Genomic DNA, 57491 nt, shown 5'->3' on the forward strand with positions numbered 1-57491 from the left:
CCGACGACCTTCGGGTTCTGCGCGAGGCGGACCACGGACTCGATCGAGTACTGCGCCGTGCCGCGGTGGTAGATCACGACGGGCAGGTCGGATGCCGCGGCGATCGCCTCGACATATGCCACGAGTCCCGCCTGCGTGCCGCCCACCAGGTAGGGCGGAAGGACGAGGAGTCCGTCGGCACCGGCGTCGGCCGCGGCCCGCGCGACCTCGACGGCGTGCCCGAGCGGACCGCCGGCGCCCGCGACCACGGGGACGCTCCCGCCGACGGTGTCGACGGCCACCCGGACGACGCTCGCCGCTTCGACAGCCGACAGCGCGTGGTATTCACCGGTGCCGCAGGCCGGGAAGACGCCGCCCGGCGCGTGGTCGAGGGTGCGCCCGATGTGGGTCCGCAGGAGATCCTCGTCGACGCGGCCGGCCGTGTCGAAGGGGGTTACCGGGAAGAAGAGGATGCCGTCGAAGTCCATGTCGGCTGGTCCTTTCGCGTGTCGGATTCGTTGAGCTCGGAGCGCCACGTGTGCTCCGGGCGCCAGCCCAGCAGGCGCCGGGCCTTGGCGTTCGAGAAGGCCGGGGTGGTCCCCGTCAATACTGCCGCGGCGGCCGCGGTGCCGGGGTGGAAGCGGGGGAGGAGCTCCGCGAGCGGCGCGCGGGCGAGGGCATCGTCTGCGCCGACGAAGAAGGTCTCGCCGCTGGGGATGTCGCCGAGGGCCGCGAGCAGCGTGTCGGCGAAGGCCGCGACATCGCGGGCGTCGACGTAGTTGAACAGCGCCGGCGCCGACAGCGCGGGGTCGTCGAGGCGCTCGCGCACGGTGTGCCCCTGCTGGGTCGGGGCGCCCTGCCATTCCTCCGGGGCGATGACGTAGCAGGGCCGGAACGCCGCGCAGCGCACGGTGTCGCCGGTCTGGCGCTGCAGCATCGCGAGCGACTGCTCGACGAGCAGCTTCGACAGGGCGTAGGCGTTCCACGGCAGAGCGGGGGACTCCTCGTCGAGGGGGAGGCGCTCCGGCGTCCACCCCGTCGGCGCGCCATAGCCGAGCACCGTCGGACTCGACGCGGCGACGATCTTCGGGATGCCGGCCGCCACCGCCCCGCCGAGCACCGACATCGCCAGCGCGGCGTTCGTCCGGAGGATGACGTCCTCCGGGGCGCTGAACGGCACCGCGATCGCGGCCAGGTGGATCACCGCGTCGGCCTTCGCTGCGGTCAGGGCGCGCGCGGTGGCCGCGGCATCCGTCAGATCCAGCGAGACCTGCGAAACGTTCGCCGCGGCGAGGTCGTCGGAGGGGGTGCGGTCGAACGAGACGATCTCGTGGCCCCGCTCGACGAGCCCCGTCACGAGGCTGCGACCGAGCCGGCCGGAGCCGCCCGTGACGACGATGCGGCTCATCGGACAGGCTGGGCGAGCAGACGGATGCCGAGATCGGCGACCTGCACCGGAAGCCCGGTGGCCAGCGACCGGTTGCCGGCGATGCCGACCGCGATCGACTGCACGCCGTCCCGCCAGTTCGCGGGGCGCGCCAGGGGGTCTTCGCCTGGGCCGATGAAGACGTCGGACAGGAGGATCGCATCCCCGCCGCCGTGCCCGCCTTCTCCGCTGACGATCGGGACCTCGATCGGCTCCTCCCAGTGGCGCTGGAGGAGGAGGCGCTCGCCCTCGGGGCGCAGCGAGGAGGACACACCCCCTTCCACTGCGCTGGGGTCGAGCACGGGGGTGAGGCCTTCGCTTTCGAGCACCGCGCCGCGCTCGACGACGTCGAGCTCTACGCGACCGAGCGTGCCGTTCACGGCGACGCGGTAGCCCTCCCACGGCGCGTGCGCGTTGAGCGAGTAGCTCAGCGTGGCGCCGTTCGCGTAGTCGACGACGAGGGCGAGGTTGTCTTCGATCGTGATGCCCTCGCCGAACACGTCGCGGTCGCGCACGTAGCCGTCGTGACCTTCGGCGTCGAGGTACAGGGCCTTGAGGTTCGCGTTGTCGCGCAGGTCGAGATCGAAGCCGTCGTGGGCTCCGTCGCGGGTGCCCCGCTCGGGACGCTCTCCGAGCCCGCGCGCAGCGGCGTTGTCAGCGCCGTAGAAGCGCAGTCCGCCCGATGCGTAGACGCGGCGCGGGGTGGAGTGGATCCACCAGTTGACGAGGTCGAAGTGGTGGCTGGCCTTGTGCACGAGCAACCCGCCGGAGTTCTTCTTCTCGCGATGCCAGCGGCGGAAGTAGTCCGCGCCGTGCTTGGTGTCCAGCATCCACTGGAACTCGATCGAGGTGACGTCGCCGATGAGGCCGTCCTGGATGACCTGCCGGAGGGTGCTGTTGCGGGGGGAGTAGCGGTAGTTGAACGTGAGGAGCACGTCGCCGCCGGTGCGCTCGACCGCGTCTTCGATGGCGGCCGCGCTCTCGGCGTCGATGGTCAGCGGCTTCTCGACGACGACGTCGGCGCCGGCCTCGAGCACCCGGACGATGAGCGGCGCGTGCTGGTCGTCGCGGGCCGTGATGACGACCCGGTCGATGTTCTCGGTGCGGATGAGCTCTTCGAGCTGGTCGGGGTGCCAGGTCGAGGGGGCGGCGATCCCGGCGTCGACCGCGCGCTGCACCGCGAGGGCTGCGCGCACCGGGTTCGGCTCGCAGATCGCCACGAGTTCCGCGTGATCGGCGTACGTGCCGGCGATCGCGTCGACGTACATCTGCGAACGGCTGCCGGCTCCGACGACGGCATAACGACGCCTGCTCACGAGGGCTCCTTCAGTTCGAGGAAATCTGGGAGGAATGAGAGAAAACGCTTCCCAGGAAACGTTTTCTCACGGTATCACAATCGACATGTCCAAGGCGATCGCGGGTCAGGACGCCGGTGCCCCGGTACTGCCGCGCAGCACGATCTCGGGGGTCAGCGTCTGCAGGGCCTCCGGGTCGCGTCCGCCGAGCAGCTCGCGCATCGCGGCCCACGCTCGCGCGCCCAGCTCTTCGGCCGGCACGGCGGCCGTCGTGAGCGGCGGAGACGTGAAACGGGCGAACGGGATGTCGTCGAAACCGGCGATGGACAGGTCTTCGGGCACGCGGAGGCCGCGGTCGCCGGCGGCGCTGAGCAGTCCCATCGCGACGAGGTCGTTGAATCCGAGGACGGCGGTCGCTTCGGTCTCCAGCACCGCGTCGAGGGCGCGGGCTCCTGCTTCGAAGTCGACGCCACCCGTCAGTTCGGTGATGGTCGTGTCGCCGTGGGCGGCGCGGGCGTCCTCGAGGGCCGCGAGCCGCGCCGCGTTCGAGGCGCTCCTGGTCGACCCGCTCAGGTAGGCGAAGCGCCGGTGGCCGAGGTCGTGCAGATGCTCGATGATCTCCCGGAGTGCCGAGCGATAGTCGGCGGTCACGGCCGGGGTCCCCTCGTGCGGCGCCCGATTGACGAGCACGACAGGAGAGACCGCTGCGAGCAGGTTCTCGAGCTGATCCTCCGGCATGCGCGGCGCGCACAGGATGAGTCCGTCCGTGCGTCGACGCGTCTCGACGGCGAGCACGGCCTCGTCGGCGACGTCCTCGACGGAGTCCGCGATCAGTACGTGATAGCCGTCCGCGGCCGCCGCCCGGTTGAGGCCTCGGAGGATTGCCTGGAAGGTCGGATTCCCGAGGTCGGGAACGACGACGGCGACCGTCTGGGTGCGACCGAGGACGAGGCTGCGGGCGAGCGGGTTCGCGGTGTAGCCCAGCTGCTGAGCGGAGGCGCGCACGCGCTCGGCCATGACGGGGTCCACTGTCGCGTTGCCGTTCATGACTCGCGACACCGTCGACAGCGATACGCCGGCGTGCTTCGCGACATCGGTGATCGTGGACTTCGTACGCAGACGTCCCATCGACGCACCTCCCGACTCTGCCACGCCCGATCTTAGCGAGAAAACGTTTTCGCCCTCGTTGCCGGGGTTCCTGGTCAATCGCGCCGTGTGGTGACTAGCATGGAAGCGCGGGATAGAAAGCGCTTTCCCAGCCAGGCGCTGACGCCCGCATCGACAGGAGCCACATATGACGGATGCCGCAGCCCGGCCGCGCCGCGCGGCGATCATCGGAACGGGGGCCATCGCACAGGCCCACGCGCAGGCGATCGCCGACCTGGCGCCCCGCATCGAGCTCGTCGCCGTCGCGGACGTCGACGCGGATCGGGCGCGCGCGTTCGCTGATCGCTTCGCGCCCACGGCGACTGTCCATGAGACGCTCAGCGCGCTGCTCGCCGCGGAACGCATCGATCTCGTGCACGTCTGCACCCCGCCGCAGACGCACGTGCCGCTCGCCATCGAATCCCTGCTGGCGGGGGTGCCGGTGCTCGTCGAGAAGCCCACGGCGCTGAGCCTGGCCGAGATGGACCGGCTCGTGGCGGTGGCGCGCGAGACCGGTGTGCCGGCGCTCACCGTCTTCCAGCACCGCTTCGGCCCGGGCGCGCAGCGGCTCGGCCGTCTGCTGCGCGAGGGCGTTCTCGGCCGGCCGCTTGTCGCGACCTGCGAGACGCTCTGGTACCGCCCGGCCGAATACTTCGATGTGCCCTGGCGTGGAAGGTGGGAGGTCGAGGGCGGCGGTCCGACGATGGGCCACGGCATCCATCAATTCGATCTGCTCCTTTCGATCCTCGGGCCCTGGCGCCGGCTGTCGGCCTTCGCCGCCCGGCAGGTGCTGCCCACCGACACCGAGGACGTGTCGATGGCCGTCGTCGAGTTCGAGAACGGCGCTCTCGCCACTGTCGTGAACTCGATAGTCTCGCCGCGCGAGAGCTCGCGGCTGCGCTTCGACTTCGAGTACGCGACCGTCGAGGTGGAGCACGTGTACGGCTACACCGACGCCGACTGGACGATCACGCCGGTCGTCGGCCATGAGCACCTCGCCGCCGAGTGGGCGGCGGACGCCTCCGACGAGGTGAGCAGCCATCGCCGGCAGCTCTCGGCGATCCTCGATGCGCTCGCCGCGGGTACCGAGCCGTCCGTCGGGGCCGAGGAGGCGCGCCGCACACTCGAGTTCGCGGCGGCCACCTACGCGTCGGCCTTCCGTGGCCTGCCGGTGAGCGCCGGGGATATCGTCGACCCAGACCCGTTCCTGGCGAGCATGGACGGCGGCGCCGTCCCCTGGCCGCCCCTCAAGGAGGCGCTGTGACCCTTTCGATCAGCCATGACGACGGCACCGCCTTCGCCGTGCGCGACGACGACGTCGAGCTGTTCCGGTACACCTACGTGCCGGACACCCCGCAGTTCGAGTCGCCGAAGCCGTACCTGCATCCGATCCGCACGCGCTCCGGTCACCTGGTGAGTCTCTTCCGCCCGCACGATCACGTGTGGCACAAGGGGATCGCCTGGTCGCTGCCGGTGGTGGGCGACGAGAACTTCTGGGGCGGGCCGACCTATCTGCGCGACAAGGGGTATGTACAGCTCCCCAACGACGGCGCGCAGGTGCACGTACGCATCGACTCGATCGGCCTCGACGCCGATGGGTCCGGGCGCTTCGCGCATGACCTCGAGTGGATCACCGAGGCGGGCGCCCGGATCTTCACCGAACGCCGCACGATCCGCGCGCGTGTGCTCGGGGCCGACAGCTGGGTGCTCACCTTCGAGACGGCGATGACGAATGTCTCGGCATCCGACATCCCGATCGGATCGCCCACCACGAAGGGGCGCGACAACGCCGGGTACGGCGGACTGTTCTGGCGGGGTCCTCGATCGTTCACCGATGGCTTGCTGGTGACGGCGGACGGGACGGGCTCGGGCAGCGACCTGCGCGGGCAGCGCCACGACTGGATGGGCTTCGCCGGACGGCACGACGAGGTCGACGCGACCTCGCTCATCGTGATGGTCGACGACGCAGACAACCCCCACCACCCGCCGCAGTGGTTCGCGCGGTCCGAGGAGTTCGCGGGCCTCAACCCCGCCCCCTTCTTCAGCGAAGAGCTCGTGGTGCCGGCCGGTGAGACKGTGATCTTCCGCTACGGCGTGGGGATTGCGGATGCCGATGCCGACGCGGCAGCGGCGCTCGCGGCATCCGTGCGCGATGTGCTGGGGTCGGGCCGATGACCACCCCGCTGTTCCCCGGCGGCGTCGCCGTCAGCGAGCTCGCCGTGTACGACTGGGACGCCATCGACGGCAGGTGCGGCGGATCGCCGCACCTGCACACGGCCTCGAGTGAGGGATACGTCGTCGTCGGCGGAGTCGGCGCCGTGCACACGCTGAGTTCGGACGGCATCGCCGAGCACCCGCTCTGGCCCGGGGAGGTCGTGTGGTTCTCGCCCGGCACGGTGCATCGGCTCGTCAACGACGGGGGCCTGCGGCTGCTGGTCGTGATGCAGAACTCCGGTCTGCCCGAGGCGGGCGATGCGGTGCTCACGTTCCCGGCGAGGGTGCTCGATGACCCCGTGGCGTATGCCGCAGCGGCAGCGCTGCCGGCCGGTCCAGCGCGCGAGGCCGCCGCCAGGGCGCGTCGCGATCTCGCAATGGAGGGCTACCTCGAGCTGCGGGATGCCCTCGCCGCCGACGGGCCGAGTGCGCTGGAGGCCCTGCACGCGCGCGCCGCCAGCCTCGTCCAGCCGCGCGTCGCGGGCTGGCGTACGACCTGGGAGGCGACCGTCGCGGCCGAAGTGGAGCGCACCCGCCGTCAGCTGGATGCGCTCGAGGGTGGTCTGCCCGGTGCGCTGGGCGCGGCATCCGTCGTCCGTGCGACGCCCACTGCCGGCGATCCGGGATTCGGCATGTGCGGACGCCTCTCGACCTGGCAGTGGGGGAACACCGAGTCCTCGGGATAGCGCTTTCCCGGTCGGTGACTTAGGGTTGAGCCAACGCTTGACCATCGATGTCGGAGGCCCGGATGACGACCACACTTCGCTGCGCGCTCGTCGGAACGGGGGCGGTCGCCAACCTCCACGCGCACGCGGTCGCCGCACACCCGCACGCCGAGCTCGTTGCCGTGACCAACCTGCAGCGGTCGATCGCAGACGACTTCGCCGAGCGCTGGAACGTGCCGGCTGTGTACGACAGCCTCGAGGAGCTGCTCGCCGCCGAGCACCCCGATGTCGTGCTCGTCTGCACGCCGCCGGGCGCGCACCACGGCCAGACGATCACGGCCTTCGCCGCGGGCGCCCACGTCATCGTCGAGAAGCCCCCTGCCTCGTCGCTCGACGAACTCGATGAGATGCGGGCCGCCGCGGAGGCGGCCGGAAAACAGCTCGCCGTCGTCTTCCAACAGCGCACCGGCACGGCCGCGGCGCATTTCCGCCGGCTGCTCCAGGAAGGCGTGCTCGGTCGCCCGCTGATCGCGGTGTGCCAGACCCTCTGGTACCGCGACGAGGCCTACTTCTCCGTCCCGTGGCGCGGCCAGTGGCAGACCGAGGGCGGCGGCACGACGCTGGGGCACGGCATCCATCAACTCGATCTGCTGGCATTCCTGCTGGGGGAGTGGGCCAGCGTGCAGGGGCGCCTGTGGCGCCTGGATCGTGAGACGCAGACCGAGGATGCCTCGACCGCGACGGTCACCTTCGCCAACGGCGTCGTGGCGCAGGTCGTCACCAGCGCGGTGTCGCCGCGCGAGGTCAGCTCGATCCGGATCGACACGCAGAAGGCCACGATCATCGTCGAGCACCTGTACGGGCACGGCCACGAGAACTGGTCGATCAGCCCGGCGCCCGGGTTCGAGGGGGAGGCGCCGGCCTGGGCACTGCCGGAGTTCGAGGAGCGCAGCGACCACGGCCCGCTGCTGCGCGATGTCTTCGACGCGCTGCTCGATGGCCGGCCGCTGCYGCCGACTGCGTCAGATCCGGCGCGCTCCTTCGAGCTGGTCGCGGCGATCTACGCCTCAGCCGCCGCCGATGGGGCGGTCGTCACCCCCGCGGACCTCGCCGCGCACCCGACCCATCGGAGCGGATTCGCGAGCCCGGTGATCGACCAGCGCGGCGTTTCGTAACGCCCCGCTCACGATGGATCACGAACGGAAAGCGATTTCCGTCCACATCTTGTAAATCGTTTCAACGCGTAGTACCGTAATCGGCAAGCGCTTTCCCGAAGCACCAGGGATCGCCTACCACACCGCAGTACACGGACAACGAACGTCCAGCGAAGCACGACGAACGCAGACGTTCGAAGAGAGGACGAAGATGTTCAGCAAGAAGCGGGCCGGCACGGCCCTCGCTCTCGCCACGGGGGCGGCGCTGATTCTGGCCGGCTGCGCCAGCGGCACCACCGAGACCCCTGACACCGCGCCGACGTTCGACCCGGACGAGAAGGTCACGCTCGACCTCGCGTTCTGGGGCAACGACGTGCGCGCCGACCTGTACAACAAGGTCATCGCAGAGTTCAACAAGGAATACCCGAACATCACGGTGAATGCCACGTTCCTGGGCTTCCCGGAGTTCTGGGAGAAGCGTCAGACCGAGGCGGCCGGCGGCAACCTTCCTGACGTGATGCAGTTCGACTACTCGTATCTCCGCCAGTACTCGCAGAACAACCTGCTGCTGGATCTCGACCCTTACCTCGGCAACATCATCGACACCGATCCGCTGTCCGAGAACATCCTCGGCATCGGCGTCGTGAACGACACGACCTACGGCATCCCCACTTCCACGAACGCGTGGGGGCTCTACACGAACCCGAAGCTCCTCGAGACCGCCGGCGTCGAGGAGTTCCCCGGCGGCAGCTGGGAGGACTACAGCGACTGGATGGGTGAGATCACCGACGCCTCCGGTGGCGCGTTCTACGGTGGCACGGATTACACCGGTCGGATCCAGAACTTCGAGCTCCAGCTGCGCTCGGAGGGCTCATACCTGTTCAGTGAAGACGGCGAGCCCGGCTTCGACGAGGCGCGCCTCACCAAGTTCTGGGAGTCGGGTGCCGACGCGCGCGACGGCATCGTCATCCCGCAGCAGCGGCTCGAGGAGGTCTACCCCAAGAGCGGGTTCGACACCGCGCTCACGGCGTCCGAGCTGACCTGGGACAACTTCGGCGCGGRCTACCTCGCGAATCTGGGTGCGGACTACACCGAGCTCGGCCTCGTCGCCCCTCCGGTGACGAAGGAAGGTGCGAAGGACCTGTACCTGAAGCCGTCGATGCTGCACACGATCTCGGCGAAGACCGAGCACCCCGAGGCGGCTGCGACGCTGGTGAACTTCCTGATCAACTCGCCCGCGTCCGGTGAGATCTTCGGCACCAACCGCGGCCTCCCGGCCTCCGAGACGGCGCTCGCAGCTGCGGACCTCGACCCGCTGAGCCAGCAGATCAAGGACTACGAGGCCTCGATCGCCGACCGCCTGGGTGACGCCCCGCCGGTGCCGATCGTCGGCGCCGGGTCGCTCGAGGAGAAGTTCCGCCAGCTCGGCACCGAGCTCGGCTTCGGAACCATCACCGTCGACGACGCGGTCGCCCAGTTCTTCTCCGAGATGGACGTCGTCCTCAACCAGTAAGACCTTCCGGGGCCCGGACCGCCGTGTCCGGGCCCCGGAACACCACCCATCGAACGACCAACCAGGAGAGCCGACGTGAGCACCACAACGACGAGGGTCATCGTGACCGGCCAGAAGCCGTCACGGCGAGCGTTGCTGCGCAAGCGGCGGCGAGAAGAGCTGGATCGTCCGGGTCAGCGTTCGCGGCTTGTGAAGGAGTCGCTGGCGGGATATGGGTTCCTGATTCCGTGGCTGATCGGGTTCTTCGGTCTCACGATCATCCCGATGGCGTACTCGCTGTACCTCTCCTTCACGAACTACAACATCTTCTCCCCGCCGAAATGGATCGGGCTGAACAACTACATTCGGATGTTCACCGATGACCCGTCGTTCATGCAGTCCGCGCAGATCACGCTGATCTACGTGCTGGTCGGCACCCCGATCACCCTGGCTGCCGCGTTGGGGGTGGCGATGCTGCTGAACTTCCGGGACAAGGGTGCCGGGTTCTTCCGGTCCTCGTTCTACGCCCCGTCGCTGATCGGCGGGTCGGTGAGTGTCGCGATCGTGTGGCGGGCGATGTTCGCCGAGGACGGTCCGGTGGACAACTCGCTGTCGTTCTTCGGGATCAACCTGGGCGGCTGGATGGGCAATCCCGACCTGGTGCTCCCCGCGATGATCCTCCTCGCGGTGTGGCAGTTCGGTGCGACCATGGTGATCTTCCTCGCCGGGCTGAAGCAGATCCCCCGGGAACTGTACGAGGCGGCCGAGATGGACGGCGCCGGTCCCTGGCACCGATTCCGGGCGGTCACGGTCCCGATGCTGTCCCCGGTGATCTTCTTCAACCTGCTGCTCGGCCTGATCGCCGCATTCCAGGTGTTCACCTCCGCGTACATCATCAGCAACGGCTCCGGCGGTCCCGCCGGGATGACGAACTTCATCACCCTCTACCTCTACAAGCGAGGCTTCTCCGACGGGCAGATGGGCTACGCGTCCGCGATCGCCTGGGTGCTGCTGATCGTCGTCGCGGTGATCGCGTTCATCCTCTTCCGCACCCAGAGATCATGGGTCCACTACTCAGGAGACAGCCGATGACCACTGCAAGCTTCGGCGAGCCGTCGTTCACGATGGTCGAAAACCAGCTCGACGGACTCCAGCCCACCGACACCGGCACCAACCCCACCGCCGAGATCCCCCGCCGCCGCAAGGTGAAGCGCTCCACCTGGCAGACCGTGATCTGGTTCGTCGTGCTGCTGGCGATCACCGCGGTCGTGCTCTACCCGCTGGTCTGGCTGCTGTTCGCCACGTTCAAGCCGAACGCGGAGTTCGGGCAGAACATGGGACTCCTGCCGAACAACCCGACCATCGACAACTACATCAAAGTCTCCGAAGGCATCGCCGGCGTGCCGATGTGGAAGTTCTTCCTGAACTCCTTCATCATCGCGGTCGGATCCGTGATCGGCACGGTGTTCTCGTCCGCGCTGGCTGCGTACGCGTTCGCCCGCATCCAGTTCAAGGGTCTCGGGATCTTCTTCGCCGCGATGATCGGCACGCTGCTGCTGCCGTTCCACGTGGTGATCATCCCGCAGTACATCCTGTTCAACACCCTCGGGTTGGTCGACACGTTCATCCCGCTGATCCTGCCGAAATTCCTCGCCACCGAGGCGTTCTTCGTGTTCCTGCTGGTCCAGTTCATCCGGCAGATGCCGCGCGACATGGACGAAGCGGCCCGCATCGACGGCGCCGGTCACATCCGGATCTTCTGGTCGATCATCCTGCCGCTGATCAAACCCGCCCTGATCACCTGCTCGATCTTCGCGTTCATCYGGGCCTGGAACGACTTCCTCGGGCCGCTGCTCTACCTGACCAGCCCGGAGAACTACCCGCTCCCCATCGCCCTGCGCCTCTACGTCGACCAGACCTCCAGCAGCGACTACGGCGCCACGGCCGCGGCCTCCTTCATCGCACTCCTCCCCATCCTCGGCTTCTTCCTCGTCTTCCAACGCTTCCTCGTCGACGGCGTCGCCACCCAAGGCCTCAAGGGCTGAGCGTCATGGCCACCAGACGCGAAGAGCGAGCTGCCCGTCGGGCGGATCTGTCCGGGGCCGGACCCGTTCTGGAGGAGCGCACCCCGATGCGCTTCCCCGGCGTGACCGGTGCGTTCGCACTCTTCGGAGAGGTGCTGCTGGTCGGCCTGCTCGTCACAGCGGGCGGGATCCTGCTGGTCACACTGCCCGCGGCCCTGGCCGCCGGCATCCGTCACCTGCGCCGCTACCTGAACGCCGAAGCATCCCACCAGCGCCAGTTCTGGCGCGATTACCTCAAGGCCCTCCCGGGTGGACTCGTCGTCGGCGTGATCGGGCTCCTGCTCGTGCTGCTCCTCATGTTCGACGTCGCTCTGGCCAATTCCGGCGCGCTGCCTGGCGGCATCGCGATGGCCGTCGTCGGCTGGGCCCTCCTCGCTGCCGTCGCGGTCGCCCTCCTCGCGGCCGCGGGGGCGTGGACTCCGGAAGCCGGCTGGCGCACCGCGGTGAGCGGCGTTCCTGCTGGACTGGCGGCCGACGTCACCGGGGCGCTCTTCCTGGTCGCCACGGCTGTGTTCGTGGGCGTCGCGACGTGGGCGCTCGTACCCCTCGTCATCCCCGCCCTCGGCTGCGCCGCCCTTGCGGTCGTCGCGATCCCCGAACGTCGAAGGCGCCGCTGACCCGGCTTGCCTGTGTTCTGAAGACCGTGCAACAATAGCGGGAAAGCGTTTACCCACATGTCAATGTCGACCGACTCCCTGAAGAAAGCAGAACCCCGTGACTGACACGACTCTCGCCCCGGCTCCTGCCCCGGCATCCGATAACCGTCCCCAGGTGCGTGAGATCGGCGTCATCATGAACGGCGTCTCGGGCCGCATGGGCTATCGCCAGCACCTCGTCCGCTCGATCCTCGCGATCCGCGATCAGGGCGGCATCGAACTGCCCGACGGATCGCGCGTGACGGTCAAGCCGATCCTCGTCGGTCGCAGCGCCGGCAAGCTCGCCGAGCTGGCTGCCAAGCACGGCATCGAGGACTACACGACCGACCTGGATGAAGCCCTCGCCGACCCGCGCTGGGAGATCTACGCCGACTTCCTCGTCACGAAGGCGCGGTCCACGGCCCTGCGCAAGGCCATCGCGGCCGGCAAGACGATCTACACCGAGAAGCCCACCGCCGAGTCCGTGGAAGAGGCGCTCGAGCTGGCGAACCTCGCCGCTGCCGCCGGAGTGAAGACCGGCGTCGTGCACGACAAGCTCTATCTCCCCGGCCTGCAGAAGCTCAAGCGGCTCATCGACTCCGGGTTCTTCGGTCGCATCCTGAGCGTCCGCGGCGAGTTCGGCTACTGGGTATTCGAGGGCGACTGGCAGCCCGCCCAGCGCCCGAGCTGGAACTACCGGGTCGAAGACGGCGGCGGCATCATCGTCGACATGTTCCCGCACTGGAACTACGTGCTCGAGAACCTCTTCGGCAAGGTGGAGACGGTGTACGCGCAGGCGTCCACCCACATCCCGACCCGCTGGGACGAGAACGGCGAGCCCTACGCGGCGACCGCCGAAGACGCCGCCTACGGCATCTTCGAGCTCGAGGGCGGCGTGATCGCCCAGATCAACTCGTCCTGGACGGTGCGCGTCAACCGCGATGAGCTCGTCGAGTTCCACGTCGACGGCACGCACGGCTCCGCGGTCGTCGGGCTGTTCGGTGCGAAGATCCAGCACCGCAATGCGACGCCCAAGCCGGTCTGGAATCCCGACCTCGCCGACGACCACGACTACGACGCCGACTGGGCCGAGATCCCGACGAACGACGTGTTCCAGAACGGATTCCGCCAGCAGTGGGAGGAGTTCCTGGTCTCCTACGTCGAGGGCACGCCTTACGAGTTCGACCTGCTCTCGGGTGCCCGCGGCGTGCTGCTGGCCGAGGCCGGCCTCGAGTCCAGCCGCGAAGGCCGCAAGGTCGAGATCCGCACGCTGACGCTGGAGTGAGACGGTGCTTCGACAGAGCTCAGCAACCGGGGGATTGACCCTCCTCGACGCTCAGGGTGCGACGTCGACGGCCGAGTTGGCCGAGGCGCCCTCGTTCACCAAGCCCACCGCGCCGCTGCGCAGCCGCGTCGCCTATGCCGCCGCGCACGTGGTGCCGAAGACCTGGGCCGACAACACCCCTGGTCAGCCCGCCGAGATCGACTGGGACGCCACCCTCGCGTTCCGCCGGTCGGTGTACTCGTGGGGGCTCGGCGTCGCCGACGCCATGGACACCGCGCAGCGCAACATGGGACTGGATGCCGTCGCCACCCGTGAGCTGATCGCTCGCAGTGCCGAAGTGGCGCGCGAAGAGGGCGGCTCCGTCGTCGTCGGCGTGAACACCGACCACGTCGCCGAGGGGTGGATCGACCTCGACGCGATCATCGACGCGTACAAGGAGCAGCTGCACTTCACCGAGGAGCAGGGTGCCGGTCCGGTGCTGATGGCCTCGCGCCATCTTGCCCGCGCCGCCGATTCGGCCGACGACTACCGCCGCGTCTACCGCGAGGTCCTGGCGTCGGCGACGACCCCGGTCGTGCTGCACTGGCTCGGCACCGCGTTCGACCCGCTGCTCGCGGGCTATTTCGGCTCGACCGACTGGGCCGCGGCATCCGATGTCCTCCTCGACATCATCGGCGAGCATTCCGACAAGATCGCCGGCGTCAAGATGAGCCTGCTGGACGCCGCGGCCGAGGTCTCGGTGCGCGAACGGCTCCCCGAGGGGGTGCGCATGTTCACCGKCGACGACTTCAACTACGTCGGTCTCATCGGCGGCTCGGACGTGCCCGACGCGCAGCAGCCGCCGAGTGCGGGCGGGCATTCGGATGCCCTGCTCGGCGCTTTCGCCGCGATCACCCCGGTCGCCTCCGCCGCGATCCAGGCACTCGATGCGGGCGACCCCGATCGGTATCTCGCGCTCCTCGGCCCCACCGAGGAGCTCAGCCGGCAGGTCTTCGCGGCGCCCACCTTCTACTACAAGACCGGCGTCGCGTTCCTGGCCTGGCTCAACGGTCACCAGGCCGCGTTCCAGATGGTCGGCGGGCTGCACTCGGCGCGGAGCCTTCCGCATCTCTCGCGGATCGTCGAGCTCGCGAACGCCTCGAACGCCCTCGAGCAGCCCGAGCTCGCCGCGCAGCGGTGGCACGGGATGCTGCGCCTGAATGGAGTGGACGCATGACCGCCCCAGATCCCCGGCTCTCGATCAATCAGGCGACCATCAAGTACGCGGATCTCGCGACCGCCCTGCGGGTCACCGCGGACGCGGGCGTGCAGGCGATCGGCCTGTGGCGCGAGCCGGTGCAGGAGGTCGGCCTCGCGACCGCCGCGAAGCTGCTCACCGATTCCGGCCTGCGCTTCACGACGCACTGCCGGGGCGGGTTCTTCACCCTGCCGGAGGGGTCGCGGCGGCGTGCCGCGATCGACGACAACCGCGTAGCGATCGAAGAGGCCGCGATCCTCGCCGCCGCAGGAGCACCAGGGTCTACGGCGATCCTCGTGCTGGTCGCAGGGGGTCTGCCCGAAGGATCTCGCGATCTGATCGGCGCCCGCGAGCGCGTGCGTGACGCGATCGGCGAACTGGCTCCGGATGCCGCGGCCGCGGGTGTCACGCTGGCGATCGAGCCGCTGCATCCGATGTACGCCTCCGACCGCGCGGTGGTCTCGACGCTCGGTCAGGCGCTCGACATCGCGGCGGACTTCGACCCGGCCGTGGTCGGTGCGACCGTCGACACGTTCCACATCTGGTGGGACCCCGATGTGCTGAACCAGATCGCCCGCGCCGGCCGTGAGGGACGCATCGCGACCTATCAGGTGTGCGACTGGAAGACCCCGCTGCCCGCTGACGTGCTGCTCGGCCGGCATTACCCGGGCGACGGGATCATCGACTTCGATTCGCTCACCCGAGCCGTGCTCGACGCCGGGTATCGCGGCGACATCGAGGTGGAGATCTTCAACGAGCAGATCTGGGCGGATGCCCCGGAGAATGTCGTGCGTCGCACCGCCGAGACCTTCGGCACGGCGATCTCGCCGCTCCTGGGCGCACCCGTAGACTCCCGCTCGTGAGCGATTCCCCGACGACGCGGGCACGAACCTCTGCGCCGACGCTGCACGATGTGGCCCGTGCGTCCGGCGTGTCGCTCGCGACCGCGTCCCGGGTGCTGAACGGCTCGACGCGCACGGTCGCGGAGGCTTACCGCGAGCGGGTCGAAGCGGCGGCATTGGAGCTCGGCTACACCGCGAACGTCTCGGCGCAGGCCACCGCGCGGGGCACCTCGGCGATCATCGCACTCCTGGTCGCCGACATCGCGGACCCGTACTTCGGCCAGATCGCGGCGGGGGTCGCCCGCGGCGCCGACGAAGCCGGACTCATCGTGACGATCTCGATCACCGAGCGCGACCCCGCGCGCGAGGCGCGCCTCGTGCGGGCGCTGCGCGGGCAGCGCCCGCGGGGCCTCATCCTCGCCGCCTCGCGCACGACCGAGTCGTCGGACCCGACGGTGCAGGCCGAACTCGATGCCCTCGCGTCCGGCGGCGGCCGCGTCGTCGTCCTCGGACCGGGCGGTGGGGGAGCGCGTTCCGTCACGTTCGACAACGCCAGCGGCGCGCGCGCTCTGGGCCTGGCGCTCGGAGCCCGCGGCTACCGCGAGGCGATCGTGCTCGCGGCCGGCGAAGGCGTGGTCACCTCGGACGATCGCACCGCCGGATTCACCGAAGGGTTCGCCGCTGGTGGCGGCGATGTGCTGCGGGTGTACCGCGGCGGCTTCACCCGAGAGTCGGGGTCGAAGCTCATGCGCCAGGCGATCCTCGACGGCGTCCAGCCGGGCACCCTCGTGTTCGCGATCAGCGACGTCGTCGCGATCGGCGCGATGTCGGCCGTCCGCGAAGCCGACCGGGTGGTCGGCCCGGATATCGCGCTCGCCGGGTTCGACGACATCCCCGCGGGGCAGGACGTGACGCCCGGCCTCACCACCGTCAGGGTCCCCCTCGAGGACGTCGGCTATCGCGCGCTGCGCGCCGCCGTGGACGAGGAGTGGGATGCCGAAGCCCGCCCGCTCCCGCTCGAGGTCGTGCTGCGCGATAGCACCCCGCTCACCCCCTCCCCTTAGGCGGGCACGAGCATGGCCACAGCGATGCAGGTCGTCCTCGCCCTGGACAGCTTCAAGGGATCGATCTCCGCGGCCGACGCCGCTGCCGCGGTGGCGGCGGGATGGCGCACGGTGCTGCCCGACGCCGAGATCCGCGCGCGCCCGATGGCCGACGGAGGAGAGGGCACGCTCGCCGCCTTCGCGGCGGCCGTCCCGGGCAGCATCCGGATGCCGGTCACCGTGACGGGTCCGCACGGGCGCCCGGTCGCGGCATCCTGGCTCCTCCTTCCGCCGACAGCCGACGCACCGAACGGCACCGGGGTGGTCGAGCTGGCCTCCACCTCCGGGATCGAGTTGCTCGGTGACGACCTGCTGCCGCTCGATGCGCACTCGGTCGGGTTCGGTGAAGCGATCGCGGCGGCGCTGGACCACGGCGTCTCGCGGCTCGTTCTCGGCATCGGCAGCAGCTCGTCCACGGACGGGGGCACGGGGGTGCTCACCGCACTTGGTGCGCGATTCACGGATGCCGAGGGCACGCCGATTCCGCCGGGTGCGCGCGGCCTCGACTCCGTGCAGAGCGCCGACCTCAGCGGGCTCCGCGCTCGGCCCGCAGGTGGCGTGGTCGTGCTGACCGACGTGACGAATCCGCTCCTCGGCGCAGCCGGATCGGCGGCGGTGTTCGGCCCGCAGAAGGGCCTCGATCCTTCCGCCGTCGAACGCGCGGACGCCGGCCTCGCGAGGCTCGCCGCCCTCCTCCCCGCCGACCCGACGACTCCTGGAGCGGGTGCCGCAGGTGGTGTGGGCTTCGGGCTGCTCGCCTGGGGCGCCCGGCTCGTCCCCGGCGCCGCCGAGGTCGCCGAACTCATCGGGCTGCGCGCCGCGCTGGCCGCGGCATCCGTCGTCGTCACGGGCGAGGGTTCGTTCGACGGTCAGTCGTCCGCGGGTAAGGCGCCGACACACGTCGCCGCGCTCGCCGCGCAGGCCGGCGTGCCGGTCGCGCTCGTCGCCGGACGCATCGCACCGGAAGCCGACAGATCGGGGTTCGCGGCATCCGTCTCGCTCACCGACCTCGCCGGCAGCGGCACGGCCGCGATGGCCGACCCCGCGCGCTGGCTGCGTGAGGCGGGCATTGCGCTCGCCCGTTCGTACGCGCCCCAAGACTGAAATCACCCCCCGCATAAGGGCGCGAGGAAGACCGCGTCAGGACCTCGAGAAGAGAAGCAGGTCAGGAAGGCTGGTCGCGAAGTAGTCGACCTCCCCGTCTGCTCGGCGTGCGATCGGCGCCTCGTACAGTGGGCGACCCTCGCCGAGGCTCAGCGGAGGCTCGGCGATCGGCAGTCCGAGCGAGGCCCGCGCGCGATCCCAGGCGCCGAGGACTCGGCCCTCGCCGCCTTCCCAGGGCTGGAAGCTCCGACCTTCGATGAGCGCGAGCGCGGCATCCGGCTGCCCGGTTCTCACGAGCAGTTCGGCGTACTCCACCACCAGGTCGTCTCGTTCGGCGACCACCTCGAACCGCTGCGCGAGCCGCTCGAGGCGCTGCGCATCGGTCTCGCCCAGCCGTGCCGCGAGCTGATCGCGTTCGAAGAGCAGGCGCGCGTCGGCGGGATCGAGCTGGATCGCCCGCTCGTAGTACTCGACGGCCAGCGCATCATCGTGAGCGACGTTGTAGCTGGCGAGACCGGCGTTGCGAAGCAGGAGCGGGTCGTCGCCACCGGCACGGATTGCGGTCTCCCACAGGGCGAGGGCATCGGCGCGTCGACCGACATCGAACAGCAGCATTCCGAGGAGCGAGGCGGCGACCGGATCGTCTTCGGCGTGCACGGCGGCGAGCAGCGCATCGTGGTCGTCGAGTCCCGCGGGGAAGCACCACTTGCGGTCGACCGATCGGGCAGCGGCGCGCGCAGCCGCGGCATCCTCTGTCCGACCGGACCGGTCGAGGATGGCGGCCCGATGGTAATGCGCGACGGGCGCGACGTTCCCAGCTCCGCTCGCCCCGATCGCCGCGACGGCGGCGAGCGACTCGAGGGCCAGGTCGTCCTCGCCGGACTGTGCGAGTTCGAGGGCGACGTCCAGCGCCAGGTGGCCGTCGGCGGGCAGTGCTCCGGACTGGAGGAAGCGGAGCGTGGGGTTGAGGTGCTCCTGTGCCAGCAGACGCGACAATGTCGCGTCTGCCTCGGCCAGCCGACCCAGCCGTCGCAGCAGCACCACTCGAAGGGGTCCCCGGCGACGGTCGTCGGCTGCGACGGCGTCGAGCTCGTCGAGATCGTGCAGCGCATTCTCGAGACGGCCCTCGCGGGCGTACTGGCGCGCCATCTCGAGCCCCGCGGCCGCGACGAAGGCGGCGTCCCAGGCTGCCTTCGCGAACGCGGCTCGCGAAGAGCGCGGATCCCCGCGCCTGGACTCGATCAGCCCGAGGAGGTACAGCGTCTCGGCGTGCCGCGGGTTGCCGTTGCGGGCGGTGACCCGCGCGAGCGCCCGCACTGCGTATCCGCGCGCGGTGTCGTACTCGCCGGCCCGGAACGCCAGCTCGGCGAGAGCGGGCAGCACCCGGGAATCGGATGGATCGCGACGGATCGCCTCGGTCCAGTACTCCAGCGGCGAGCGGCTCGGGTGGCGGTACTGCACGAGGTGCTGGCCGATGTAGAAGAGCTCGTCGACGCTCGCCACCTCAGCCGGCGCGGGCGGCGCCGTCGCGGTCCACGGCTCCGATGGCTCGTCGACCTCGACAGGCGCCTGCCACTCGACGAGGGCAGCCCCGCTCGCGTCCACCAGCAGCACGGTCATCCCGGCCTCGTACGGAACGGGGAACTCGACGTGCCAGGGTGCTCCGGGGACCAGGTCGGCTGACCGCTCGACGAGCTGAGCGCCGGTCGGGCTCAGCACGCGCAGTCGCGCTGCCGGCCGCGGTGAGGTGACAGCGACGGCGGCGGAGAACTCCGAGCCCCGCTCGACGTGGATCGCGGCATCCGGTGTCGCCTCGTGCGCGACGCCGATCGCGGGAATCGGGTACCAGTACTGGCTGAATCGCTTGGACTCTCCCGGCGCGATCCACGAGAAGTCCGGCTGGTTGTCGGTGTAGACGCCCGCCATCAGCTCCACGTAAGGGCCGTCGGAATCGGTCAGCAGGCGATCCCACGCCTGTCCGAAGGGCGCGTTGCCCCAGGTCCACTGCTTCTTTCCGGGCGCCACGCGCCGGTCCGCCCAGTGCACGAAGCCGGCTCCGACGGCGTGATCGAAACCGCCGAAGAACTCGTGCTCGGTGTCGACCACCATGTAGGACGTCGGCACGGGGATGTTGCGGTAGTAGTCCAGTCGATCGGCACCGGGCGTTTCGCTGGCGCGCTCCTGGTAGTCCACGCCGTAATACGGGCGATCGGCCTGGGGGAAGGCGGTGATCGCACGGCGGGCGTGGTCGGCGACGAACCTGACGTCTTCGGGGAAGAAGGACTGGTAGTCGTCGTGCACCCGCACGGCGACATTCGCCCACCAGAGGAAGGTCTGCGGGAGGCTCGTGCGGTTGTGCAGGCGAACGTCCAGTCGGATGGTCGAGCTCTCTGGCCGCAGGTGGATGCCGTGGGTGCCTCGCATGCGAGCGAACGGATCGTGATCGCTGCACCACACCGTCACGCTGCCGTCGTCGTGGCTCTCGATCGTGGACTCGACGGGCAGGAAGGTGGCGGGACGGTGGTGCTGCGGCCAGTTGAACTCGACCCCGCCGCTCATCCACGGGCCGGCCAATCCGACGAGCGCGGGCTTGATGACGTTGTTGCGATAGAAGAAGTCGTAGTCCGTCGTCTTGTCGTACGCGACGTGGATCCGGCCACCCAGCTCGGGGAGGATCATGACGCGGAGGTAGTGGTTTTCGATGTGGACCGCGTTCCACCGCCGCATCGTGGGGACCGAGTCGATGCGCTCGGTGAAGGGCAGCGGGTACACGCGCCCGCTCGAGCCCTGGTACACCCGCCGATCGAGGTACAGCGGAAAGGCCGAGGGATCGTGCGGCTCGTAGGTGGGGATCTCCACGGGTTCGTACCAGGCGATGGCGTTCCCCGCCTCGAGTGAAGCGCGCAGCTCCGCGGGCGCCTCGGGCAGTACGAACGGGAGGGTCGTCGCTGCTGCCGGCAGGGCGGTGGTATCGCGCGATGAGCACATATGAATGAAGATATGTCGAGACCTGACCAGTGGACTAGGACAATCAGAGCGAAACAGATGGATGAATCGCTGGTCTCCGCCGGCGCTATCCTGTCGTCGTGTACTTACCTGAAGGGTTCGTCGGTCAGCGCTTGCGGGTTCTCCCTGGCCCGGTCGTCGAGGCCGCGCGGAGTCATCCGATCGTGCGGCGCTTCCTCGTGACGGATGCCGGCTACTTTCCGCACGCGGCACAGCACGGCCGAGCGCGGGCACACGGCGCTCGTGAGACCGTTGTCATGGTCTGCACGGACGGAGCCGGATGGGTCGAAGTCGATGGGCAGAATCCGGAGAGGGTGGAACGCGGCGACGCGGTCGTGCTCGCTCGCGGCCTGCGCCATCGCTATCAGGCCGATCGGCGGGACCCCTGGACGATCTGGTGGGCGCACGTCACGGGCGAGGATGCAGATGACTTCGTCGCGGCCATCTTGAAGGACGGCGCGCACCCGGTCGTGCGACTTCGAGACGTCTACTCGGCGGTGCAGTCACTCGAAGAGGCCGTCGGCGCGCTCGAGGAGGACGAGACCATGCCGATGCTGCTGATCGCCGCCGGCGCGATGTGGCGCGTGCTCGCCCAGATCACTGCAAGTCGCATGCAAGGGGCGGGGCCCGCCAATGATCGAATTCGTCACGTGCAGGACTATCTGCGCAACAACCTCGACACGACGTTCTCCGTCCCAGAGCTCGCAGCGATGGCGGGACTGAGTACGTCCCACTTCTCTGCACTCTTCCGCTCCTCGGCCGGGACGTCGGTGAAGGAGTACCTGAAGAGGCTGCGCAGCGCTCGCGCCCGAGAGCTCCTCCTCACCACCGAGCTGCCGGTTACGCAGATCGCCAGCGCTGTCGGCTACGAGGACGCCCTGTACTTCTCGCGGCAGTTCCGAGCCGTCAACGGCGTGAGCCCGACGCACTTCCGCCGGCAGGCCGACTTCGAGTCGCTCGCGGCGGTGTAGTCCCGCTCGACAGCGATGATGCACGGCTGGCCTCGGCAGCGCTTGACCGCCAGGGTTGTGACCGGTTACAGTCAGTCCGTTGTGACCGGTCACAGTCAACGAGGATTCAGGACGGGGGGAGCGCCATGCAGTCCACATCGAGCGCGGGTCGCGACATCCCGTCCCCACCCTCTGGCATGCGGCGTCCGACCATCAGGGATGTCGCGCGCATGGCCGGGGTCTCCCACGGCACGGTGTCGCGCTATCTGAACGGCGGGAAATGGGTCGGAGCCGAGTCATCGGACGCGATCAGCATTGCCATCCGCGAAACCGGCTTTCGCGCGAATCGCGTGGCGCGTTCTCTCGCGACGGGTCGGGCGTCGGCGATCGGCGTCCTGCTGACTCAGCCTCAGGATCGACTCTTCGGCGATCCGAACTACGCCGTCCTCCTCGGCGCCATCACGTCTGCGCTGGACAGACAGGACAGGCACCTCATCGTCATGACTGCCTCGACGGAGGGTGAACGAGCGAGGGCACTCGACTTCGCAACTGCCGGCCACGTCGACGGCGTTGTGCTGCTCTCGGCAGCGGCCGATGATCCCATCAACGCCGCCCTGGCGGAGTGCGGCATCCCCGCCATTTCGTGCGGACGAATCGGCGGCGACATCATCAGCAGCGTCGCAGCCGATGACCGTGCGGGTGCGCGACGGGGCGTCGAGCATCTCATTGCGAGCGGACGCCGACGGATCGCGACGGTCACGGGTCCCACGGACGTCGCCGGCGGGCAGGACCGGCTTGCCGGCTACGCCGAGGCCTTGGAAGCGGCTGGCCTTCCGTTCGATCCCGAACTCGTCATCGTCGGCGACTGGAGCCACGCCAGCGGCAGAATCGCCGGAGCTCGGCTCGCGGAGGGCCCATCCATCGATGCAGTGTTCGCCTCGAACGACGCGATGGCGGTCGGCGTGGTGGCCGCGATGCACGCGGCGGGCCGCTCGGTGCCGGATGACGTCGCCGTCGTTGGATTCGACGACGCGGGCATCGCCTTCACCTGCGATCCACCACTGACCACACTTCGCCAGCCCTTCGCGACGATCGGCGCAGAGATTGTCCGGCTTGTGCTGGATCCGCCCCCTTCGCCCCTCGCACTCACGGTTCCCACCGAACTGATCGTGCGCGAGTCGGCGCCCTGACCTGGACACCAGGAACATATCCACCTAGCACCACACCACTGAGAAAGGGGACAGCGATGTCCACGAATCCCACAGCACGACCGAGGCGGAGGATGGCCGCAGCAGCGGCCCTGCTCACCGTCGGCGCACTCGCCCTCGCAGGTTGCAGCGCCAGCGGTGGCGAATCAGTCAGCGCCGACGAAGACCAGACGATCTCCGTCATGTACGCGAGCAATGAGCTCAGCCCCGAGCAGATCGCGGCGTTCGAAGACGAGAACCCCAACATCAAGGTGGAGTTCATCGAGTTCGACCAGACGCGCCTGAACACGATGCTCGCGGCGGGCGACCCGCCCGACTTCGTGCGCGGAGCTCCGTCCGCCAACACCTTCGCCAAGGGTCTCGCAACCGCGCTCGACGACTACGTCGCCRAGAGCAAGGTCATCACCGAGGATGAACTCCTTCCCATCAACAACAACTGGCGATGGGATGGCAAGAAGTCGGGTGTCGGCTCGCTCTACGGCATCGTGAAGGACTGGAGTCCGGATGCCACCATCTGGCAGAACACCGCTCTGTTCGAGCAGGCCGGAGTCGAACCGCTGAGCACGACCGAGCCGGTCAGCTGGGACGAGCTGCTGGATGTCGCGAAGGAACTCAAGGCCGGGGGCGCGAAGCACGGTCTTGGCGTCGAATGGGCGTGGGGCCTGGCGGCACCGATGTTCACGATGATCCTGCAGCAGGGCGGCACCATCTACAACGCGGACCTCACAGAGGCGGACTTCACGTCGCCGGAGGCTCAGCGCGCATTCCAGTGGTTCGTCGACTACGCCAAGGCTGACGTTGGCCCGACCTCGCTGAACCCGCTTCCGGACGGCTCGGACATGAACGTGTTCGGCACCGGCGAGATGGCGACGACGATGGACGGGTTCTGGTTCGGTGGTGGCTTCACGGGTGACGAGTTCGCAGGTCTCCGGGACACGATCTCGATGGCTCCCGCTCCGACTTTCGACGAGCGGGTCAGCCCGAGCTTCAACGGCGGAATCGGGGCGTGGATCCCGTCCGCATCGAAGCACAAGGACGCGGCATGGAAGTTCATGGAGTACTTCATGGCCGGCCAGCCTGCGATCGACCGTGCCAAGAGCGGCTGGGGTGTGCCGAGTCTGAAGTCCCTTCTCGACTACGTCCCGAGCGACTTCCCGTATCAGACGCAGTCCCTGGAGACGGCCAAGGGTGAGTTCGAATTCAACACGCTGCTTCCCGACTCTCCGTACATCCAGGCGCAGGCGTGGATCGACACCATCGACGCCCAACTGCAGGCGGTCATCAAGGGTGAGAAGACCACTGCTGAGGCCACCCAGACCGTCGAGGACGAGATCAACAAGCTGCTCGCCCAGGGCAAGGACCAGCTGGGATGACGACCGCCACTTCGGTGGCACCKGCCGCGGTCGCGAGTGCTCCCACTCGCGGCCGCGGCTGGCGGCGCTACCGCACCAGTACGTTCTACCTGTTCGTCTCGCCGTGGGTTCTCGGATTCCTCTTCCTCACCCTCGCGCCGCTCATCTTCGCGTTGGTGGTCAGCTTCACGAATTTCGACGGGTACTCGCCGATCTGGAGATTCATCGGTTTCCGCAACTACATCGAACTGTTCACCGATGACCCAGGCGCGTGGGGGAGCTTGCTGCGCACGTTCGTCTTCACGATTGTCGTCGTGCCATTGAGCGTGGCAGGGGGACTCTTCCTCGCCGTGCTGGTGAATCAGCGGATCCGGGCGCGTGGTCTCGTGCGAGCGATCTTCTTCGTGCCGTCCGTCGTTCCCGTGGTGGCCGTTGCGATCACGTTCCGTCTGATCTTCAATCGCGACGCCGGTCTCGCGAACGGCATCCTGGCGATCTTCAACATCCCTGCGGTGACCTGGCTCGCCGACCCGTGGGCGTTCTACGCGCTGATCGTCATGATGCTGTGGGGCATCGGCGGCGGCATGATCATCTCGCTCGCCGCCCTCCAGGACGTGCCAGTGGAGCTGGAAGAGGCCGCCCGCATCGATGGTGCAAGCACGTGGCGGATCATCCGGAGCGTGACGATCCCGCTCATCTCGCCGGTGCTGTACTTCCAGGTGGTCACAGGCGTGATCGGCACACTGCAAATTCTCGTGCAGCCGTTGCTGCTCGCCGAATCGAACCGGCTGGCCGCGTCAGCCACCGTCCCCCAGAGCACCAGGCTGTTCATGGTCGAGGTCTACAACGAGTTCTTCACGAATCAGCGATTCGGCTATGGGACGGCGATGCTGTGGGTCTTCTTCGTGTTCGTCCTCCTGTTCACCCTGCTGCTGCAGCGGCTGAGCAAGCGGTTCGTGTTCTACCAAGTCGGCACCGAAGCCAGCGACTAGAACGAAACAGAGAAACGACATGACTACATTCATCGAGAACATCTCGGCACCCATCGACAGGGCGCCGGACGAGATCAAGCCACGGCGGCGTCGCCGCCGCATCGGCGGAGACAGCCAGCGCGCATCCGCGTACACCTACATCGGGGTCGTTGTCGCCGTTGCGATCTTCGTCGTGCCGTTCGTCTGGCTGTTCCTGATCTCGATCGCCTCCCCCGGTCAACTCTCCCAGGGCGCTGCTGCGATCGTCGACGTCGACGCCCAGTGGTCGAACTTCGTCGAGGCGGTGACACGGATCGACTTCGGCAAGTACGCGTTGAACTCGCTGTTCCTTTCAACGCTGACCGCGGTGTTGACGACCGCGACAAGCGCGCTCGTGGGATTCGGCTTCGCCCGCCTTCGCGGACGTGGCGGCAAGACACTGTTCACCATCGTCATCGCGACCATGATGATCCCGTCGATCGCCACCTTGATTCCGACTTACATCCTGTTCTCCCGCATCGGCATCGTGGGCACGTACTGGCCATGGGTTCTCTGGGGATTGGCCGGCACGCCGTACCTGATCTTCCTGTTCCGCCAGTTCTTCACCGCCATCCCCATCGAACTCGAGGACGCGGCGATCATCGACGGCTGCGGATGGTGGCGGATCTTCTCGAGGATCTTCCTGCCGCTCGCTCGCCCCGTGATCCTGACGTCGCTGCTGCTGTCATTCACCTGGGCGTGGGGGGACTTCCTCGCTCCCGCCCTGCTGCTGAACATCAACAACACGACACTCGCCGTGGCGACAGCGGTCGGCTACCTCGACCCCCGTGGGAACGGCATCCTGACCATTCAAGCGGCCGGCGCCATCTTGTACATCCTGCCCGTACTGTTCATCTTCCTGTTCGCACAGCGCTACTTCATCGGCTCCGCACTCGGATCGGGCGTCAAGGGATGACGTCGTCGCGCTCCCGCGTCCCGCAGCGGGGTGGCAGATGACTCGCGAATGGAATCAGTCCTCCGGCATCCTCTTCGGGGGCGACTACAACCCGGAACAGTATCCACGCGAGGTTTGGCGCGAAGACATCCGGCTCATGAAGGATGCCGGCGTCAACATCGTCACAGTCGGGGTCTTCGCATGGTCGAGGATTCAGCCCGCTGAAGGAGTGTTCGACTGGGAGTGGCTCGACACCATTCTCGGAATGCTGCACGATGCGGGGATCGCGGTGGACCTGGCAACGGCGACAGCGTCTCCGCCACCGTGGGTCGTCAGTTCGTACCCCGAAATTCTCCCCGTCGACGAACGAGGCGCTGTCCTCTGGCCCAACAGCAGGCAGCACTTCGCGCCCACCTCACCGGTGTATCGGCGACTCGCGGCGGAACTGGTCGAGGCGATGGTCACTCGCTACGCGGATCACCCTGCGATCGTCATGTGGCACGTGAACAATGAGTATGGATGTCACGTTGCTCGCGACTACTCCGAGAACGCCCGAATCGCGTTTCGCACGTGGTTGACCGCCAAATATGGCGACGTCCACGCGCTGAACGAGGCATGGGGCACGGCCTTCTGGTCGCAGATCGTTACGGACTTCGGTCAGATCCAGCCGCCGTTGCAGGCGCCGACATTCCGCAACCCCGCCACGGTTCTCGACTTCAAGCGGTTCAGCAGCGATGCGCTGCTGAGTCTCTTCGTCATGGAACGGGACATACTTCGCCACCACGGGGTCACTCAACCCATCACCACCAACTTCATGGGCGCTTTCGAGGGCGCCGACTACTGGTCGTGGGCTGCGGAACTGGACTTCGTCTCGAACGACGTCTATCCGGATCCCAACGACCCGACAAGTTTCCGCTCCGCGGCGTTCGTGCACGATCTGATGCGATCTTTGAAGCCCGACCAGCCCTGGCTTCTTATGGAGCAGGCGGCAGAAGCTGTGACCTGGATGCCCAGCAACGCGCCGAAGAAGCCAGGTCAGATGTCAGCGCTGAGCGCACAGGCGATCGGGCGCGGGTCGGATGGCGTTCTGTTCTTCCAGTGGCGACAGTCCCCGCGCGGAGCGGAGCAGTACTTGACGGCCATGCTCCCGCACGCGGGAACCGGCACCAGAACGTGGAAAGAGGTGGTCGCCCTCGGCCACGCCGTCGGGGAGCTGCCTCCGCTGGGCTCCACGGATCTCGGCGCCGACGTAGCGCTCGTTTTTGATTGGGAGTCCTGGTGGGCGCTCGAAAGCGCCTACCTGCCGATCAAGGTCGACTACCAGGAGCTCAGCCGGACCTGGTACGACGCCTTCCACTCGTTGCACATGTCGGTGGATTTTGTTCGACCAGACGCGGACCTGACCCGGTACCGTCTCGTGGTCGCACCAGCCCTCTACCTTTTGACCGAAGCGGACGCCCGCAATCTCACTGCGTTCGTCGACGGTGGAGGGCACCTTTTGGTGACCGCCTACTCGGACATCGTGGGCGAGTCCAACGAGTTCCGGTCAGGCGGGTTTCAGACGCTGCTCGGTGAGGCGCTCGGCGCGTCCACGCTCGAGTTCGGCGCTCTGCTTCCTCCCGCGGGGAGACCCGGTTCGGACGGCCCGGGGGAGAGGCTGGCGACGGCTGCAGGGGAGTTCGGTGAGTTCACTGGTCAGTACTTGGCTGAGGAGATAGACCTGCGCGGCGCAACTGTGCGCGCACATTTCACCTCGGGGCGACGTGATGGTCGGCCTGCGCTCACATCGCACTCCTTTGGCGCCGGCACTGGATACTATTTGGCGACGATGCCGACCGACTCTGGAGCAGCGGCAGTCGCCAGGTGGCTGATCGCCCAGGCCGCGTTGTCGCTTCCCCACCAGGACCTGCCTCCGACGGTCGAGGTGATTCATCGCGGCGATGTGACAATTGCGATCAATCACGGCGACGCCGTGGTGCGCACCTCGTTGTCAGGGCGCGATCTGCTGCAGGATCGGCCTCACCACTTGGCGGAACTGGGTCCGCAGGAGTGGGTGATGCTCCGTGCATAGATCGTCGATGCGGGGGCCGGGCCCCGCAGTTCCTGTCTTCATCGTCTTCCTCTTCATACCGAAGTACTTCATGGGTTCCGGCTTGGGATCGTCCGTCAAGGGCTGATCCGAAGTCCAACCCCCTCACTAGGAATCTCATGTCAACAACCACATCCGGCGTGCGCACCATCCTCCTGAAGGACTCGAGGCCGCCGCTCATCGAGCCCGCGATGAGCAATGAGATAGATCGCCACAGGCGGGTGCGTCTGAACAGCCGCTGGATCGAGGTCGACGGAAGGCCGTCGCTTCCCGTGACCGGCGAGCTCCACTTCAGCCGCATCCCGCGCTCGCGCTGGGAAGAGACCCTGCGACTGATGGTCGCCTCGGGACTCACCTCCGTGTCGACCTACCTGTTCTGGATCCACCATGAACCGGTCCGCGGGGAGATCAGCTTCGAGGGAGACCTCGACATTGCCGCGTTCATCGAGACCGCGCAGCGGGTCGGGGTCGATGTCATCCTCCGGATCGGGCCGTGGTGCCACGGCGAGGTGCGCAACGGCGGCCATCCGGACTGGGTGGTGGAGGCAGCGCCCGGCGCGCGGACCAACGATCCCGTGTACCTGGAGCTGGCGCGGGGCTGGTACGAGCAGGTGGCGGGCCAGGTCGCCCGCTTCTGCGGTCCCGACAGTCGAATCATCGGCATCCAGCTCGAGAACGAGCTCTACGACCAGCCCGAGCACATCGCCACCCTCAAGGCGCTCGCGCGCGAAGCGGGCCTGGCCGCCCCCCTGTGGACCGCAACGGGATGGGGTGGCGCGGTGCTGCCCGCGCATGAAGTGTTCCCGCTGTACGGCGGCTACTCTGACGGATTCTGGGCGGATCAAGGTTCACCGTGGGATGACAGCTTCCGCGACCACTTCCGGTTCACACACTCCTGGGATGACCCGGGCGTTGGGAGCGACTTCCGTGAGGCAGGCGTCGAGATCGTGGTGCGGGACGTGGACCCCGAGTTCCCTCCTGCCACCTGCGAACTCGGCGGCGGAATGGCGACGGCCTACCATCGGCGTCCGATCGCGCGCGGCCGCGACATCGCGGCGGTCGCGAACGTCAAGATCGGAAACGGCTCGGCCTGGCAGGGCTTCTACATGTTCGCCGGCGGCACCAACCCCGCCGATCACCTGCAGGAGACCCACGCCACGGAGTACCCCAACGATCTCCCGCGGTTCGACTACGACTTCCAGGCCGCGATCGGCGCGACCGGGCGACCGGATGCGAGTATCGGCCTCCTCCGCGACCACAACGCCTTCCTCTCCGCCTTCGGCGCTCGTCTCGCCGACATGTACAGCTCGCTTCCCGATGACGCGCCGATCGACATCCACGACCTCGGGTCACTGCGCTGGGCAGTCCGCACCGACGGCGACAGCGGATTCCTGTTCATCAACGCGCATCAGCCCCACGAGCCGCTCGCGGGCGGTTCCGATGTCCAGTTCCGGATCGGTCTGGGCGGCGGGGATGTCGTCGTGCCCGATCGACCGATCGACATCCCTAGCGGGCTCATCGCCCGCTGGCCGCTGCGCCTCGAGCTCGCCGGCGTCCGCATCGAGTGGGCGACGGCATCCGTTTCGGGTGTCGTCGAGGGGGAGATTCCCACGATCGTGCTGCGCGCACACGACGGGATCCCCGCACGCATCAGCTTCGCTCCGGGAGCGCGCATCCTCACAGCGGACGAAGAGATCGTCGCCGACGACCCGTTCGATGTCGCGCCGGGGGACTCGCTCCTGGTCGACGACGCCCTCCGTGTCCTCGTCGTCGACGAGCGGCAGGCTGAGCGACTCTGGTACCTCGGCGACGATCTCATCGACTCTCCGGATGCCGTCTGGCGCGAACCCCACGGGCTCGTGCTCCGCGCCGAGCACGCGCCCACCGCGACCCGGTGGACGGGTTCGGAGTTCGTCCGGCTCGAGGTGGAAACCGGATCCGCACCCGGGACTCGGAGGGTCGATCTCATCACCCTTCGCGCGGGCGGCGACCCGCCGATTCGCTATGGCGAGTTCATGGGTCGGTCCTCAGCGCCCACCGACGCGCAGATCGACGCGGTCGCCGCGGTCTGGAAGGTCGCGCTTCCCGACGTGGATGCGCTCACCCCGGGGGACCGCGTGGAGCTCGTCCTCGACTGGGAGGGGGATGTCGCGCAGCTGCGTGCGGACGGCGTCGTCATCCGCGACCGCTTCTGGGACGGATTGTCCTGGCGAGCGGACATCACCGACCTGTCACCCGAGGTGGAGCTCACCCTGCACATCGTCCCGATCACGACGGAGAGCCTGATCGACCTCGACGAAGCGGCTCGTGCGCGCGTCGAGGCGGAGGGTCGCCTCTGCGCCGTGACAAGCATCACCCGCGTCGTTTCAGCGCGCTGGACCGAGACTCCGCGCTGACAGAGCGAAAACGGGGTGGCGCCGGTCGATCGATCGGCGCCACCCTCATCGTTTGGGTAGCGTGACACGAGTGAGCAAGGTTCTGATCGTCTCGGGCGCCGGTGAGTACAGCGATCCGTGGCATCCGTTCCCCGACACCTCCGAACGACTTGTCGGCATCCTCGGGTCGCGGTACGACGTCACGCTGACCGCCGACGTCGCCGCCGTGCTCGCGGATCTGACGGCCGACGTGTGGGACATCGTCGTGCTGAATTTCGGGAGCAACGCGCGGGAGCTGCCCACCGACACCGCGTGCGTGGACGGAATCCTCCGCTACGTCTCGGCCGGGGGCGCGCTGCTCGCCAGTCACGTCGTGGCGACCGCTTTTCCTGCTGATCCTCGATGGGAGGAGATCCTCGGCGGGCGCTGGGTGCGCGGCGCCACGATGCACCCGCCGCAGGGGAATGCCGAGATCCATATCCTCCCCACCGGCCACCCCGTCACCGACGGCCTCGACGACTTCGTGCTGGTGGACGAGCGGTACAGCTACCTCCGCGTCTCACCCGATGTCGAAGTGCTGGCAACCCACGTGCACGACGAGTTGGAGCATCCGGTCGTCTGGGCCCACCAGCGGTCGACTTCGCGCGTCGTCTACGACGGACTCGGCCACGACGGCAGATCGTACGACTCTGCGCAGCACCGCGACCTCGTGCGGAACGCGGCCGAATGGCTGCTCGAAGCGAAGGCGTAGGGCGAAGGCGCGCGGTTCCGACAGACTGGAGGGATGCCACATATCGCAGCTGCCGACCGCTATGAGTCGATGCCCTATGTCCGCACCGGCCGCAGCGGACTTCTGCTCCCGCGCATCTCGCTCGGTCTCTGGAACAACTTCGGAACGACGAAGGGGTGGGAGTCTCAGCGAGAGCTGGTGACGCACGCCTTCGACCGTGGCATCACCCACTTCGATTTGGCGAACAACTACGGTCCGCCGCCGGGGGCCGCCGAGACGGCTTTCGGCCAGATCATCAACGGCGACCTCGCGGCCTACCGCGACGAGATCATCGTCTCCACCAAGTCGGGCTATCTCATGTGGGACGGGCCCTACGGGGACTGGGGCTCTCGCAAGTCGATGCTCGCCTCGCTCGACCAGTCCCTGAAGCGGACCGGGCTCGACTACGTCGACATCTTCTACTCGCATCGGCCCGACCCCGAGACGCCGATCGAAGAGACGATGGGCGCCCTGGCCACCGCCGTCCGGCAGGGCAAGGCGCTGTACGTGGGCATCTCCAACTACAACGCCGAGCAGACCCGGGCTGCCGCCGCCGCGCTTCGTGCCGAGAACATCCCGCTGACGATCCACCAGCCTCGCTACAACATCTTCGACCGCAAGCCTGAGGAGGATGGACTGCTGGGCACGCTCGACGAACTGGGGGCCGGCTGCATCGTCTTCTCGCCGCTCGCCGGCGGACTGCTCACAGAGCGCTACCTGGATGGCGTTCCCGCGGACTCCCGCGCCGCAGAGGGGCGCTGGATGAGTTCTTCGGACATCGGCGAGGAGTACCTCGCCACGGCACGCGCGCTCCAGGAGGTGGCTGCTGCGCGGGGTCAGAATCTCTCGCAGCTTGCGCTCCGGTGGGTGCTCCGGCGCCCCGAGATCACCAGCGCCCTGATCGGCGCTTCCAGCGTCGCCCAGCTCGATCAGAATCTGGCTGCGCTCGAGGGGGCAGAGTTGACGGACGCTGAGCTGGCGGCCATCGACGCCCATCCGTTCCGCCGCTGACCACCCCGCCTTTCGGCGCCGTCACCCCGTCCGGAGTCGATCCGGGCGGGGTGACGGGTCGGTCAGAGCAGACCCTGCCGCTCGGTGCCGGCGGGGATCGCCGTCATCGTCGTGACCGTCACGGGACGCCCGAGGTAGGGCGTGATGAGGGCGTTCAGTTGCACCACGGCCTGACCGGCCGCGTGGACGTCGAGGTCTTCCCTCGACGTCCATTTCTCCAGCATGACGATCGTGCCGTCTTCAGCGTCGTGGATGGCATAGAGGAGGCATCCGCTCTCGGCGTGAACGGCGGGAATGCCCTCGCGCAACGCGGCGATCAGTGGCTCCTTCGCGCCTGGTGCGGGCTGGAACACGGCTGTGACGACGACTTCGGTCATGGGGCTCTCCTTGCTTCGGAACCTTGCGCTCTGACGATATTCGAGCCGTTACGGGCGGCGCGAAACGTGCCCGAGTTCGGCGGCAGCACGCGGTTTGGTCTCCGCGTCCCCGGTAACGGAGAATAGTTGGGTTCGAATCGATTCGAGGTTCGGCTGAAGCTGTCACCTCCCTTCGTCCCGAGAGCACCTGCATGTCCCGTTCCCTCATCACCGGCAGTCCGTGGCGCGTCATCGTGGCCTTCTCGGTCCCGCTGCTCATCGGCAATGTGGTGCAGCAGCTCTATCAATTCGTCGACGCCGTCGTCGTCGGTCGTCATCTCGGGGTCGATGCGCTCGCCGCCGTCGGTGCGACGGGCAGTCTGCTCTTCCTTCTCCTGGGTTTCGTGTGGGGCATGACGAGCGGCTTCGCGATCCCGACGGCGCAGGCGTTCGGCGCCGGTGACTTCGTCGCCGTGCGGCGGTCGGTGGCGACAGGGACGATCCTCACCGCCATCGCGAGCGCGATCCTGACAATCGGCGGTCCTCTTCTCGCGGGACCCGTTCTCGCGTTGATGAACACGCCCGCAGAGCTCCTGGCAGACGCGACGGTGTTCGCCCAGGTCAGTCTTCTCGGTGCCGGCACCATCCTGTTCTTCAACTACCTCGCCGCCGTCATCCGCGCGATCGGCGACTCGCGCACGCCGCTGGTGTTCCTCACACTCGCCTGCATCCTCAACGTCGCCCTCGTCGTCTTGTTCGTCGGGGTGCTCGAGGGCGGAGTGGGCGCAGCGGCGCTCGCCACCGTCATCTCGCAGGCGGTGTCGGTCGTGCTCTGCCTGGGGTACGTGCACCGTCGCATCCCGGTGCTGCACCTGCGGCGCGTGGACTTCAGAGCCACGCGAACCGACTACGTCGTCCACCTGCGCCTGGGTCTGCCCATGGGCTTCCAGGCATCCATCATCGCCATCGGCACGCTCACGGTGCAGATCGCGCTCAACGAGCTCGGCGCCGGCGCGGTCGCCGCCTATACGACTGCGTCGCGCGTCGACGGGCTGGCGGTCGCCCTCCTGCAGTCGATCGGCCTGGCCGCCTCGATGTACGTCGCCCAGAACTACGGCGCCGGCCGGCCCGACCGCATTCGCCGGGGAGTCGTGCAGGCGACGTGGATCGCCGTCATCGCCGGGATCATCCTCGGTGGTCTGCTCGTCGGGTTCGGTGCACAGCTCGTGCGGCTGTTCGTCGGCACGGGAGCAGAGGAGGTCGTCGACATGGCCGCGCTCATGCTCACGATCAACGGCCTCACCTACTGGATCCTCGGGGTGCTCTTCGTCATGCGCGGTGCCCTGCAGGGCCTCGGCGACGCGATCATCCCCACGCTCACCGGCGTAGTCGAACTGATCATGCGGGTCGGCGCCGCCATCGTCCTCGGCGCGGCGTTCGGGTATGTCGGCGTGGTGTTGTCGAACCCGCTCGCGTGGGCGGGCGCCGTGGTGCTGCTGGTGCCGGCGTATGTGCATGCACACCGGCGACTGGGGAGGATGCCGATAGCGCCCCTCACGGTGACTCCGACGACCCCAATCGCGGTCCTCGGGCCTACCGACGGGTCGATGACCGTCGAGACGGTGTTCACCGGTCCGGTTCGGCTGCCGACGGGCGTCAGGCGATCGTCCCGCCGGAAGGCCCCGTCCCGCCAGCAGTGAAGGAGAGCCGGTAGCGAGTGGCCACCTCGACCCCTAACCTGGGGCTACCGCGCGAGCGCGGAGATACGAAGCAGGCTCTTCGAGCTCGACCGGGGTGCTTCGGCAGGAGATGACGTGAGTCCGGAGGCGATGACGCCCGGAAAGAAGCGCAACGCGCTCGTCCGCACCATGCCCATCTTCGATTGGCTGCCCCACTACAAGAGGTCGTGGCTCAGGCCCGACCTCCTCGCGGGGCTTTCGGTGTGGGCGCTGGTCATCCCGCAGGCGCTGGGCTACGCGGAAGTGGTCGGGGTCCCGCCGCAGTACGGCCTGTACACGGTCCTCGGCGCCTCGGTGCTGTATGCGGTGTTCGCCTCGACGCGCCAGGTCGTGACGGGACCATCCGCCTCTGTGGCGGCGGTCACCGCGCCGGTTGCCGCGCTGTATGTCGCCTCGACCTCACCGAACTATCTGGCCACCGTGATCGCGCTCACCGTCTGCGTCGGGGTCGTCTATGTCCTGCTGGGCGTGCTCCGGCTGGGCTGGGTTTCGAACTTCCTCGCCAAGTCGGTCCTCGAGGGCTTCATCTTCGCGGTCGGTTTCGGTCTGATCGTCGACCAGCTGCCGAAGACCCTGGGGATACCCAAAGCCGATGGCTCCTACTGGAACGTGCTGGTGGGCGTGGTGCAAGATCTCGCGCTGACCAACCTCGCCACGCTGGCGGTCGGTGGCACCGCGGTCGGAGTGCTGCTCCTGATGCGCTTCCTGGCCCCGAAGCTGCCTCGGTCGTTCATCGTGGTGATCTTGGGGATCCTGGCCGTCTCGTGGCTTGATCTGACCGCGCATGGTGTGGTCGTGGTCGGGGAGGTGCCCGACGGGCTTCCGAGTCTGGTGCTGCCGGCGGGTTTCTCGGTCGCCGAGTGGCTGTCGATGGTGGTCGGCGCGCTCGCGATCATCCTCGTCAGTTACAGCGAGTCGATCGCGACCGCCACCGATGTCGCCGCGAGGCACCGGCAGGAGTTCGCCCCCGACCAGGAGCTCATCGCGCAGGGCGCGGCGTGGATCGGTTCGGGCCTGCTGGGCGGCTTCGCCGGCGGCGGCAGCCTGAGCAAGACGGCTGTCGCCGAGGGTTCCGGTCAGAAGACCCAGCTCGCCGGGTTGACGGTTGCAGGGCTCACCGTCCTGACGCTGCTGTTCCTCGCCGGGCTGTTCTCGAACCTGCCGCAAGCTGTCCTCGGGGCGGTGGTCATCGACGCGGCCATCGGACTGATCCACCCGAAGGTCGCGGTGCGGATCTTCAAGACCCACAAGGCTGACTTCTTCGCGTTCGCGGGGACCGCGATCGGGCTGTTCTTCGTCGGCGTGGTCACCGGCATCGTTCTCGGCATCCTGATTTCCCTGACACTCCTCGTCTGGCGTGCGTCGAAGTCGCCGCTGCGGCGGATGGCGTTCGATGCCGTGCACCAGGTCTACGTCGAAGCCGACCCCGACCTGGAGGCGACGGCCCCGGACGGCGTGCTGGTCGTCAAACTCAACGGGCCGCTGTTCTTCGCCGATGCGGCGCCCTTCCGGTCGGATCTTCTCGACCTCGTGTCGGCGACCGATGCGACCACGGTCGTGCTCGATCTCGAGGCGACGCCGGAGATCGACCTCGACGGCGCGGACATCCTCACGAAGGTTCACGGACATCTGGCCGACAGGGGGGTGCGCATCCTGTTGGCGCATGCCGATGCGGCAGAACTCGACCTGCTGCGACGCGCCGGGACACTGCAGGTCATCGGCGAGACGAATATCTTCGCGACCGTGCGAGCTGCCGTCGCCGCGGCGACCGGGGGCGAGCGCCCATGACCGAACCGTCCAGCGGGCGCGATTTGGGCCGACGGCTGGACAGCCCCCGCGCGGCCGCGCTCGCCGGAGTGCTGTTCGCCGTGCTCTTCACCGCCGCGCTCATTCTGATGCGTACGTCACTGCCTGATCAGCTTTCTCCAGGCACCGCCTGGCTGGACGACGGAGCCAAGACTCGTCTGACGATCGGGCTGTCGCTCGTTCCCTTCGCGGGCATCGCCTTCCTGTGGTTCATGGGCGTCGTGCGCGATCGCTTCAAGGACTCGGAAGACCAGCTCTTCTCGTCGGTCTTCATCGGCAGCGGGCTGCTCTTCCTCGCCATGGTGTTCGTATCCGCCGCGATCGCCGGCGGAATCGTCGCGTCTGTACCGCTCATCGCCGATGACGCAAGCCGTGCCGATGTCACGACCTTCGGGCGTGCCGTCATGCTGCAGGTCAGCAACATCTATGCGCTGCGGATGGCGGGAGTGATGTTGATCTCGCTGGGTACGATGTGGCTGCGCACCGGCGTGATGCCGCGGTGGCTGGCGTTCGTGACCTACGCAGTGGCGATCGTCCTGCTCTTCGTGACCTCACTGAGCATGTGGGTGGCCCTCATCTTCCCGGCGTGGGTGTTCGGGGTGAGCATCCTCATCCTGATCCTGAACTACCGTCGCCGTTCCCCGACCCGGAGTACCCCGTGACCCCTGCTGACACCGCTGTCCTCGCGGACTTCTGGACGCATGATCCCTTCATCCTCGCCAACGAGTCGGATCGGACGTACTACCTGTACACGTCCTCCCCGACAGCTCCCGTCGTCACGGTGTACCGGAGTGCCGACCTCCGCAACTGGGTCGGCCCAACCACGGTCTTTGAAATTCCCGACGGATCGTGGGCGAACCCCGCCGAATCGCCGTGGGCTCCTGAGGTGCACGAGTTCGAGGGGCGCTTCTACCTCTTCACGACGCTGCACAATTCCAGCTCCGCTCTGCCCGCGGCGTCGGATGGCGCATCGCAGTTCTCCGCGCGACGGGGCGACGGGCAGGTGTACGCCCCTGTCGCGCGGGGCACGGTGATCGGTGTCGCGTCTTCGCCGCTCGGCCCGTTCGAGCTGCTGGATCTCGATGGCCCGGTTGCTCCGCGTGAGTTCATGACCCTCGACGGCACCTTGTACATCGACGAGGCGGGCCAGCCGTGGATGGTCTACGCGCACGAATGGGTGCAGCTTCTCGACGGCACGATCGAGGCGATCCGATTGGATGCCGACCTCGGCGGTTCTGTCGGAGGCCCCATCCACCTCTTCCGTGGATCGGAGGCGAAGCTCCTGCGCGAACGCACGCCGAGCGCGCTGTCACCGGTGCCGTACGTCACCGACGGTCCCCAGCTGCGACGGCTGGCCGATGGCGGACTGCTGATGCTGTGGGCGACCTACCGACGCGATGGCGCCACGTCGGAGTACGTCGAGACGATGGCGATCTCGCGCAACGGTTCGATCGAGGGACCATGGGAGCAGCTCGAGGTGCTGGTGGACGGCAACGCCGGCCACGGCATGCTCTTCACCACCTTTGAGGGAGTGCTCATGCTCGTGCTGCACCGCGGGATGGGGACGCCCCATGTTCGAGCTCAGCTGTTTGAAGTCGTGGAGGACCCTTCAGCGGGGCTTCGTGTGGTCGCCGACCGCTCGGACCTCTACGCGTAATCCGGAACCACGAGGCTCGCTTGAAGATTCTTCGGATTGTCGGGCAGAGGAAGCCCAGGTGCCGAGCAGCTGGAGCGCTTGGTGGTCGGGTGAGCCGGGTTCGGCGCCGAGCACGGTGAGCTGCACGGCCTCGTGGCCGACGAGATCCAGCCCGTTGAAGTGCAAGGTGATGTCGCCGACCGCGTGGTGGTGATACCGCTTCACGCCGGACTGGTGCTCCCACACATCGTGGCGTCCCCACAGCTGCCGGAAGTGGTCGCTGCGGGTGGAGAGCTCGCCGACGAGGTCGTGCAGCTGCTTGCTGTTCGGGTCGCGTCCGGCCTCGGTGCGCAGCTGCGCAACATTGATCCGCGCGACCGCGTCCCAGTCCGGGTAGAACCGGCGTGCCACCGGTTCCAGGAAGAGGAACCGGGCGAAGTTCGGAGGAGACGTCGTCGCGGTGGTGATCATCTCGTCCATCAGCGCCCCGCCGAGCGGGTTCCACGCCAGCAGGTCCGTCCGGCCGTTGCCGATCATCGCGACGGTGGACTCCATCGAGTCGAGGAACCACTGGATGCTCGGGGATGGCCGCCACACGGGCGTCGGCTTTCCGTTGCTGCGGCTCCCGGATTTGACTCCTCCGGCTTGATGGGTGAGTCGGTGGAGATACTCGCGCTCCGCGTCATCCATCTGCAGAGCCTTCGCGAGCCCGTCCAGCACCGCATCCGACGCGCCGGCGATCGCGCCCCGCTCCAACCGGGCGTAATACTCCACGCTGACTCCAGCGAGCGCGGCAGCCTCGCCTCGGCGCAGGCCCGGTACCCGACGGTCGGTACCACGGGACAAGCCGACGTCTTCGGGCTCGACCCGCGCGCGACGCGACATCAAGAAGTCGCGGACCTCGGAACGGTTATCCATGCCCTCAGGGTAGGACGACCGCTCGCGGGACTGGGATGCCCCGTCAGGGCACGTCAAGTCAGGGACTCCCGCGCGCGCGTACGACACCCTTTGCTTGACGTCATGCCCCCACGTCTTCGCAGCAGCCTCACCCCGCAGCGGGTTCTCAACACCGTCGCCGCAATACTGCTGCTGGCGTCCGCCCCCGTTCTCTCTTCCACCGGCGTAGGTGGCCCGGCCGCCGTCGCAGACAACCCGCCTGTCGCCGTGATCACCCTCAACGAATCCTCCGTGGCGGCAGAGCTCGCATCGCAGCTGCCGCTCGTACTGAACTTCTCCGATCGGATGGGCACCGCCGAGTTCGCCCCGCTTCCCGAGCCACTCGACATTGATAGTGCCGACCAGATGAGCGGCTACCGCGCGGGCGACGTCGCATACTTGGCGTCAGAGCAGAGCATCGTGGTCTTCCTCTCTGAGGGGACCGCGGTTCCCGCGGGAGATCTTGTCCTGGTCGGTCACGTGACGAGCGGATTGAACGTCGTTGCCGGCTGCGTCCGGGACTGCGCCGTCCAGATCGTGGCGGCTGACGGAATCGCCGGCGCAGACGACCAGTAGGTGCGAATCGCTCCGAGTCGTCGTCACGCCGACCGGGCGGCGATGCCGCGCAGGATGGTGTCGATGACGGCTGGGGCGCGAGTGGCCGCCGCGTCGTCTCGCGTCTGGATGGCGTACATCAGGCTGCCGAGCAGCAGGTCTGCGATCGCAGCGGTGTCTGCATCCGGGCGGATCTGACCGGCCGCGATCCCCTCCTCGAGCGTGTCCCGGATCGCATCGCGCAGGGGGCCCGTGAACCGCTCGGCCATGCGTGTCGCGGCTTCGTCGTCGGTGGCGGCAGCGGCGGTGAGTGCGCGCAGCAGCGGCGCTGTGCCCGGTGAGGCGATGGTGGAATGGGAGGCCTCCAGCCAGGCGGCGAGATCAGCCGCGGGTGCTCCCGACGCCCGGGCGGTGATCAGCGTGAAGTCGATCATCCCTTCCAGCACGCACTCCGTGACGATCGCGGCCTTCGAGGGCCACCAGCGGTATACCGTCTGCTTTCCGACCTTCGCGCGCGCGGCGATATCGACGATGGTCACCTGCTCATACCCGACCTCGCGAAGCAGATCCTGCGTGGCCGCCATGATCGACGCCCGCGCCGACGCACTGCGCGGACGGCCGCGACTCGGGGGAGTGGCATCCATCTCTCCAGCGTAGTATCGATATACGAGCCATCTCGTCTCGAAATGCGCTCGTCAGGATCTTTGCCACGGGAGGCATCATGTCGGATGTTCTGGTTGTCATCGGCGCGGGCGGGATGGGCGAGAACATCGCCCGCAGGCTCGCCCCCGGACGGACCACGCTGCTGGCCGACTACAACACCGACCTGCTGGAGCGGCTTGCGGAGTCCATGACGACGGACGGCTTCGATGTGGTGACCGCGCAGGTGGATGTCTCGTCCCGCGCTTCGGTGGAGGCGCTGGCCAGGCAGGCCGATGCGCTGGGCTCAGTCACACAGGTGGTGCACACCGCTGGAGTGTCGCCGACGCAGGCCCCGATCGAGGCTGTGCTCAAGGTCGACCTGGTCGGTGTCGCACTCGTCCTCGAGGCGTTCGCCGCCGTCGTCGCGCCCGGTGCCGCAGGCGTCGTGATCTCGAGCTCGTCGGGTCACATCACCCCGCCGTTCACGCCGGAGCAGGCACACCTGATCCGCACCGCGACGCCGGAGGGACTGCTCGATCTGCCGTTCTTCGCTCCTGAGGCTCTCGGGCACGCCGGCATCGCCTACGGACTCGCCAAGCAGGCGAATCAGATCCAGGTGCAGGATGCCGCCGCCGCCTGGGGCGCTCGCGGGGCACGGATCAACAGCATCAGCCCCGGCGTGATCTCCACCGCGATGGGACGCCTGGAGCTGGACAGCCCGTCGGGGGCGTTCATGCGAGCCATGGTCGACAACTCCGGCACCGGCCGCATCGGCACCCCCAGCGACATCGCGGATGCCGTCACCTTCCTCGTCGGCCCGCAGGCGAGCTTCATCACCGGCACCGACCTGCTGGTCGATGGCGGCAGCGTCGCCGCGGTCGCGACCGGACGCGTCCCCCTTCCCGGTCGCTGATCGCGCCACCACCCCGCCCCACCCCTGCTTTCAAGGAGCGCCCCATGACGTTGACCACGCCCCTCACCGATACCGCCCTAGTCGTCGTCGACCTCCAGCACGGGACCGCGGGCAACCCGTTCTTCAGCCCCGTCGACGCCGTCGCGGAGCGTGCGAGCGAGCTGACGGCGGCGTTCCGCGGTCACGGGCTTCCCGTCGTGATCGCGACGTTCGCGCTGAGCCGTCCTGGTGCCGACGGGCAGCCGTCGCGGCCGGAGCCGGACGGCTTCCGCGAGCCGCTCGAGGTGCTCGCCGTGCAGCCCGACGACCTCCGGGTCACCCGGCCCGCGTGGAGCGTCTTCTCCGGGACCGGCCTCGACACGCTGCTGCGCGACCGTGGCATCACGCGTCTCGTGCTGACCGGCGTCGCGACGAGCATCGGCGTCGAGTCGACGGCCCGCGAGGCGCACGACCTCGGATACGAGCTCGTGATCGCATCGGATGCCGTGACAGACCTTCGCGCGGAGACGCACGAGAACAGCATCCAGCGCATCTTCCCGATGATGGCGCAGGTGGCGACCACGGCGGCGATCCTGGCTGCGCTCGACAGCTGACACGGCAGCGCTCAGGGTTTGTTGGCCGTCTGTGCTCGACCGGCCAAGATGAGGCTATGACCGGGCCCACGATCACGCCGGCCGGCAGCGGCAAGCGCACGCCGTGGTGGCTGGCGACGATGGACGAGCGATCGTTCTTCTACGCCGGCATCTCCGCCTTGTTCAACCTGCTGTTCGCGGCCGCCAAGCTCGTGCTCTTCCTCGTTGAGCCGAATCTCTTCCTCCTCGCTAACGTCCTGTTCTCCTTGGGCGTCGGCCTCGCGAAGGCGCTCGCAGTGCGTAGCTATCGGCGCGCACGGTCGGCAGAGCACTTGCCGGCTCCGTCCACCATTGAGCAGTATCGGGCGGCCACGAGGATCGGCGTCGTCCTCACCGCGTCGGCCGCACTCTACGTCGGGCTCTGTCTGCCGCTTTTGCTGGGAACGACGGTGTCGGTTGCCTTCGAGCCCCTCGTCGCGGAGATCCTCGCGCTGATCGCGTTCGTCGAGCTCGGGTTCGCGATCACAGCTGCGATTYGGATGCGGCGCTCGAAGCAGCCTCTCGTGCGAAGCATCCGCGTGGTGAATGTCGGCAGCGCCCTGGTGCTTCTCGTGCTCGCCCAGGCGGCGATCCTGTCCTTCGCGACCACGGTCGAATCGTCCTGGGGCGTCGGAGTGAGCGCGATGATCTTCGGCGGCGCGACGATGCTCGGCGGGCTATCCCTCGTCATCCACTCCGCTCGACGCGCCGGCGCGTTGCGTGACGGATCCGGTGGGACAGAGTCTCCATCCGCCATCTGATGAGTCTTGGGCGCCACGTCCGAACCGTCCGACGTCGGGTGGCCCCGCTGAGCGACCCGCTCGGGCGTTGGTTCACCAGCAGCCGCTCAGGACGACAGGTCGGCGTCTCTCTTCGCGGGCACCGTGACGGATGCCACCTCTTCGAGACGCGGATGCAGCTCGTCTCCGTCCTCGACCACACCCGTGTGCCACGTCATGGTGAGACCATCCGGTCCGTCCTGCAGCAGTGCGAGATTGTTGTCGAACCAGGGACCCTTCACCGTCTTCCAGCGGAACGGTGGGTCGGGAACCTTCGCAGATTGCGCGGCGGCCGCCCCCAATGGCGTCGCCGCGCCATACGACATCACGACCGAGAACCAGCGCATGAAGCGGGGCAACGGGTTTCGCGTGGGTGAGCAGACGGCCTGCACGATGCGGCTGCCATTGTGGCGCTCGACCTCGGCAAGGTAGGAGAAGTGCACGTCACCGGACAGGAACGTCACCGTCAGCGGCGACGGGCCGCGGTCGCCGTCGGCCAGCTCCGTCGCAATTCCGGCAACAGCCTGGAAGCTGTTCTGGAACGCGGCCCAGTGTTCCAGGTCGACGGCCTGTCGCAGCCGTTCGCCGACCCACGCCGCCGGTCGGCCCCACGCGCCCTGTGAGATGGCCTCATCCCATGCCTCGACGTGGTGCAAACCCAGCGGCAGGAGGAACGGGAGCGAGGTCGCGATCAGAACGTGGCGGAATCCGCCCTGCATGTGCTCGTCGAACCACGCGAGCTCTTGAGCGTTCAGCAGCCCACGGGCCGACGGCGTGAGATCTCTCGCGACGCGTGAGTCGACGACGATCAGACGCGTTCCATCGAAGTCGCGGCAGTAACTCCAGCGGTAGCTGTTCGGGTCCTTATTGCAGCGGTCGGCGAACTCGTCGAGCGCGCCACTGAGGTCGCATGAAGCAGCCCCGTCACGCCCGGCCGCCTGCCGCCACAACTCGTCTGCGGCCCGCTCCTGGGGAGACAGGTTGCCGAGGTGCTGGTACACCCAGTACGACGCCAAGCCGGCGACGATGCGCTCGTGCCACCACGAGGTGGCCTCCATCTTCCTTCTCCAGTCGAGCGAGGCGTTCCAGTCATCGCGGATGTCGTGATCGTCGAAGATCATCGCGGTCGGCACGCACGACAGCAGCCACCGATTGGCTTCGTCCGACCACGCCAGTTGATAGAGGTGGGCGTATTCCTCGAAGTCTTTGAGCTCCTTGCCCGGTTCCTGGTGGATGTCGCGCCGACTTCGGATGAATGCCTGCATCTCCTTCGAGGTTGAGTCGGCGTACACCTGGTCGCCGAGGAAGAGCAGCAGGTCCGGTCGGGTCTGGCGGCCGTCAGCCACCGCGAGGGCAAAGGCACGCAACGAGTCGACGYCATGGGTGCGATTGCCTTCCCGATCGTGGGGGACGCTGGTGCGGCACGACCCGTAGGCGATCCGCGGCCGCCGTCCGGGCGTGCGCGTGGCGATCACCGATGCTGGGAACTCGGAGTCCGGGTCCGGCCAGACGGAAACCCCGTCGATCTCGATCGAATACGGCGAGACGCTCCCGGGCTGCAGCTGGTCGACTTCGACGAGGGCGAAATGGTGACCGTGCACAGTGAAGGTGCGGGCCTGCCACGATCGTCCCTCAGCGTGGACGCTGACCACACCGTCTGCCCGCGTCTCCACCCAGATGCTGGCGGTCGTCTCATCGACGTAGCGCAGCATCGGCCCCAACACCAGCGGGGTTGCCATGAACCCGTTCTACCTCCTCCATAGCGCAGCGGCCAGAGGTGCCCGCATCACCCTGGTGGCGGCATCCGTCCACGCTCTAGCGTGTGTGTCAGCGTCTGGCGCTCCACGGGACGCGACCCCACAACATCGAGTCGCCATTCGGCGATGCCATTTGAAGGGAAGTCGAATGCCAGAAAGCAAGCCGACCATTGTCCTCGTCCACGGTGCGTGGGCGGATGCGTCCAGCTGGAATGCCGTGAGCGTGCCGCTGCAGGCGCAGGGATTCACGGTCTTGGCGCCCCCGAACGAGCTCCGCGGGCTGACGACGGATGCCGCGTACCTCGCGTCGTTCCTCGCGCAGCGCACCAGCGGTCCCGTCGTGCTCGTCGGGCACTCGTACGGCGGCGCGGTGATCACCAACGCCGGCGCCCAGGCGGGCGACGTCCAAGCGCTGGTCTACGTCGACGCCTTCATCCCGGACGAGGGGGAGACGGTCGTCGCCATCCTCGAGGGCTCGGGCTCGGCTCTTGCGGTCGCCGATCCGACCGCCGTGTTCGATGTGGCCGGTTATCCGGGTGCGCCGGAGGGAGCGGCCGAAGCGTTCCTGAAGCCGGACGCGGTCCACACCTCCTTTGCGCAGGACCTGCCGGAAGCGGATCGGTGGACGATCGTCGCGACCCAGCGCCCCGCGTCGTTCGTCGCCAACGTCACCCCGTCGGCAGCGCCTGCGTGGAGAACGATCCCCAGCTGGGCGGTGCTCGGAATCGAAGACCGGGTCATCCCGATCGCGACGCAGCGTCGCATGGCCGAGCGTGCCAACGCGACGACCACCGAAGTCGAGGCATCCCACGTCTCGATGGTCTCGCGCCCGGACGCGACGCTCGCCGCGATCCAGGCGGCGGTGGAGGCGATCAGCTGAGGCCTGCCTGATCCACTCCAGAGTCTGACGGCGTCAGTCCATGCGCGGACCGCCTAATGGAACAGTCAGTCCTGACCGGCGACCGACTCGAGGTTGAGCCACGCGATCTCGTCCGGAGTGAGCGAGACGTCGAGGGCGCGAAGGCTGCTGTGCAGTTCGCCGGTGGTGGCCGGCCCGATCAGTGTCCACACCGGGAATGGCTGGTTCAGCACCCAGGCGAGGGCGATGTTGATCTCTTCGCAGCCCTTGGCCTTCGCAAGCTCGGCGGCGCGACGCTTGCGCTCGAAATTCGCGTCGGAGTACCAGCAGCGGACGAGCTCGGCATCCTCGAGCCGATCCGAGGCGGCACGCGGTGTGAAGAACCCGCGTGCCTGGCTCGACCACGCGAGCAGCGGGAACTCATGCTCGGCCAGCCAGCGACGCGAGGCCGCGTCGCCGGCGCTGATGCATCCTTCCCACACCGGCTCGACGACAGCCGCGAGGCTGAGCTGGTTGTTGAGCACGGAGAATCCCTCGAGGCCGTGCGCGTCGGCATACGCGTTGGCTTCGGACAGGCGCGCGATGCTCCAGTTCGAGGCGCCGAACGCGCCGATGCGGCCCGCTCGCCGGTGGGTGTTGAGGACGTCGATGAATTCGCCGACGGGGACCGCGGGGTTGTCGCGATGCATGATGTAGATCTCGCCGTGGTCGGTGCCGAGGCGATCCAGGCTGATCCCGAGCTGTTCGGTGAGCGCTTCGGGCGTGCAGTGGGGCGTGTGGGCGCCCTTGACGATGAGTGCCACGTCATCGCGGACTCCACGAGTGCGAAGCCAGTGGCCGATCGCCTCATCCGCCCCGCCGTAGATGAACGCCGAGTCGAGCACGTTGCCGCCCAGCTCGTAATACTCGTCGAGCACGATCTGGCCGCCGACCGCAGGGGCAGACATCCCGCCCATCACGAGCCGTGCGAGCGGGCGTTCGACCCCAGGAAACGACGCATATCGCATCGGTGCGGGTTCGCGGCGGGACAGCGTCTCCGCCCAGAGCGGATGAACGACGGTCTCGAACCGCTCAGCCTCGTACACGACCCCGGCTTCCTTGCGCCACGCGTCGAGGGCCCGCATGTTGCCGAGGGTGTCCTGGGGGCTCATGGCGGGTGACGGCGCCGCGCGGTCGGCGATGTGGCGGGCCACCGTGTCGACTTCGAAGTGGTACGCGTCGATCGCGGTCTCGGTGTCGATCTCGTGCTGCTCGCCGGAGTCGAGGGCGACCAGGATGCGGGATCCCGGCCCGCCGGCGAACCAGGGACTGGTGACGGTGACGGACCCTTGCGAGCCGAACACGGTGACGGTGTTCGGCTGGTTCAAGAGCACGCCGGTGGTGAGCTCGGCCAGCACTCCGCCTTCGAACTCCAGAGTCGCCGCGGAATAGAGGTCGGTGCCCTGGGAGGGGTCGAGCCTGGCGACGGCCTTGACCGAGAGCGGCTCGGCGTACGGCAGTCCCTGCGCCGCACCGGCGATCAGTCGGGCCATCGACATGCAGTAGGACCCGACGTCCAGGATGCCGCCGCCTCCCAGTGCATTCGAGAACAGTCGACTCGACGGATCTGGGTCGACCTGGAAGCTGAACTGGGCGCGGATGAGCCGGATCTCGCCGATCTCGCCGGATCGCACGATGTCGAGGAGCTTCGCTGTCTGCGGGTGACAGCGGTACATGAACGCCTCCATGAAGAAGACGTCGTTCGCGCGCGCTGCCTCGATGGCGGCCTCTGCCTGCGCGAAGGTCAACGCGGCCGGCTTCTCACAGAGGATGTGCTTGCCCGCGCGAGCCGCCCGAATGACCCATTCCGCGTGCTGCGGGTGCGGCGTGCTCACATACACGGCCTCAACCTGCGGATCAGCGAGCAGGCCGTCGTACGAGCCGTGCGCGACGGGGATGCCGAACTCGGCTGCGAACGCCTCGGCTTTGGCGAGATCGCGGCTTGCGACGGCGACGGCCGTTCCGGTGTCGGACTGGGCGAGGGTCTCGGCGAACCGGCGGGCGATATTTCCGGTCGCGAGGATTCCCCACTTCACGTGTGCCATGGCGTGCCGTCCGTTCCTCGAGTCGCCGTCGACTGACGCACCCGAGGCTACCGTGGTGTCGGATGCCGCTCAGCGCGGGTCGACCCGCAATGTCGTCTGCTTCGCGAGCGCGCTGGTGATGGATCTGCTGGGGGATCCGCTGCCGTACTTCGCGAAGTAGGCGGCGTCGATGGCGTCGTCGTGGGACGCGTCGAGCGTGTACCTCACGTCGCGGGTGGTGCTTCCCCAGCGGAGGGAGCCCTCGAAGTGGCGGGTGACGCCCCGGTACCACTGGCCGTCCGGCCCCTTCACCGAGCGAAGGTAGAGGCGTCCGTCGACGACGACGTGCCAGACGATCGTGAGCGTCCGCGAGGAGCCGACCGCGCGACGACCCGCGACCCGCACCTCGTACGCGCGATCGAGTTCCTCGAGCTCCTGGTCAGTCCACGTCATGCGTCTGCCCCTGACTCCTCTTCTCGGATGCCGCGGCCTGAGTACTGTTCGTCGGTGATGTGCTCTTTCCAGATCGTGGAGGTCGCGGGGTCGTCTCCGGCTTCGAGCATCGCAATGTGCTCCATGAAGCAGCCGGGCGCCGCCGCGTGCCAATGGTCCTCTCCCGGCGGGGCGTACAGGGTCTGCCCGGCCGGCACGTCGATGATCGTACCGTCGCGGTGGCCGAATCGGGCGACGCCCTGGGTCACGCGCAGATACTGGCCGCGTGCGTGCGAGTGCCAGGCGGTGCGGGCACCGGGCGCGAACCGGACGGTGGCGACCGTCATCCGCTGGTCAGGATCGTGCGGGGTGGCGATCAGGTCGAGCCAGACGTCCCCGGCGAACTTGTCCGGCGGATTCTTGACGGTCGGCTGAACGGGTTCGATGTTCATCGGATTCCTTGTCGGCGTCGGGCGGATGGCGCCAGTTCGTGCGCGCCGCAGCTGTTGTCATCATGGTTGAGCGTCGCGCTCCCGTGCCAGTGCCCAGCGTCCCCGGTACTGGCAGACCCTCCCAGCATCTTGCGGGGGCGCGTACCGTCGAGGCTATGGATCATCGCAGCGAAGTGCGGGAGTTCCTGGCCACCCGGAGGGACCGCATCACTCCCGACCAGGCAGGACTCCCCGCGTACGGCGGCAACCGCCGGGTGCCCGGGCTGCGCCGCGAAGAAGTCGCGATGCTCGCCGGAGTCAGTGTCGACTACTACACCCGCCTCGAACGCGGAGACCTCTCGGGGGCATCCGACAGCGTCCTCGATTCCCTCGCCCGAGCCCTGCAGCTCGACGACGCGGAGACCGCGCACCTGTTCGACCTGTCCCGCATCGCGAATGCGTCACCGATGGTCAAGAAGCCTCGCAAACGCGCTGAGGCGATCCGCCCCAGCATCCAACGCCTTCTGGACGCCATCACCGACGCGCCTGCGCTGGTGCGCAACAACTACTTCGAATACGTCGCCGCCAACCAGCTCGGCCGAGCTCTGTACGCGCCGATCTTCGCCGAGCCGACGCCCAGCAGCGCCAAGTTCGCGTTCCTGAACCCCGCCGCGCAGGAATTCTTCCCGGACTGGGACAAGAACACCCAGGAACTTGTCGCGACCCTCCGCGGTGAGGCCGGTCGCAACCCGTACGACAAGCGCCTCAGCGATCTCGTAGGCGAGCTGTCCACCCGATCCGAGCGATTCCGGACCCTGTGGGCGGCGCACAATGTGCGCTTCCATCGCACCGGCGTCAAGCACCTCCACCACCCCGTCGTCGGCGACCTCGAACTCAGCTACGAAGCCTTCGAGCTGCCCTCCGACCCGGGCCTCACCATGCAGACCTACACCGCCGAGCCTGGCACCCCCTCAGCGGACGCACTCAAAGTCCTCGCCAGCTGGGCAGCCACGACGAGCACCTCGGCACCCCGCACCGGCGTGACGTCCTAGGAAGTCGCCCCGCGTCGTCATCGCGTCGCATTCGGCGCGCGCCGGACCAGCTCCACCGCCGCCGCTTTGCCGTACCGGGTACAAGTACTCCTCTGGTTTCGTGCACACCGAGCGGCGGGTTAGCATCCTCACTGACTTGCCGGCGGATGGACTCCGTGCGCTCGTCCGCGGTACCCGACCGCCGAGCCGGTCTTCCCCCACCGGCTCATCCACACGAAGGAGTGTCATGACCATCAACGCGCCTGGGCTCAACCCCCTCGAGGTGGAGGGCCTGCCGCCGGTCGGCGACGCACTCAATCCAGCGACGCCCTTCCGACGGCTCATGGGCTCGATGGCGACGTCCTATGCCGGCGCCTTCATCGTCTCGGCGGTTCCGGTGAGCCTGCTGCTCACGGTGCACCTGTCGGCGATCGCGGGTGCGGAGGCGGCATCCGCCTTCAGCATCGTCACCGGCGTGGCCGCGCTGCTCGGCCTCATCGCGCAGCCCCTCACGGGTCGGTTCAGCGATCGCTCGAGAGCGCGCCTCGGCAAGCGCCGGAGCTGGATCCTGATGGGCGGCCTCGTCTCCTCACTGGTGCTGGTCGGCATGATCTTCACGACCGAGGTGTGGCAGGTCGTGGTGGTCTGGGCTCTCGTCACCATCTTCGTCAACGTGCAGCTCGCGGCGACAGGCGCACTGCTTGCCGAGCAGGTGCCGACCAAGCGACGCGGTTCGATGTCCGGCATCCTCGGGTCGATGGCGATCCTGGGTCCGGTCCTGGGCTTGGCAGCCGTCAGCGCCGTCACCTCGATGCCGTGGCTGCAATGGGTGATCGTCGCTTTCTCCGGAATCCTGCTGGTCATCGTGGCGGTGGTTCTGCTGAAAGACCCGCAGCAGACCCGACCGGACGGCGAGAAGCGCCTGAGCGTCGTCGATCTGTTCAAGTCCTTCTGGGTGAACCCACGCACCCACCCTGCGTTCGGATGGGCGTGGGCGGTGCGGTTCCTCGTCACGTGCACGGGCGCCAGCACCACCTACACGGCACTCCTGCTCATCAATCGCTTCGACTACGCCCCAGAAGAGGTCGCGACTCCGGTGCTGCTGCTGACGCTGGTCTACGGCGTCGTGATCATCGTCTTCAGCACCCTGGGCGGTGTGCTGTCTGACAAGCTGCACCGCCAGAAGCCGTTCGTCATGCTCGCGGGCGTCATCGCCGCGGTCGCGCTCGTGATCATGGGGCTCGCGCCGAGCGTGGAGGTGCTGTTCATCGGCGTCGCACTCCTCGGCGTGGGCTCCGGAGTCTTCCTCTCCGTCGACCTCGCATTGAGTGTGCGGATGCTGCCGAACCCCGAGAATGTCGGCAAGGACATCGCTGTGATGGCCCTCGCCAACACCCTGCCCTCGTCGGTGGTGCCGTTCATCGCTCCGCTGTTCCTGCTGCTCGGCGGCTACACCGCCCTCTACGTCGGCCTCGCCGTGTTCGGAGTCGTGGGTGCGCTGCTGGTGACCCGGCTGCCGGAGCTGGGTCACGAGGGCAACCCCCGGTGGGCGCTCATCACGCGGGCGGCGCCTGTGGCGGAAGCCGGGTAACTGAAGACGGCGTCTGCGACGCCTATCACCGAGAGCTATGTGCCTCATCAGGGAGATCAGCTTCCCGAGTGGGCTCGGCGTGCGCACACTGAACGTTGATCGTCGCGCCGTCGACGGTCGTACAGCGCTGTACGAGAGAAGGAACCTCAATGACGAGCACCACCCTGCCCGACCAACCCGCCACTGTGAGAAAAGCCGGCACGCTGCAAGGCATCCTGCTGCTCGCGGGCAGCTGCATGCCCGTGCTCGGCTCCGTGCTGATCACCCCGGTGCTGCCGCAACTGTCCGAGCACTTCGCCGATGTGCCCGGCGCCGAGATCCTGGTGCCGATGATCGTCGCGATTCCGGCACTGATCATCGCGATCTTCGCCCCGTTCGCCGGCCAGATCGTCGACCGGCTCGGTCGCAGGACGCTGCTGATCATCGCGATGTTCGCCTACGCGGTGGTCGGCACCGCTCCCGCGTGGCTCGAGGGACTCCCGGAGATCCTGATCAGCCGCGTGCTGGTCGGCGTCTGCGAGGCGGCGATCATGACGGTCTGCACGACCCTGATCGTCGACTATTTCCACGAACCGCACCGACGCAACAGGTACCTCGGTCTGCAGACGGTCACCACGACCCTGGCCGCGACGGTGTTCATCATCCTCGGCGGCGCGCTCGGTGTGGGCGGATGGCACACTCCGTTCTGGGTCTACGCGATCAGCATCGTGATCGCCGTGCCGATGATCTTCGCGCTGTGGGAGCCGACGCCGCTCGAGGCGGGCGACACGCGTGAAGAGGCGGGCGTGAAGACCCGCATCCCGTGGCGGCGGATCGGCGTGCCGCTGCTCGTCACCGTCTTCGGCGGCTTCACGTTCTACGTGATCATCATCGAGGCGAGCTACCTCGTCGTCGGCACCGGCGTCGCCGCCACTGACACCGCGGTCATCGGACTCGTCGCGGCGATCGCGTCGCTTGCCACCGCCATCGGCGGCCTCCTGTTCGCCCGGCTGGCGAAGGGCCGGGCAGGACGCCTCCTGCCCGTCGCGTTCGCCCTTCAGGCCGTCGGCATGCTGGTGATCTGGGTCGTTCCCGGGCTCGCCGGCATCATCGTCGGCGCGGTCATCGCCTCATTCGGATCGGGTCTGCTGCTGCCGTCGCTGGTCACCTGGGTCGTCGCGGCGACCCAGTTCGAAGATCGGGGACGAGTCACCGGCCTGTGGACCGCCGCGTTCTTCTTCGGCCAGTTCCTGACCCCCATCCTGATGGGCGCCATCGGGGCAGGCGTCGGCGGCCTGTCCGTCGCGGTCGGGGTCGTGGGCATCGCCGCAGCGCTCGTCGGTCTCCTCGTCGGGCTCGCCCAGCGGCGGGCGGCGAAGGTCAGCGTCGCAAGCTGAGCCACATGCGGATGGCCGGGGTCAAGTGTGACCCCGGCCATCCGCATGTCCGCAGCGCGAGTCGACCCGTTCCGCCGCGGTGGCGGTCAGCCGCCGGCGATGCGGTCGGCCATGACCTTGACGCCTGCTGACGAGGTGAACGCTCCGTCGACGGGGATTTCGGCGCCCGAGACGTAGGCCGCGGCATCCGATAACAGGAACGCGACGACGTGCGCGACCTCGTCGGCCTCACCCGTCCGCTCGAGCGGAGTCAACGAGAGCTGCGCATCGCGCATCGGAGTGGGGGCGTTCGCGGTCATGTCGGTCTCGATGAAGCCGGGGTGCACGATGTTCACTCGGATGCCGCGTGGTCCGTATTCGGTCGCCGCGACGTGCGTCAGCCCGCGGAGACCCCATTTGCTCACCGTGTAGGCGACCGGGTAGTGGGCGGTGAGCGCGGCGGACGAGCCGATGTTGACGATCGACGAGCCTTCGCCCATGAGCGGAGCGAGAGCCTGGATGCCGAGCATCGCCCCGGTCAGGTTGATGGCGAGCACGCGGTCCCAGTCGGCGCGGTCGGTGGCGCCCAACCGCGAGCGATGCGTGACGCCGGCATTGTTGACGAGGCCGCGGATCGGAGCAGCCTCAGCCAGCGTGGCCGCGAGGTCCGCCCAGTCCTGCTCGCTTGCGACGTCCATCCGGCGGTACGCGATCGCCGTGCCCGCGAACTCGGGCGGGGGAGCGTCGAGCAGGTCGGTGGCGATCACGCGGGCGCCGTTCGCGGCGAGAAGCAGCGCCTCGCGCGCCCCCTGCCCGCGTGCGGCACCCGTGATGACGATCGTGCGGCCATCGAGTCCGGAATACGCGGTCATGCGGATTGCCCTTCGATATCGGGTGAGTGCGTCGCGACCGTATCCGCGCGAGCGGCGCCAGGTGCGGGCATCCCGGCTGCGGCCTCAGCGAACAGACTCCGCATCCAGGCGTGTTCCGGGTCGCGCGAGTGCACCGGGTGCCACCAGAGGGCGTTGAGCACCGGCGTCGCGTCGAAGGGCGGTTCGAACAGACGGATGCCGCCCTGTCCGAGTGCGGCGGTGGCCAGCCCCGACTGGATCAGTCCGAGTCGATCGGTGCCGGCGATGAAGTGCGGGAGCGAGAGGAAGCTCTCGACGACGGCATCCACCCGCGGCTCGATGCCGAGCTGCTGCAGCTGCCGCGTCGCCGAGGTGAACGCGGTGCGCGATTGGTAGGTGAAGACCCAGGGGGACTCGGCCATGAGCTCCATGGTGATGCCCTGCGCCGCGCGTTCGTTGGTATCGGATGCCACGACCAGCCAGTGATCGCGCCACAGGTCGAGGTACGGCAGGCCCGTGAGGAAGCCGTGCGGGATGAGTAGGGCATCGACGGAGCGGAGGCGGGTCTCGATCTCGTCGATGACCGTCGGACTGTGCAGCATGAAGCGGAACCGCACCCCGGGTGCGCGCTGGGCGGCGAGCGCCGAGACGGCGGCGCCCACTGTCGCGAAGCCGTAGTCCGAGCCGTAGATGGAGAACTCGCGGGTTGACTCCTGCGGCGCCCAATCGGCCTGGCTTTCGAAGACCCGTCGTGCGGCCTCGAGCGCCGTGGAGGTGTGATCGGTCAGCCGGATCGCAAGCGGGGTGAGCTCGTACGCATTGCCGCGACGCGCCAGGAGCGGGTCGTTGAAGTGCGTCCGGAGGCGGGCGAGCGACGCGCTCAGAGCCGGCTGACTGAGGCGCAGCCGCTCGGCGGCCTTGGTGACGCTGCGTTCGGTGAGCAGCGCATCGAGGGCAATGAGCAGGTTGAGGTCCAACCGCGAGAGTGGGGGGCGTTCGGGCATGGCGTGCTTTCTGCTGATGACCGGTGGCCATAAACGACATCTATGTCGGGGATAGCTAATCACGGATTCCCTGATGCTTGCCCGCCGCCGATAGTTGAACTCGGGACCACACCCGCACTCTTTCGAAAGGATCGAAGATGATCAAGCTGCTCTCCCACCTCTCCTACGTCGAGATCACCGCACCGGATGTCGAGGCATCCGTCGACTTCTACGTGAACCAGGTCGGGCTCACCGTCGTCGACCGCATCGACGGCAAGGTCTACCTCCGCTGCTGGGGCGACTACTACAAGTACTCCGTCGTCGTCGCGCCCGGCGATGAGCCGTCGCTCGTCACGGCGGCATGGCGCACCTCCAGCGCCGAGGCGCTCGAGGCGGCGGCGAAGGCCGTCGAGGCCACCGGCATCGAGGGCGAGTGGTTCGACGGACCCGCCATCGGCCGCGCCTACCGGTTCACGGGCCCGTGGGGACACACCCTGACCCTGCACTGGGATGTCGAGCGCGTGCACGTCGCCGAGGGCGACAACGCGTCGATCTACCCCGACCGCCCGAACCGCCGCAGCAAGGTCGCGGGCGCGCCCCGCCAGCTCGACCACGTCACGATCGCCACGAGCGACGTCGACGCGTTCGCGGCCTGGTACAGCGAGGTGCTCGGCTTCCGGATCATGGCGAAGACGGTCCTCGACGAGGCGCCGATCTCGGTGTTCTCGGTGCTCACCACGAACGAGAAGTCGCATGACCTCGGCGTCGTGCTCGACGGCTCGAGCCGCGCCGGCCGCGTCAACCACTACGCGTTCTGGGTCGACACCCGCGAAGAGCTGCTCATCGCGGCCGACGTGCTCATGGAGAACGGCTACCCGATCGAGTACGGCCCGTCGATCCACGGCATCGGCGAGCAGAACTTCCTCTACTACCGCGAGCCTTCCAGCCTGCGCATCGAGCTGAACACCGGCGGCTACCGCAACTACGTGCCCGACTGGGAGCCCAACACGTGGCGTCCGTCGCAGGGGTCGAACAACTTCTACCGCAACAGCGCGATGCCGATGTCGATGACCGAGTCCTTCCCGGCCGCCGATGGCCCGAGCGCGACCGAAGAGGGCGTGCCCGACGAGATCAAGGAAGCCCTGTTCAACCCGTACGCCAAGCACGGCCAGGGCTGACACCATTTCGTGGGCGGTCCGCCTTGCCGGGCCGCCCACGACACCACTCGCACGATGAAGAGCGACGAACGGAACCACAGATGACCACCGACCGACTTGACGCGCCGTACGCGCTCGCCCGTTTTCGTCATGGAGACACCATCGCCCTCGGTCTGGTCGCCGGCGACCGCATCCGGCGCCTGACCACCGAGGATCTCGGCGCCTCGGGCCTGAACGCGTTCCTGGCGGCTCCGGACTGGGAGCGGCTGCGGGTGCTCGCCGAGGCGGACGCAGAGTGGATGCCGCTGGCCGATGTGACTCTCACGGCTCCGGTCGAGCCGCGCCAGGTGCTGCAGGCCGGGGCGAACTACCGCCAGCACGTGATCGAACTCGTCGCGGCCGGGCTCACGAACAACAGCGATCGAACCCCCGAAGAGGCGCGCGAGTTCGCGGCGAAGATGATGGACGACCGCGCCGCCAACGGCGAGCCGTACTTCTTCATCGGTCTGCCCGCCTGCGTCGTCGGAGACGACGTTCCGCTCACGCTCCCCGCCTACAGCGAGGTGCACGACTGGGAGCTCGAACTCGCCGTCGTGATCGGCCGTGAGGCATTCCGGGTGTCCCGCGAGGACGCGCTCGACCATGTCGCCGGGTACACGATCGTCAACGACATCACGACGCGCGATCTGGTGTTCCGCAAGGACATGAAGGAGATCGGCACCGACTGGTATCGCGCCAAGAACGCGCCCGGCTTCCTGCCGACCGGCCCGTTCCTCGTGCCGGCGCCGTTCATCGACGCAGGCCACCTGAACCTGCGCCTCGAACTGAACGGCAAGGTCATGCAGGACGGGTCGACCGATGACCTGCTCTTCGGCATCGCCGCCCTCATCTCCGGTGCCTCCCAGACGATGCCGCTGCTTCCCGGCGACATCCTGCTCACGGGCAGCCCGGCCGGCAACGGCCAGCACTGGAAGCGCTTCCTGCAGGACGGCGACGTCATGACCGGCTCGATCGCGGGCCTCGGCACGCAGGTCGTGCGCTGCGTGGCGGCATCATGACGGGCACATCCGAGAACCCGGCCGACCTCGACCGCACCGATCCGGAGGGCGAGATCGCCGCGCGCGCCGAGGCGTATCGCAACTGGGGGTGCTGGGGTGAGGACGATGTGCTCGGCACCCTGAACTTCATCGACGAAGGCAAGCGAGTGGATGCCGCGGCCCTCGTCCGCGAGGGCAAGGTGGTGTCGCTGTCCCAGTCGTTCGACACGAACGGCCCGCAGAAGGGGTGGCGACGCCGCACCAACCCGGTGCACACGATGACCGACACCGGCGTCGACGCGGAGCGCGGCAACCAGGGCTTCCCGCACGGGATCGGCGGCGCTGACGACGTCATCGCGATGCCGCTGCAGTGCTCGACGCAGTGGGACGGACTCGGCCACATCTTCGACCACGGCATGGCCTGGAACGGGCGCCGCGCGGGTGACGTCGTCACGAGCGAGGGCGATCTTGTCACGGGCATCGAGCACGCGGCATCCGTCATCGTCTCCCGCGGTGTGCTGCTGGATGTCGGCCGCCACCTGCAGCCCGACACCGGCGAACTTCCCGACGGTTACGCGATCACCGCGGCCGAGTTGGATGCCACCGCCGCTGCGCAGGGCGTGACGATCGGTCGCGGCGACATCGTTCTCGTGCGCACCGGCCAGCTCGCCCGCGCGCGCCGCGACGGCTGGGGCGACTACGCCGGCGGTCCGGCCCCCGGACTCTCGCTGACCACCGCGGGATGGCTGCACCGCACCGAGATCGCGGCGATCGCGACCGACACGTGGGGCTTCGAGGTGCGGCCCAACGAGTTCGACGTGCCCGCCTTCCAGCCGCTGCACCAGGTCGTGATCCCGAACCTCGGCCTCACGATCGGCGAGATGTGGGACCTCGACGAACTCGGCCGTGTCTGCGCCGAGCTCGGCCGCTACGACTTCCTGCTCTCCGCGCCGCCGCTCCCCATCACGGGGGCGGTCGGCTCGCCGATCAACCCCGTCGCCATCCTCTGACAACCCGAACCCGAACCCGAATCCAGAACAGAGAGGTTCTGACATGACCGCTGTGAACAAGGTCGCCATCGCCGGAAGCGGCGTCGCGGCACTCGCCACCGCCATCCAGCTCGCCAAGGCCGGCGTCGAGGTCGACGTCTTCGAGGCGAAGCCCGAACCCAGCGTGCACGGATCCGGCATCTCGCTGCAGGGCAATGCGCTGCGCGTGTTCGACGCGCTCGGCGCCTGGGACGAAATCCAGGCCGCCGGCTACCCGTTCGAGGGACTCAACCTGCGGGCCCCTGGCCCTGGCGCGCCGATCGTCGCCGAGCTTCCGGACGTCAAGACCGGCGGGCCGGATTATCCGGCGGCGATGGGGATGCCGCGGGCCGAGCTCGCCCGGATCCTCCTCGCGCACGCCACCGCCGCAGGCGCGAACATCCGGTTCGGCGCCAAGGTCACCTGGCTCGTGCAGGGAGACGATCACGTCGAGGTCTTCGTCAACGAGGAGTCCGCGGGGGTCTACGACCTGCTCGTCGGCGCCGACGGACTCCACTCGGCGGTGCGCGACATCATCGGGATCGAGACCAAGCCGGAGCCCACCGGCATGGGCATCTGGCGCTCGTTCGTCTCACGTCCCGCCGAGGTGGTCCGCA

52 protein-coding genes (2 of these 52 cut by a window edge) are annotated in these 57491 nt (G+C 68.1%); 38 read left to right on the forward strand and 14 right to left on the reverse strand.

Going from position 1 to position 57491, the window contains the following annotated elements; translation table 11 throughout:
• From ACXJ3V_RS17710 to ACXJ3V_RS17725, 4 genes are all read right to left on the reverse strand, one after another.
• Positions 1-467 carry the 5' portion of a 5-dehydro-4-deoxyglucarate dehydratase gene (locus tag ACXJ3V_RS17710; RefSeq protein ID WP_457101662.1) on the reverse strand. Its footprint begins 433 nt before the window's first position, so only the first 467 of its 900 coding nucleotides appear in the window; it begins with the start codon at positions 465-467; the stop codon falls past the left edge of the window.
• The gene (locus tag ACXJ3V_RS17715) at positions 434-1387 is read right to left on the reverse strand and encodes an NAD-dependent epimerase/dehydratase family protein (RefSeq protein ID WP_457101663.1); all 954 of its coding nucleotides are present in this window, start codon (positions 1385-1387) and stop codon (positions 434-436) included. The genes ACXJ3V_RS17710 and ACXJ3V_RS17715 overlap by 34 nt, the downstream gene beginning before the upstream one ends.
• Positions 1384-2721, reverse strand: coding sequence for a Gfo/Idh/MocA family protein (locus tag ACXJ3V_RS17720; protein ID WP_457101664.1), 1338 nt, complete (start codon positions 2719-2721; stop codon positions 1384-1386). Before ACXJ3V_RS17720 ends, ACXJ3V_RS17715 begins: the two co-directional genes overlap by 4 nt.
• Positions 2722-2826: 105 nt before the next feature.
• Positions 2827-3828 carry a LacI family DNA-binding transcriptional regulator gene (locus ACXJ3V_RS17725; RefSeq protein ID WP_457101665.1) on the reverse strand — a complete coding sequence of 334 codons (1002 nt, stop codon included), beginning with the start codon at positions 3826-3828 and terminating at the stop codon, positions 2827-2829.
• Between the two features lie 166 nt (positions 3829-3994).
• On the opposite strand from ACXJ3V_RS17725, the gene ACXJ3V_RS17730 reads away from it, so the two are divergent.
• The 13 genes from ACXJ3V_RS17730 (at position 3995) to ACXJ3V_RS17790 (ending at position 17661) form a co-directional block, all read left to right on the forward strand.
• Positions 3995-5110, forward strand: a complete 1116-nt coding sequence (locus tag ACXJ3V_RS17730) for a Gfo/Idh/MocA family protein (protein ID WP_457101666.1) — start codon at positions 3995-3997, stop codon at positions 5108-5110.
• A complete protein-coding gene (locus ACXJ3V_RS17735) occupies positions 5107-6021 on the forward strand; it encodes a DUF6807 domain-containing protein (protein WP_457101667.1) in 915 nt (304 codons plus the stop codon). The genes ACXJ3V_RS17730 and ACXJ3V_RS17735 overlap by 4 nt, the downstream gene beginning before the upstream one ends.
• Entirely contained in the window at positions 6018-6746 is a 729-nt protein-coding gene (locus tag ACXJ3V_RS17740) for a cupin domain-containing protein (protein ID WP_457101668.1), read from the forward strand. The genes ACXJ3V_RS17735 and ACXJ3V_RS17740 overlap by 4 nt, the downstream gene beginning before the upstream one ends.
• 62 nt (positions 6747-6808) lie before the next feature.
• Positions 6809-7900 carry a Gfo/Idh/MocA family protein gene (locus ACXJ3V_RS17745; RefSeq protein ID WP_457101669.1) on the forward strand — a complete coding sequence of 364 codons (1092 nt, stop codon included), beginning with the start codon at positions 6809-6811 and terminating at the stop codon, positions 7898-7900.
• A gap of 190 nt (positions 7901-8090) precedes the next feature.
• Positions 8091-9392: an ABC transporter substrate-binding protein gene (locus ACXJ3V_RS17750; RefSeq protein WP_457101670.1), complete on the forward strand. Its 1302-nt coding sequence runs from the start codon at positions 8091-8093 to the stop codon at positions 9390-9392.
• Between the two features lie 75 nt (positions 9393-9467).
• Positions 9468-10463 carry a carbohydrate ABC transporter permease gene (locus tag ACXJ3V_RS17755; RefSeq protein ID WP_457101671.1) on the forward strand — a complete coding sequence of 332 codons (996 nt, stop codon included), beginning with the start codon at positions 9468-9470 and terminating at the stop codon, positions 10461-10463.
• A gap of 32 nt (positions 10464-10495) precedes the next feature.
• Positions 10496-11416, forward strand: a complete 921-nt coding sequence (locus ACXJ3V_RS17760) for a carbohydrate ABC transporter permease (RefSeq protein WP_457101718.1) — start codon at positions 10496-10498, stop codon at positions 11414-11416.
• Between the two features lie 5 nt (positions 11417-11421).
• Positions 11422-12072, forward strand: coding sequence for a hypothetical protein (locus tag ACXJ3V_RS17765; RefSeq protein ID WP_457101672.1), 651 nt, complete (start codon positions 11422-11424; stop codon positions 12070-12072).
• Positions 12073-12169: 97 nt separating this feature from the next.
• The gene (locus tag ACXJ3V_RS17770; protein ID WP_457101673.1) at positions 12170-13375 is read left to right on the forward strand and encodes a Gfo/Idh/MocA family protein; all 1206 of its coding nucleotides are present in this window, start codon (positions 12170-12172) and stop codon (positions 13373-13375) included.
• 34 nt (positions 13376-13409) lie between these two features.
• On the forward strand, positions 13410-14591 hold the full coding sequence (locus ACXJ3V_RS17775; protein ID WP_457101674.1) for a dihydrodipicolinate synthase family protein: 1182 nt from the start codon (positions 13410-13412) through the stop codon (positions 14589-14591).
• The gene (locus ACXJ3V_RS17780; RefSeq protein ID WP_457101675.1) at positions 14588-15475 is read left to right on the forward strand and encodes a sugar phosphate isomerase/epimerase family protein; all 888 of its coding nucleotides are present in this window, start codon (positions 14588-14590) and stop codon (positions 15473-15475) included. The genes ACXJ3V_RS17775 and ACXJ3V_RS17780 overlap by 4 nt, the downstream gene beginning before the upstream one ends.
• On the forward strand, positions 15472-16518 hold the full coding sequence (locus ACXJ3V_RS17785) for a LacI family DNA-binding transcriptional regulator (protein ID WP_457101676.1): 1047 nt from the start codon (positions 15472-15474) through the stop codon (positions 16516-16518). The genes ACXJ3V_RS17780 and ACXJ3V_RS17785 overlap by 4 nt, the downstream gene beginning before the upstream one ends.
• A 12-nt stretch (positions 16519-16530) precedes the next feature.
• Positions 16531-17661, forward strand: coding sequence for a glycerate kinase (locus ACXJ3V_RS17790; protein WP_457101677.1), 1131 nt, complete (start codon positions 16531-16533; stop codon positions 17659-17661).
• Positions 17662-17697: 36 nt separating this feature from the next.
• Here ACXJ3V_RS17790 and ACXJ3V_RS17795 read toward each other — a convergent pair whose 3' ends face one another.
• Entirely contained in the window at positions 17698-20649 is a 2952-nt protein-coding gene (locus ACXJ3V_RS17795) for a DUF5107 domain-containing protein (RefSeq protein WP_457101678.1), read from the reverse strand.
• Between the two features lie 98 nt (positions 20650-20747).
• Between ACXJ3V_RS17795 and ACXJ3V_RS17800 the strand changes: the two genes are divergently transcribed.
• The 9 genes from ACXJ3V_RS17800 (at position 20748) to ACXJ3V_RS17840 (ending at position 32326) form a co-directional block, all read left to right on the forward strand.
• Positions 20748-21638, forward strand: coding sequence for a helix-turn-helix domain-containing protein (locus ACXJ3V_RS17800; RefSeq protein ID WP_457101679.1), 891 nt, complete (start codon positions 20748-20750; stop codon positions 21636-21638).
• 176 nt (positions 21639-21814) lie between these two features.
• Positions 21815-22807 carry a LacI family DNA-binding transcriptional regulator gene (locus ACXJ3V_RS17805; RefSeq protein ID WP_457101680.1) on the forward strand — a complete coding sequence of 331 codons (993 nt, stop codon included), beginning with the start codon at positions 21815-21817 and terminating at the stop codon, positions 22805-22807.
• Positions 22808-22899: 92 nt separating this feature from the next.
• Positions 22900-24198: an ABC transporter substrate-binding protein gene (locus ACXJ3V_RS17810; protein WP_457101681.1), complete on the forward strand. Its 1299-nt coding sequence runs from the start codon at positions 22900-22902 to the stop codon at positions 24196-24198.
• Positions 24195-25169: a carbohydrate ABC transporter permease gene (locus ACXJ3V_RS17815; protein ID WP_457101682.1), complete on the forward strand. Its 975-nt coding sequence runs from the start codon at positions 24195-24197 to the stop codon at positions 25167-25169. The genes ACXJ3V_RS17810 and ACXJ3V_RS17815 overlap by 4 nt, the downstream gene beginning before the upstream one ends.
• Positions 25170-25188: 19 nt before the next feature.
• The gene (locus tag ACXJ3V_RS17820; protein ID WP_457101683.1) at positions 25189-26103 is read left to right on the forward strand and encodes a carbohydrate ABC transporter permease; all 915 of its coding nucleotides are present in this window, start codon (positions 25189-25191) and stop codon (positions 26101-26103) included.
• Positions 26104-26140: 37 nt separating this feature from the next.
• Entirely contained in the window at positions 26141-28153 is a 2013-nt protein-coding gene (locus ACXJ3V_RS17825; protein WP_457101684.1) for a beta-galactosidase, read from the forward strand.
• Positions 28154-28290: 137 nt separating this feature from the next.
• Positions 28291-30567: a beta-galactosidase gene (locus ACXJ3V_RS17830; protein WP_457101685.1), complete on the forward strand. Its 2277-nt coding sequence runs from the start codon at positions 28291-28293 to the stop codon at positions 30565-30567.
• A gap of 70 nt (positions 30568-30637) precedes the next feature.
• Positions 30638-31297 (forward strand): ThuA domain-containing protein, encoded by a 660-nt coding sequence (locus ACXJ3V_RS17835; RefSeq protein ID WP_457101686.1) that lies wholly within the window; start codon positions 30638-30640, stop codon positions 31295-31297.
• Positions 31298-31330: 33 nt separating this feature from the next.
• Positions 31331-32326, forward strand: a complete 996-nt coding sequence (locus tag ACXJ3V_RS17840) for an aldo/keto reductase (protein ID WP_457101687.1) — start codon at positions 31331-31333, stop codon at positions 32324-32326.
• Positions 32327-32388: 62 nt separating this feature from the next.
• Here the strand turns inward: ACXJ3V_RS17840 and ACXJ3V_RS17845 are convergent, their stop codons facing one another.
• On the reverse strand, positions 32389-32703 hold the full coding sequence (locus ACXJ3V_RS17845; RefSeq protein WP_457101688.1) for a putative quinol monooxygenase: 315 nt from the start codon (positions 32701-32703) through the stop codon (positions 32389-32391).
• Positions 32704-32894: 191 nt separating this feature from the next.
• Between ACXJ3V_RS17845 and ACXJ3V_RS17850 the strand changes: the two genes are divergently transcribed.
• The 4 genes from ACXJ3V_RS17850 to ACXJ3V_RS17865 all read left to right on the forward strand — a co-directional run bounded on the left by ACXJ3V_RS17850 (position 32895) and on the right by ACXJ3V_RS17865 (position 37884).
• Positions 32895-34382: an MATE family efflux transporter gene (locus ACXJ3V_RS17850; RefSeq protein WP_457101689.1), complete on the forward strand. Its 1488-nt coding sequence runs from the start codon at positions 32895-32897 to the stop codon at positions 34380-34382.
• Positions 34383-34496: 114 nt separating this feature from the next.
• Positions 34497-36209: a SulP family inorganic anion transporter gene (locus tag ACXJ3V_RS17855; RefSeq protein ID WP_457101690.1), complete on the forward strand. Its 1713-nt coding sequence runs from the start codon at positions 34497-34499 to the stop codon at positions 36207-36209.
• Positions 36206-36889 (forward strand): hypothetical protein, encoded by a 684-nt coding sequence (locus tag ACXJ3V_RS17860; RefSeq protein ID WP_457101691.1) that lies wholly within the window; start codon positions 36206-36208, stop codon positions 36887-36889. The genes ACXJ3V_RS17855 and ACXJ3V_RS17860 overlap by 4 nt, the downstream gene beginning before the upstream one ends.
• Complete coding sequence (locus ACXJ3V_RS17865; RefSeq protein ID WP_457101692.1) at positions 36886-37884, forward strand: glycoside hydrolase family 43 protein; 999 nt, start codon at positions 36886-36888, stop codon at positions 37882-37884. The genes ACXJ3V_RS17860 and ACXJ3V_RS17865 overlap by 4 nt, the downstream gene beginning before the upstream one ends.
• On the opposite strand, the gene ACXJ3V_RS17870 is transcribed toward ACXJ3V_RS17865, so the two are convergent.
• Entirely contained in the window at positions 37837-38781 is a 945-nt protein-coding gene (locus ACXJ3V_RS17870) for a helix-turn-helix transcriptional regulator (protein WP_457101693.1), read from the reverse strand. The two genes, ACXJ3V_RS17865 and ACXJ3V_RS17870, sit on opposite strands and share 48 nt — an antisense overlap.
• 102 nt (positions 38782-38883) lie before the next feature.
• Between ACXJ3V_RS17870 and ACXJ3V_RS17875 the strand changes: the two genes are divergently transcribed.
• On the forward strand, positions 38884-39375 hold the full coding sequence (locus ACXJ3V_RS17875) for a cyclophilin-like fold protein (protein WP_457101694.1): 492 nt from the start codon (positions 38884-38886) through the stop codon (positions 39373-39375).
• A gap of 23 nt (positions 39376-39398) precedes the next feature.
• On the opposite strand, the gene ACXJ3V_RS17880 is transcribed toward ACXJ3V_RS17875, so the two are convergent.
• The gene (locus ACXJ3V_RS17880; protein ID WP_457101695.1) at positions 39399-39998 is read right to left on the reverse strand and encodes a TetR/AcrR family transcriptional regulator; all 600 of its coding nucleotides are present in this window, start codon (positions 39996-39998) and stop codon (positions 39399-39401) included.
• 77 nt (positions 39999-40075) lie between these two features.
• Here ACXJ3V_RS17880 and ACXJ3V_RS17885 point away from each other — a divergent pair, with 77 nt between their 5' ends.
• From ACXJ3V_RS17885 to ACXJ3V_RS17895, 3 genes are read left to right on the forward strand one after another with little or no spacing between them, the layout of a single operon-like run.
• Positions 40076-40909, forward strand: coding sequence for an SDR family oxidoreductase (locus ACXJ3V_RS17885; RefSeq protein ID WP_457101696.1), 834 nt, complete (start codon positions 40076-40078; stop codon positions 40907-40909).
• Positions 40910-40953: 44 nt separating this feature from the next.
• The gene (locus tag ACXJ3V_RS17890; protein WP_457101697.1) at positions 40954-41502 is read left to right on the forward strand and encodes a cysteine hydrolase family protein; all 549 of its coding nucleotides are present in this window, start codon (positions 40954-40956) and stop codon (positions 41500-41502) included.
• A 56-nt stretch (positions 41503-41558) separates the two neighbouring features.
• Positions 41559-42281 (forward strand): hypothetical protein, encoded by a 723-nt coding sequence (locus tag ACXJ3V_RS17895; RefSeq protein WP_457101698.1) that lies wholly within the window; start codon positions 41559-41561, stop codon positions 42279-42281.
• A gap of 86 nt (positions 42282-42367) precedes the next feature.
• Here the strand turns inward: ACXJ3V_RS17895 and ACXJ3V_RS17900 are convergent, their stop codons facing one another.
• Positions 42368-44038 carry an alkaline phosphatase D family protein gene (locus tag ACXJ3V_RS17900; protein WP_457101699.1) on the reverse strand — a complete coding sequence of 557 codons (1671 nt, stop codon included), beginning with the start codon at positions 44036-44038 and terminating at the stop codon, positions 42368-42370.
• A 166-nt stretch (positions 44039-44204) separates the two neighbouring features.
• Here ACXJ3V_RS17900 and ACXJ3V_RS17905 point away from each other — a divergent pair, with 166 nt between their 5' ends.
• The gene (locus ACXJ3V_RS17905; RefSeq protein ID WP_457101700.1) at positions 44205-44936 is read left to right on the forward strand and encodes an alpha/beta fold hydrolase; all 732 of its coding nucleotides are present in this window, start codon (positions 44205-44207) and stop codon (positions 44934-44936) included.
• A 65-nt stretch (positions 44937-45001) separates the two neighbouring features.
• Here the strand turns inward: ACXJ3V_RS17905 and ACXJ3V_RS17910 are convergent, their stop codons facing one another.
• From ACXJ3V_RS17910 to ACXJ3V_RS17920, 3 genes are all read right to left on the reverse strand, one after another.
• Complete coding sequence (locus ACXJ3V_RS17910) at positions 45002-46999, reverse strand: aldo/keto reductase (protein WP_457101701.1); 1998 nt, start codon at positions 46997-46999, stop codon at positions 45002-45004.
• A gap of 69 nt (positions 47000-47068) precedes the next feature.
• A complete protein-coding gene (locus ACXJ3V_RS17915; RefSeq protein WP_457101702.1) occupies positions 47069-47431 on the reverse strand; it encodes a DUF2255 family protein in 363 nt (120 codons plus the stop codon).
• On the reverse strand, positions 47428-47862 hold the full coding sequence (locus tag ACXJ3V_RS17920) for a (R)-mandelonitrile lyase (protein WP_457101703.1): 435 nt from the start codon (positions 47860-47862) through the stop codon (positions 47428-47430). The genes ACXJ3V_RS17915 and ACXJ3V_RS17920 overlap by 4 nt, the downstream gene beginning before the upstream one ends.
• Before the next feature lie 155 nt (positions 47863-48017).
• Between ACXJ3V_RS17920 and ACXJ3V_RS17925 the strand changes: the two genes are divergently transcribed.
• The 3 genes from ACXJ3V_RS17925 (at position 48018) to ACXJ3V_RS17935 (ending at position 51839) form a co-directional block, all read left to right on the forward strand.
• Positions 48018-48893, forward strand: a complete 876-nt coding sequence (locus ACXJ3V_RS17925) for a helix-turn-helix transcriptional regulator (RefSeq protein WP_457101704.1) — start codon at positions 48018-48020, stop codon at positions 48891-48893.
• Positions 48894-49119: 226 nt separating this feature from the next.
• Positions 49120-50463: an MFS transporter gene (locus ACXJ3V_RS17930; RefSeq protein ID WP_457101705.1), complete on the forward strand. Its 1344-nt coding sequence runs from the start codon at positions 49120-49122 to the stop codon at positions 50461-50463.
• 149 nt (positions 50464-50612) lie between these two features.
• Positions 50613-51839, forward strand: coding sequence for an MFS transporter (locus ACXJ3V_RS17935; RefSeq protein WP_457101706.1), 1227 nt, complete (start codon positions 50613-50615; stop codon positions 51837-51839).
• Positions 51840-51925: 86 nt separating this feature from the next.
• Here ACXJ3V_RS17935 and ACXJ3V_RS17940 read toward each other — a convergent pair whose 3' ends face one another.
• Both ACXJ3V_RS17940 and ACXJ3V_RS17945 read right to left on the reverse strand, forming a co-directional pair.
• Positions 51926-52690, reverse strand: a complete 765-nt coding sequence (locus ACXJ3V_RS17940; protein ID WP_457101707.1) for an SDR family NAD(P)-dependent oxidoreductase — start codon at positions 52688-52690, stop codon at positions 51926-51928.
• A complete protein-coding gene (locus tag ACXJ3V_RS17945; protein ID WP_457101708.1) occupies positions 52687-53673 on the reverse strand; it encodes a LysR family transcriptional regulator in 987 nt (328 codons plus the stop codon). Before ACXJ3V_RS17945 ends, ACXJ3V_RS17940 begins: the two co-directional genes overlap by 4 nt.
• Positions 53674-53810: 137 nt before the next feature.
• On the opposite strand from ACXJ3V_RS17945, the gene ACXJ3V_RS17950 reads away from it, so the two are divergent.
• The 4 genes from ACXJ3V_RS17950 to ACXJ3V_RS17965 all read left to right on the forward strand — a co-directional run.
• Positions 53811-54830, forward strand: a complete 1020-nt coding sequence (locus ACXJ3V_RS17950; RefSeq protein WP_457101709.1) for a VOC family protein — start codon at positions 53811-53813, stop codon at positions 54828-54830.
• A gap of 80 nt (positions 54831-54910) precedes the next feature.
• Positions 54911-55867, forward strand: a complete 957-nt coding sequence (locus tag ACXJ3V_RS17955; protein WP_457101710.1) for a fumarylacetoacetate hydrolase family protein — start codon at positions 54911-54913, stop codon at positions 55865-55867.
• Entirely contained in the window at positions 55864-56856 is a 993-nt protein-coding gene (locus tag ACXJ3V_RS17960; RefSeq protein ID WP_457101711.1) for a cyclase family protein, read from the forward strand. Before ACXJ3V_RS17955 ends, ACXJ3V_RS17960 begins: the two co-directional genes overlap by 4 nt.
• A gap of 43 nt (positions 56857-56899) precedes the next feature.
• Positions 56900-57491, forward strand: the 5' portion of a protein-coding gene (locus ACXJ3V_RS17965) for an FAD-dependent monooxygenase (protein ID WP_457101712.1). The gene runs 542 nt beyond the window's last position; only the first 592 of its 1134 coding nucleotides appear in the window; its start codon is at positions 56900-56902; the stop codon falls past the right edge of the window.

The organism is Microbacterium sp. P5_E9 (assembly GCF_054049175.1).

Coding starts and splice junctions, on each gene's coding strand:
- ACXJ3V_RS17915 (WP_457101702.1), bottom strand. CDS start 47,431: ATGACGTGGACTGACCAGGAGCTCGAGGAACTCGATCGCGCGTACGAG.
- ACXJ3V_RS17935 (WP_457101706.1), top strand. CDS start 50,613: ATGACGAGCACCACCCTGCCCGACCAACCCGCCACTGTGAGAAAAGCC.
- ACXJ3V_RS17860 (WP_457101691.1), top strand. CDS start 36,206: ATGACCGAACCGTCCAGCGGGCGCGATTTGGGCCGACGGCTGGACAGC.
- ACXJ3V_RS17820 (WP_457101683.1), top strand. CDS start 25,189: ATGACTACATTCATCGAGAACATCTCGGCACCCATCGACAGGGCGCCG.
- ACXJ3V_RS17780 (WP_457101675.1), top strand. CDS start 14,588: ATGACCGCCCCAGATCCCCGGCTCTCGATCAATCAGGCGACCATCAAG.
- ACXJ3V_RS17765 (WP_457101672.1), top strand. CDS start 11,422: ATGGCCACCAGACGCGAAGAGCGAGCTGCCCGTCGGGCGGATCTGTCC.
- ACXJ3V_RS17850 (WP_457101689.1), top strand. CDS start 32,895: ATGTCCCGTTCCCTCATCACCGGCAGTCCGTGGCGCGTCATCGTGGCC.
- ACXJ3V_RS17940 (WP_457101707.1), bottom strand. CDS start 52,690: ATGACCGCGTATTCCGGACTCGATGGCCGCACGATCGTCATCACGGGT.
- ACXJ3V_RS17875 (WP_457101694.1), top strand. CDS start 38,884: ATGCCCCCACGTCTTCGCAGCAGCCTCACCCCGCAGCGGGTTCTCAAC.
- ACXJ3V_RS17845 (WP_457101688.1), bottom strand. CDS start 32,703: ATGACCGAAGTCGTCGTCACAGCCGTGTTCCAGCCCGCACCAGGCGCG.
- ACXJ3V_RS17880 (WP_457101695.1), bottom strand. CDS start 39,998: ATGGATGCCACTCCCCCGAGTCGCGGCCGTCCGCGCAGTGCGTCGGCG.
- ACXJ3V_RS17955 (WP_457101710.1), top strand. CDS start 54,911: ATGACCACCGACCGACTTGACGCGCCGTACGCGCTCGCCCGTTTTCGT.
- ACXJ3V_RS17830 (WP_457101685.1), top strand. CDS start 28,291: ATGTCAACAACCACATCCGGCGTGCGCACCATCCTCCTGAAGGACTCG.
- ACXJ3V_RS17740 (WP_457101668.1), top strand. CDS start 6,018: ATGACCACCCCGCTGTTCCCCGGCGGCGTCGCCGTCAGCGAGCTCGCC.
- ACXJ3V_RS17960 (WP_457101711.1), top strand. CDS start 55,864: ATGACGGGCACATCCGAGAACCCGGCCGACCTCGACCGCACCGATCCG.
- ACXJ3V_RS17870 (WP_457101693.1), bottom strand. CDS start 38,781: ATGGATAACCGTTCCGAGGTCCGCGACTTCTTGATGTCGCGTCGCGCG.
- ACXJ3V_RS17790 (WP_457101677.1), top strand. CDS start 16,531: ATGGCCACAGCGATGCAGGTCGTCCTCGCCCTGGACAGCTTCAAGGGA.
- ACXJ3V_RS17950 (WP_457101709.1), top strand. CDS start 53,811: ATGATCAAGCTGCTCTCCCACCTCTCCTACGTCGAGATCACCGCACCG.
- ACXJ3V_RS17905 (WP_457101700.1), top strand. CDS start 44,205: ATGCCAGAAAGCAAGCCGACCATTGTCCTCGTCCACGGTGCGTGGGCG.
- ACXJ3V_RS17805 (WP_457101680.1), top strand. CDS start 21,815: ATGCGGCGTCCGACCATCAGGGATGTCGCGCGCATGGCCGGGGTCTCC.
- ACXJ3V_RS17840 (WP_457101687.1), top strand. CDS start 31,331: ATGCCACATATCGCAGCTGCCGACCGCTATGAGTCGATGCCCTATGTC.
- ACXJ3V_RS17890 (WP_457101697.1), top strand. CDS start 40,954: ATGACGTTGACCACGCCCCTCACCGATACCGCCCTAGTCGTCGTCGAC.
- ACXJ3V_RS17885 (WP_457101696.1), top strand. CDS start 40,076: ATGTCGGATGTTCTGGTTGTCATCGGCGCGGGCGGGATGGGCGAGAAC.
- ACXJ3V_RS17945 (WP_457101708.1), bottom strand. CDS start 53,673: ATGCCCGAACGCCCCCCACTCTCGCGGTTGGACCTCAACCTGCTCATT.
- ACXJ3V_RS17910 (WP_457101701.1), bottom strand. CDS start 46,999: ATGGCACACGTGAAGTGGGGAATCCTCGCGACCGGAAATATCGCCCGC.
- ACXJ3V_RS17715 (WP_457101663.1), bottom strand. CDS start 1,387: ATGAGCCGCATCGTCGTCACGGGCGGCTCCGGCCGGCTCGGTCGCAGC.
- ACXJ3V_RS17930 (WP_457101705.1), top strand. CDS start 49,120: ATGACCATCAACGCGCCTGGGCTCAACCCCCTCGAGGTGGAGGGCCTG.
- ACXJ3V_RS17925 (WP_457101704.1), top strand. CDS start 48,018: ATGGATCATCGCAGCGAAGTGCGGGAGTTCCTGGCCACCCGGAGGGAC.
- ACXJ3V_RS17725 (WP_457101665.1), bottom strand. CDS start 3,828: ATGGGACGTCTGCGTACGAAGTCCACGATCACCGATGTCGCGAAGCAC.
- ACXJ3V_RS17730 (WP_457101666.1), top strand. CDS start 3,995: ATGACGGATGCCGCAGCCCGGCCGCGCCGCGCGGCGATCATCGGAACG.
- ACXJ3V_RS17920 (WP_457101703.1), bottom strand. CDS start 47,862: ATGAACATCGAACCCGTTCAGCCGACCGTCAAGAATCCGCCGGACAAG.
- ACXJ3V_RS17795 (WP_457101678.1), bottom strand. CDS start 20,649: ATGTGCTCATCGCGCGATACCACCGCCCTGCCGGCAGCAGCGACGACC.
- ACXJ3V_RS17825 (WP_457101684.1), top strand. CDS start 26,141: ATGACTCGCGAATGGAATCAGTCCTCCGGCATCCTCTTCGGGGGCGAC.